Below are 52,637 nucleotides of genomic sequence, written 5' to 3' on the forward strand. Positions count from 1 at the left end.
TCGGCTAACTTCATTCTACTAGAAAAGGACTTCCTTTTTTCGTGTTCGCTCGTTTACACAAAATATTTTACGCTCTCCCTCTTCCCTTTATGTATAATATTCTTGTTGTTTTAAATAATTAACAATTAATATATTTTCCATTCACATATACTGAAACGTTTATGTAAATGGAAAATATTATTTTGGTCTATTTGCAGAAATCTGAGATTTGTAATTGGAAGACTACAACCCAGGTTTTTATTTCTAAATGCAACACAGCTCGATTCTCGGCGAAAAAACTGTACTAAAAAAGCTTGAAATAGTTAAATTTCAAGCAAAAAATACATTTAATTTTTGTTTTCTCTAGTATGACCATTTTTTAAAAAGGATCTATTATTCTAAAGGTTGAATATATTCCCCTATTTCTTCTATTATATAGTGAATACAATCATTCCCTTTGAATTTATCATCATAGGCTAAATAAACGGTAAAATCTTCTGCTTGCTTGGAGGTAAGTGTAAGCTTGTAGCCATTAAGGGATAAAAAGGAATCGAAAACTGTTAAAGCCGTTCGTTTATTCCCATTTCGAAAAATATGACCGCCCCTAGCAATGGAATGATAATAGCAGCAAGCTTTCTCCGGAATGGAAGGGTACATTTCTTCACCGTATAGTTCTTTTTTTGGTCGATGCAGCATCGTTTGAAAGCTCTCGTATTGTTTAACCCCAGCTTGATCGCTGTCGTTATACATTTCCATAACAGTATAATGAATAAAGAGAAGTTCCTCTTCGGAAAAGTAAAATACCTCCATTAACTAATACCTCCAAAAATCATCGGTCTTTTAAGTTTCGAAGAGCATCGTCATATTTATCTACGGCACGATTCATTGCTTGTAATACGTCTGGACGCACGCCTTCCGGTAAAGAACGATTCGCTTTTTTCATAATAATTTCCCCAGTTTCTTCATTATAATAGACATTAAGTTCATCGCCCTTAGCCAACTCTAATCGATCAGCAATTGCTTTAGGTATACCAGCTGAAAGACTATTTCCTGATTGGTTCAATCGACGTGTAAATCTTTTCTCAGCCTGCGCCATTATAGACGCCTCCTTTCATTTCTGAAAATAATAGCTGTTCATCAATCTTTCAAAATATATATTGTAAGTACAGTATATATAATAGTCACTATTATGACAACCTTGATATTTGCATAGGTTATTATTAATTTCACATACTATAATTATTTTATAAACAAAAATATGGTTAAGGTAATACATGTACTTCCAAATTTTAAAAAATAAGGCCGCTCCAGAACCTGAGATATAAACCTAAGGAAATGTTATATTTCCTTAGGTATAGAATAATATATTATAATGTATTATTAAAAAATCATTTAACTTATTCCTCTCTTTGAGAATAAACATAAATTTTAAATTTAATTATTACAGTGTGTGAAATTAATAAATTTTAGTTATTATCACACTGCTAGTTAATAAAGCCCAGCTATATACTGGGCTTTAATTCCAAGAGTTTGTAAATTTATAATGCATTAGTCAATTAATAAAAACCTAAATCATTCTCTTCTTCTTGTTTCTTCTCATTTTCTATATTCTTATACAATCTTTCTATATTGTTCTGAGCCCATTCTTTTACTACCCATGAATTATGTTTTTTAAATGTTTGATAGACTTCAATTTGTCTTTGAAGATAAGGAATTAAGGAGCCACTCCAACTAAACGTGTTTAAGCTGCTACTTATATTTCGCAGCACTCTTTCATTATCACCGTACTCAAAAACTAAATGATAAGCAATCGAAGTTATTTTATTTTTGTCATCTTCTAAAACTGGTACTATAGTTGAAAGCATTTCCGGAGCTTTTATATGAACTTTACACCACTCTATTAGTATTTCTTGAGGGACAGCTTCCAAGGGCCAAGTAGTTTCATATATTAGCGATTTTGATTCTAATAAATTTATTGTATTATAAACTATTATTTTATCCTCACAAAGCAGAACTTCCGCAAATACTGGCCAACTATGTTCCCATCCATACTTCATCAAAATATTAGTATATTCTCTTAAATTTTTAAGTTGATCAAAATTCAATTTTGTTGATAGCAGGTTCATTATTTTTCGTGAGAAAGAAGAAATAAACTCTCCCCTTCCACTATCATCATTCAATATAATTCCTTTAATTATCTCGCTAATTTCATAACTATGAATTTTATCATTGATTAATAAATCTGGAATTAATAACATTTCTTTAAATTTTCCTGATAACATTTTAAATTTTTCAGCATCATTATAGACATACATATATAGAATATGCCAACTAACAGTAAATTCTTTACTTTCATGTTTGATGATTTCTGCGATCAATTTTAATATAGTTTCTGACTCTAAGTGATCTAATACACTACCATATGCCAGAGTATTTAAAGTATTAATATTTATTTTTCTATTTTTTAATGATTCAATAATTCTATCTATATCATTTTCAGAGATATTTATATATCGTGTCAATTCTACTGTATATTTCCCTAGGCTTGGAGATTCTGAAAATTCATCTAAAAAGTTCTCTACTAGCTCGAAGTTTTCGTTTTGTAAAGCTGATAGTACACCTCCCACAAAAGATATATTAATATTTTCAATTTTTTGATTGATTATTTCGTCAAATTGATTTTTTATTTCAATTAATAAAAAGTTAGGTTCCTCTACCAACCTAGCAATTTCATACCCAAAAATATATGCTTTTCTTTGTTCTCCAACTAAAACTAAATACAAGTTATCAAGAAAATTTTTATATTGATCTTTTACAGTATATGCAGCAAATTTTTTTGCTTCTTCACTCGAGATATCAATGTACTGACCACCATCATTTTTTTCATGACGCCATTTCGGAAGACTTACTATCAGTTTCAATTGATTTATAAAGTCTTTCGGTTGTAACCACCTCACCCAATTTTCAATTCGTTCTAGTGCATCTCTTGGAATTTTTGAGCTATCAAATTCAATGGTATCTTTGATATTTTCTAATGCCGTTGGCCAAAAAGGGCCCTTTTTACCAATAATTATTTTTAAAGATTTCTCAATCTCTTCTATTCGCCCATGGGAAACTAGGCCCCGAATATTATTTGCAATTAAATTTAATGCTCTTTCAGACATTTCTTCATCATTAATTGCTAATTGCGTAAGCCTATCGAGCACATTTTGCCAATAATTAAACACTTCTCCCCATGTTTCAGGTCTCCATTCTTGACTTATTGGTCTACTCCCTTGTTTTTCAACACCTAACATTCGGCTAAAATGATGTGTTTGTAAAGCATGACCTAACGCTTCTAATCCTAATAATCGAACTTCGTACTTGTTAGATTCCAAAGCATAATCAATCACATCAATTCTCTCATTCGGAGGAGCCTGAGTTCCAGATAAAACATAATGAAATAGTTGCAGAAATTGAGCGGTAGCATTGTTAGCCCAACTTTCATTTTCTGCTGCAGCAAAATATAATAAAATCCTTGAGGCTTCGGCAAAAGTATCTTCCCAAAAGCATAATTTTTCTAATGCCCAAACTAAATTTCTTCTACCAGCTTTAATTTGTAGTAATTCTTTAATACTCATCGAGCCAAAAACTCTTTTTAAAGTACGGGAGGTAGCTGTGGGGTTCACCTCTACTAAAGAGCGGAAGAGACGGGAACCCTTTTCAGAATTTAGAACTTCCGCTTGGCCAAAAGGGGCCTGCTCTCCACATATACTAGAAGTCAATTCTTGGGCTTTAGGTAGAAAATGGAGTTTTGCCATTTGATCGCAGAGAGCTTCAGACATTCCAGCTGGCATATCTGTTGTCAAAATTTGATATGCTGTTTCAGGTGGGCATTTTTTCCACCAATCTGCAGCTAAACGTATAGCTAAAGGTTGTGGAGTCACCCTAATATATCTGCCCCGCACATCCAATATTCCTCTCTCAATAAAATATTGACAAGTTTCATAAAATTCTTCATTGCTGACTCTGCATATATGTTCTGTAACGAATTGACGATGTGACGAAGCCTCATCTTCAAATCCAATGTGATCAAAAAGAGCGCATGCCGATAATACTTTAAGTTTTATACTGTCTTTTCCATCTCTATCCCATAAAAGTTTATGTATTAGAGCATCGTCTCTTAAACTTCCGATATCGTCTTCCATATTAAGTCTTGCTTTTGCTAAGAGTACAGCAATCTTGGGGAAGCCTTGAGCAAAATGTATAATTCTTTCGATATCCTCTGAAACTATACCAGGGTAACTTTGAGAAATGATCCCTTCAATAACTTCATCTGATACTGGCTTCAACTCGATATAAGGATGATCAGAACTGTATCTTTCAGGATTAAAATCCAAAGTCAATAAATTTAACTGACTATCTGAATGTTCAATTTCTTCCTTTAAAGCTTTATGGGTTTCAGGGTTACAATTATCCACAATAACTGTCCCCTTCAAGCGTTGTGCCCTCCAAGTTGAAATACTATTAGATAAACTAGTTGGATTATTAGCTGCATCTAAATATATAGCTTGTTTGCTTCTAGCCAATTGATCTAAATCATTTGGATCGTTTGGGGGGCGAAAAGTTTCAAAAGCCAACCTTGTTTTGCCTAAGCCTGATAAACCTATAATACGCGCCACTTTTTTTACCCCAGTAAAGTGGTTTCTTAATTGCTTTATATTAGACTCATTTAATTCATTGAATATGTAACTATAACTATTATCCTGATAACCACTCCAGTCTTTCCATGTCATAGCACCATTTGGAAGATGTTTTCCAACCCAGTGCCACACAGCGACAATAGCTGAAAGAGATTTATTAGTCCATGCGGCTATTTCATTTGCATCATAAATATATATAGCAATAGATTCACTTTTAGCTTCGACTTCAGCTTCCTCAATCGCTTCCTGAAAGCGATCAATTCTAGTTTGTTTTTGCTGTTCATTCAAAGAATGATTGTGGAAAAGAATATATGCACCCTCTTGTTCGATCACCTGACGAACCATCGGTTTAAGCTCTTGTTCATTTATTAATATTTCTTCTTTACATTTTGAAGGTGGCATATCAGTGGCTTTGCATTGAAAAAGCGTAAATCGATTTGGGAGCCAACTGGTCCTCTCTACTCCCTCTTCCCATTTGATTCTTCCATCCTCTCCACCATCTGAAGCATTGATATTAAGAGCCACTCCCACTGCACTAGCTGGGATACCCCATTCTTCAGCTTCAAAATATAACAAAATTGATAACAATTCTGTAAGTTGTTGATCTGATAATTTTTCTATATCATTGTGAGTTACTTCTAAAAAATCCATATTAACCTCCTTCTTCGATTCATTTTTATGAATAAGTTTATTTAAGTTATATAGTGATGAAAAAGCATTCACTAATAGTTATAATTTTTGTGGTTGTATAACTATAGAGAAAACAGAAACTTTACGTAAAAAATATCTTATAAAATTAAATAAATTTTTAATAAAAACTTATTTATGAAAAAGTATAGCTATCTATTCATGTTCTTTATAAATTGCTATTGGATCTACTGCAATTTTAGGAAAATTTACTGATGCAAATGCTTCTTGAATTTGATTAAATTCACTTACAATTCTATTCATAAAGTCTGCTAAAGTTTTTTCAGCTTCTAAATCAGGGTTTTTAATATTTTTACCAAAATCATTCATTTTTTCAGTAACGCTCGTACTTTCTTTTGTAGGAATTTTAGTTATTTGACAAACCATTTCCCATTTTCCTTCTAAATTAGAACCATATTTATAAATTATGTTTCTAATAGTTTCTCTTAAATACTCTTTATTAATAGTGCCTGAAAAAGTTAAGTTTTTACTATTGGTCATTTCTATTGTGGTTAAGTTAGAATACAAAGTCGAAACTAAATTTGAGAATTGTTCAAATTCATCAGGCTGACTTTGATTTCCATTAAATAAATCCATCATGCTTTCAAAAGAGCCGTAATCGAAATCTGATGTTTCATCTTTACTTTTGTTATTAATTATTCTATCTAGCTGGCCAAAATTTGAAAGATTCTGAGCTAAAGTTTCATAATCAAATATTTCTATTCCCCCTGAAATTTTAACAAAATTTTTATTAGAAGTTTCAGAAGAAAAATGTTTTGAATTCGTAACATCATTCATCAAGTTGTTTTCTTCAAGTCCTAGTCTCATTTGTTCAAAAGCATAATCGTGTAATGATTTGGTGTTTTGTAAATTTGAAGTTGTTGTACGATTGTAGTTCGCTTCTCCAGAAATAGGGAACCCTAATAACTCCATTATTAAAGATGTTTTTGCTTTTCCCCCTACTTGATTTGCTTTTTGCTCACTTTCAATTACATTTTCTAATAAACCACTGTTAACTTGGGCAAGTATAGATTCAATTTTATCAGCGTTGTAATATATAAAATCCCTATAAATAATAATCTCCCCCTTATATAATCACGATATAAATTTTATAGTTTATATAATTAATTCGTAAAGCTATTTTTTTTCACTTTTAGTCCAGCATGTTCTTTATAATTTCTTCTTCGGAGTAGGTAACGCTCGGTCGTTCGTATAGACGCATGCCCTAGCATATCCCGAACCGAAGCAAGGTCAGCCCCATGCTCTAACATATAATAGGTCGTATAATGACGACACGTGTGTGGCGTAATAGGATCTCGACGGTGCTGGACAAACGGAAATGGAGCTGAGGCCATGAGCTTGCTAAAACGATCCCCTAAATAGTTTACATGATAATGTCCCCCATTTTTCTTTGGAAAGAACGCAGAGTCTCCTGTAAAGGCCTCTGTGATCATTTCCCGGCCTTTCCGGAAGTCCTGGAGAATACGCAATACATCGGCGAAAAGAAAAATCGGCCGCTCTTTTTCGCCCTTTCCCGTAATGTGCAGAAAGAAAGCTCCTTCCGGCGAGCGCCATTCCAAATCACGCCACTTGGCTTTGGCCAATTCTTCAATCCGCATACCTGTACTCGTCAGAACGACCAATAACGTGTAAGCAAATGAATCTTTTTGTTTGAAGTAAGAGAGTAATTGCTGAACTTCGTGCTCATGGAGATCCCGGTCTACTAGCTCCTCTCTCGGTTGAGCAACTGGCGCCATTTTTGTCGTCAAATCGGTTTCCATCATGTCTTCCTGCACAAGGAAGCGAAGGAACTGTTTAATGACCGTACTATGACGGGCCAACGTGCTCGCCTTATATCCCTTCTCTCGCTCGAGATATAGCTGATACGCATAAATACGTTGAGCAGAAATTTCTCTTAATCCTCCGAACTCTTGTATATAAGTAAGGAATGGAACAAGCGTTTCTAAATATTTACGCTTTGTCCGCTCGCTTCGCTGTTTACGCAGCGTATTGTTTTTATGTAAATAGATGTACATTAGAAATTCATCAGGTATCTGTTCCCACTCCACCCCTTCGAAACCTTGCGCAGAAATATCTGTGTACAAGTCGCTATTTAGAAACGAATGAGACTTTTCCAATGAAAGAGCTTGAGTTTGATTTCCTGGTAATACAAGGTGGTTCATTCTACGCCCTCCCAGTTGTTGTTCTTGTTTCAAAACCTAAGGAAATTGAAGCTTTCTTTAGCCTTTATTTTATCATGCTTAGATGGTGTATAGTTGGTTAAAAATACAAATATTAATAAGTTAAACAATTACGTTTATGTAAACGTAATTGTTTATATATTCAATAAGGACACTTTGAAACCTTTCATAACATCCGCCACACTTCTGATACGTACTAGAAAGCTTCAATAGGGTTTTGGAAGAAGTACTAATAGTTTTTGGCCCGTGTATCAACTGTCTTATAAAAGCCCTTTTTAAACACTAAAAATTTCCATATTTGTTCAAACAAAAATAGATTGGGAAGCTCATAGACAAATTGTACATTTAATTGTACAATAAAGAAGAAGGAGCTGATAACGATGACCGTCATGAATTATTCCAACGCGCGAAAGAACTTTAAGGGATTAATTGATAAAGTCAACGACGACAACGAAGCCGTTACCATCACGACTAAAGAACGAAACGCTGTCCTTATCTCGGAAGACGAATACAATCAATATCTTGAAACCATCTATCTGTTAAACAACCCGAGCAATGCCAAGCATCTATCGGAATCCATCAACCAATTAAATCAAGAAGAAACCACGACCGTCGATATCGATGAGTAAGTTGAACGTCTTATTCACTCACAATGCGTTTCAGGATTATCAGTATTGGCAAACCAAGGACAAAAAAATGCTCAAACGCATTAATCAATTAATTAAAAGCATTGAACGAGACGGGGCGTTAGACGGCGTTGGGAAGCCAGAGAAACTAAAAGGAAATTTAGCCGGCTTTTACAGTCGTCGCATCGATATCGAGCATCGACTGGTGTATACCGTGGATGAAACACAAATCAGTATAGTTGCTTGCAGATACCATTATTAGATTAAACACATAAAAAAACTTTCTTATAATTAGTAAAAGAGAGAGGCTTGCTGGTCCCTTCCAGGAAGCTTTTTTGCGTGACAAGAAAAACCCTCTCAAAAAGCTTACTTTTTGAGAGGATGGCAGAATTAATCTATTATTTGTCCCGCTATCGCAAGAGTTATTAATTGTTTTTTTAATTATGGTACCTGAAATTTTCCAATCAAAGAACAATAATCCACCTTTTCCCCCGCGGTTGAACATTGGATAACGATAGGATAAAAGACTCTAAATCTAGCTGGTTTATTCCTTGGAAGTATAGGGTAAAAAACCACAGTTCTCCCCTGAGGAATTTTTGTGTTGGGGCATCGGCTAGTCGTGTTTTTATGTTTTTAAGAATGATTCGGAACCTCCTCCGAAGCATGATTTTCTTTATTTTAAAATATATCAAGAAATAGTGAATGGGTTGAAGTTGGTATTAGTGTCCACCTTCAACCCATTAGCCGTTTTATAAAATGTTCATCAAAATGAATCCGCCAATACCCGTCAGGATCCCGTACAAGATCGCCGGTCCCAAGGTTTTTCGGATAACGTTCCCTTCCTCTCCCTGCATTCCTACAACAGCACTTGCAGCAACTACGTTATGCACACAAATCATATTTCCCGCGCCGGCTCCCACCAGTTGAGCAGCAAGCACCACGTGGACATTCGCGCCCGTGGCCTCTGCGATATTGTACTGAATTGGGGAGAAGGTAAGCGTGGAAACGGTGGCGCTTCCGGTAATAAAAGACCCCAATTCCCCGAGGAACGGGGCGGCAAAGATCCACATTGGGCCGAAGGCGGCTGCCATCCCCTGCGCAATGTACTCCGGCATGCTCATCAAATCGCTCGCATTCATCCCGGAATTACTAAACACATGAACCATGGCAAGCGTGGCCGCAAGAGTCACAGCGGTAATTTTAATCGTAGCCAACGACTGCGTGGCTGCCCGCCCAAAGTGGCCCAGCCGTTTTCGTTGAACGACGACGGCCAAGATAGCCGCGACCGTGAGGACTGTGCCGGGAGAATAAAGCAGTTCCCATTCCGACGTGACCCCTTCCACCCCCAAAATATTCGTCCAGGTTAAATCAATGGCGGTCTGGGTGAATTTCTGAAACCAAGGAACAATACGGGTGAGAAGCAATAAGAGAACAACAATGATATACGGAAGCCACGCCCGGATTAATCCCATCTCGGATCGTTCGTGACTTATCTTGAAATCCTCCTGCATAGCATCGGTCCATGTGGACGTTGGGAGCAACCATCCTTTTTTAGCAGTCACCGCGGCCACCACCAGTCCCGTTAACGAACCAAGAATCGCTACAAACTCCGGGCCAAACAAATATGCATATACTAATGCGGATCCGTTATACGTGATCCCAATAAGCAGGGTCCAGGGAAGCATCACCATAGCGTCCTTGATACCCTTTCCTTTACCAAAGAACAACGTCAGAACGAGCATTAGGATAAAAGGAATGAACATGCCCGCGAATAAATCAATGAGGGTGACCGTAAAACCGACATCCTGATAAAAGGCAGCATCCGCTTCGGGCAAAGTGCTTAAGCCGACCAACACGGGCGTTCCTACCGCTCCGAAGGCGACGGCAGTACTGTCAGCAATGAGCGCTGTCGCCACCGCCGCCAAGGGCTTAAAACCTAGCGCGAGCATTAACGGCGCCGTCACCATCGCCGGGGTACCAAACCCTGCCGCCCCTTCAATTAACGATCCGAACAAAAAGGCGACAAAGATCAATTGGACCCTCATATCCTGAGAAATACTCTGGAACCCCTGATTAATGCGATTCACTGCCCCCGTGTTCCTGAGGGTATTCAAAAGAACCAGAGCTCCAAACAAAATGAATAAAATGGTCAAGGTTTTATGTACACCCTGGAGGATCGACGAAGCAATCACCTGGCTTTCCATTCCCCACACGGTTATCGCTAATAGAATGACAACAACGGCACTGATAGACATCCCTTTAATTGCCGGCATTCGCAGCAGGACCAACAACAGAAATGGTACAATCACAGCGCTTAAGGCCACGATCATTAACATTTGATTTCCTCCTCTTTGATATCATGATGCTTTCGCTCTTACCGCTCATCAAGGATAGGGGGTAATATGGTCATCAGATGACCATATTCCATATAGTAATCGCTTACATTCATATTTGCAATATGTTTTGTGACCAAAAGATGCTTTTTCTAGTTCTTTGTTCAAAAACAGCTTGATAATTGAAAGCGGTTTCCACTAATGATAAAATGAATTCATGCTTCTCATCTGATGACCATATCTTTAGAAAATAAAATACTTATCGTTTTTATGCTTTGCCTAAAGCAGCGCGGCGAGGCTAACGCTGATGCACAAACGATCAAGAACACAGGACTATTCTAGCATCTACGAGAGGAGAAGCCATTAATGCCTATCGAACGTATTGAAACGAAAAAAATCGCTGAAGTAGTTCGAGAAAAAATTGAAGAAATGATCAAACGTGGAGAAATACAACCCGGGGACAAACTGGCTTCCGTCATTGCGCTTTCGGAACAGTTCGATATCAGCCGCTCCGCCGTTCGGGAAGCTTTAAGTGCATTGCAAGCCGTCGGCATTGTCACGATTCGCCAGGGAGAAGGCACCTTTGTGAACCAATACGATGCTTCCACCATCACAGAAATGATGAACAGCCCTACCCTTCTTTCGACGCAAACCATGAAAGAACTGTTTGAAGTCCGTCATGTGCTGGAGAAAGGAGCTGCCGAACTGGCTGCACTTCGACGGACAGACGGTCACCTGGAACAGATGCGGGACGCGCTGGAACAAATGACACAGGCGTCTAACGGTTCGGGGGATCTCGGCGAACAGGGTGATGTTCGTTTCCATCTAGCTATTGCCGAAGCCTCCGGAAATCACCTCCTTCAACAAATGATGAGTCGGCTTTCCGATACCTTGCAAAAAACCATGTATGAAACCAGAAAAGTATGGTTGTTTTTCGAACAACGATCCTCTCAAAACCTGATTGACGAACATCAACAAATCTTTTATGCCATCGAAAACCACCAAAACGAATCCGCTGCTGTGGCCATGAGCAGACACCTCATCAATGTGGAGCATGTGCTGTCTCAAGGGATGAAACATCGAAACATGTAGACAATCTACCATGCGTTTCTGCCTTCCTTGCTTCGGTTCAGCGGAAAGCCAATCATAATCATTAAAAGAGGGATTAGGTCTGCCAATCCTTCGCAAGATAAACATTTGCAAAATCAGCGTCACAGAAGCATGAAAGCTTTATTCTCTGTATAAATTCAACTTATTGCATCATCTAAAGGAGGAAGACGATGCGTAGTCATGACACAACGACCGACATTATTCTGATTGGCGCCGGTATCGTAAGTGCGACGCTCGCCACGCTTTTGAATAAATTGGCGCCGGAGTGGCGCATTACTATTTTTGAGAAGCTCGATTCCGCCGGGCAGGAGAGCTCGAATGAATGGAACAACGCCGGTACCGGTCACGCGGCGCTCTGTGAGCTGAACTATACGCCCGAGCAGCCGGACGGCTCTTTGAAGACCGGCCGGGGGGTTGAAATTAATGAACAGTTTCAGATTTCACGACAGCTCTGGGCGCACCTGGTGGATCAGGGAGATCTTCAGAACCCGGAGGAGTTTATCCGTCCCCTTCCTCACATCAGCTTTGTGTACGGGCAGGATCACGTAAATTTTCTGAAGAAACGGTTCGAGGCCCTCGACGGCCATCCCCAGTTTCAGGGCATGGAATTTTCCGAGGATCCCGAGCAAATCAGGCAGGCCCCGTAGACATGGAACCGTTCGATAATACAAAACCTGCCGAACCAGAAGGAGTCAACTTCGAGATCATGTGCTGAATCCACGCATAGTTGGCATTTCCTTCTGGCGGGATACCGAAGTTCCAACGGGCATCATCTAATAACCGGTTGCCGCCCCAGTCACTGATATTGAATGGAGGGTTGGCCAGAATATAGTCTGCCTTCAAGCTTTTGTGCAAGTCCTTGTGAAAGGTATCTGCATGCTCACCTCCGAGATTGCTATCAATGCCGCGTATGGCCAAGTTCATTTTGCATAAACGCCAGGTCGTTGGATTCGATTCCTGTCCGTAGACAGCGATGTCTCCTAGCTTTCCCTGGTGGTTCTCGACGAATTTTTCGCTTTGAATAAACATCCCGCCTGACCCACAGCAAGGGTCGTAAATACGGCCTTTATAAGGTTCGATCATTTCAACCAATAATTGAACGATCGATCTTGGAGTATAGAACTCACCGCCGTTTTTCCCTTCGGCACTCGCAAATTTACCCAGAAAATACTCGTAAACACGACCTAAGACATCACTTGCTTTACTTTGCTCATCCCCTACTTGAATAGATGAAAACAAATCGATCGTCTCTCCTAGCCGACGTTTGTCTAAATCTGATCTTGCATAGCTTTTTGGTAGGATCCCTTTTAGAGATTTGTTTTCTTTTTCGATCGCGATCATCGCGCTGTCGACCATTTGACCAATTTCAGGTTGCTTAGCGTTTGCTTGCAGATAGGACCAACGCGCTTCTTTAGGCACCCAGAAAATATTTTTGGCTAAATATTCGTCGCGGTCCTCCTCATCAGCGTATTCTTCTTCCTCTAACTGATTATGTAATTCTTCAAAGCTATCTGACACGTATTTCAAAAACAGGAGCCCCAGGACCACGTGTTTGTACTCCGCAGCATCCATGCTCCCCCGTAGTTTATCTGCCATCTGCCATAACTTTTCTTCGTAACCGATATTTGCTGTAGTTTCTTGCTTTACCATTATTCTGTCCCCTTTAAAATAAAAATCTATTTCTTGTAATAAACAACGCCAGTTCTCTTTTGCTTATTATTATCTATTGTGTTCCTTCTTATGCTTGGCATAAATCGTCGAACGGGGAACGCCCGTCACTTTCACAATATCATTCACGCTCATCTTATTCGTGCCCCGGTTTTCGAATAGTTGGAGGGCTTGCTGAACAGCTTTATCCGATTGCCCGGGGCGGCCCATATGCTTCCCCTGCGCTTTTGCGCGTTCTCGTCCTTCTGTGGTACGCTCCCGGATCAAGTCGGCCTCAAACTGCGCAAAGCTTCCCAGTACATTAAACAACAGCGTCTGCATGCTATTCGTATCCTCTCCAGCATGAAACTCCATGTTATCTTTCAGAAATAAGACGGAAATGCCTTCGGCTGCCAGTTCATGTACGATGTTGTTCAGATCAATAATCGAACGGGCCAGACGATCAATCTTCGTCACCACCAGAGTATCGCCCGGACGGGCATAGCTAATGGCTTCTTTCAGCTGCTCCCGTTCGGTGGCCGTTGTACCTGTCACCTTTTCGGTAAAGATTCGATGGCAGCCAGCCTTTTCCAACAGCTGTTGCTGGGAGCTGAAATCCTGATGAAAGGTCGATACGCGGGCGTAACCAATCCGTTGCGTCATTTTGTTTCCTCCAAAGTGTCTAAAAGTCTATTAGGTATTGTACATTCTATTATAGACGACCTTTTAGATGGAAAACACCCCATTTTTAGAGGCAAAAATGGGGTGTTTCGATCATTGTCCAGAAGTTAAGGTTTTAGACTATAAAAAAACCTCAACGATATATTGAGGTTTTTTCACGAGCCGTTTGCTTCATCTTTATTTTTATTAGATTTGCGTTAGCGTATTTGTCACGGATATGACTGTAACCATGATGGCGTAAATTAAGCCCCCTAAATATGGATTCAAGGTTACTCGGAAAATTTTTCTTGAAACGATAGCAGCCCCTGGCAAAATAACTAAAAATGTGGTTAGCCATATGCCAACAATAGCCGAAACATTGGAAAAGAATACTTCTCCTGTAATAAAAAACGTGCTGTATTGGATGACAAATATCACCAGCACCCCTAGAACGTTAAATAACGCTACAAACAGGGTATTAATCCACTCTTTTTTACCGATCCATACATAATTAAAACAGTTAATAGCTATGGAATTAGCAACGAAAAACAAAATGAAAAACGGAAGATATTTTAAAGCGATCACTAGCTTGTCTGGCGTAAATGATTTTACTCCCAAGACCCATAAACGGTAGTCCGTCTTGAATAAATAATCACTTAAGAACACCAAACTATAAGTGGCGACACAAACAATGAGAGCTAATAGTATCGTTTTCCCTAAACTCTTTGGTTGTATCGTGACCCCTATATCTTTTAAAGAACTTCGCTCTTCTTTCGGTGTAACTATTCTTGACAGCAGGATGACCCCTATAGCAAATAACCCGTTAATAGCCGCCCACATACCGACATAAAACGTATAGGATTGAGGGAAAAAGCTTGGTCGAATAGCTGTCGTCCAATTAAACAACCATAGATATGATAGTCCTGAAAATACAGCGCTTACGAAAAGGCCGCCCCAAAACCATGCTTTTTGCTTATTCGATATTAGGGTTGACGGTTGTGATGGCGAAGATGCCCGTAAGGATGAAAACGGTTTGGTGAATAATAATAGTTTACAAAAACTTACGAGAAACATCACGAAACCGACTAAACCAATAAAATTAAATAAGGCTTTCCATTGCCATATTTGATTTCCGGAATGGATAGGATCAGGCGCTCCCAAAGAAGATTCAAAGAAATTTAAACTATTATACACCACATGACCCGAAAAATGGTTCCAAGGATGCGTTTGGGCAGGGTTATAAATAACTCTTGATGCCTCGGTGCCTTGTATTTCTTGTTCGTACATTGTATAGCTTTCACGTTCATCGGTATAGTCTGTTGGGGAGGCCCCAAAATGTAAAAATGATTGCGCATTGTCCGTATTTATGTAGTTTCTTGGCTTCGTGAAGCTCCCATCCTCTTGCTGGGTACGAAAGAAGAACTCGTCATACTGTGCCGCTACAATACCAACATCGCGTCCTCCATATTTGTTATAATAATTTTCATTTTGAGGGTTGGTGTAATCGGCATCATGTCCTACGAGCAACACCGAAGAAATGAGGGGATTTTCTTTTTGATTATCCACATCAATAGACCAATTTGCTGCACGTGCTCCGTTGGAGTGGCCCGTGATACCAATATTCTCCGTGTTCACATAAGGCAGATCAGCCATTAATTCTACGGCGTCATACATTCCTGTGCCTCTTTGTTCCCATTCTGTCGGTTTTACTGCTTCCGAATTTCCATGGCCATACATATCAATGGACATCACCACGTACCCACGACGGGAGTACTCTACGAAATTCAAGTCCTGCATCTCTCGATTATTATACCACCCGTGACTGGTGACGATCCCCGGGGCTTGGTTGTTTTCTGTAGCACTTTTCGGAACATAAAGTAAAGCACTCATCATTTTGCCCGAAGGCGTTTCCCATCGCATGTCTTTTACTTCTACCTGGGCACCCGATGTTTGAACGAACGAAGCTCCAATGCCGCTTATGACACACAGTAATACAGCAATCAACGTCAGTAACTTGGCCCGACTTTTTGTCTTTTTCATTTTTATCCCCCTTTGGATGTAAACCTCTTAACTTCTCCGCCCTCCTTTCTCTTAAACTCAAAAAAGGCACAGTTGTCCCTTATTACAGGGAAACTGTGCCTATCTCAACATTCTGAGCACTTCATATTAACTTAGGAATAACATTACCATTAAATAAAAGCGTTTTCAATACTTTCAATTCATAAAATTCTCATTTCTATCTTTAAGGCTGTAAAATTGTTAACCCTCGTAATTATAGTAACTAACCCAAAAATGAGTTAGCATCCTTGAATTAAAAACGGTTAACAAATTTTAGCCAGCACTAATATTTTTAACTCGTAAAATTATTCGTATTCATTTTCAATCTAGCATGCTCCTCATAGTTTCTTCTCCGAAGGAGATAGCGCTCTGTCGTTCGTATCGATGTATGGCCCAGCATATCCCGAACGGAAGCAAGGTCAGCTCCATGCTCTAACATATAATAGGTCGTATAATGACGACACGTGTGTGGTGTAATTGGGTCTCGACGATGCTAGACAAATGGAAATGGCGCTGAGGCCATGAGCTTGCTGAAACGATCCCCTAAGTAGTTTCCCCATTTTTTTGGAAAGAACGCAAAGCCTCCTGTAAAGGTCTCTGTAATCATTTCCCGCTCTTTTCGGAAATTCTGGAGGATGTGCAATACATCGGCGAAAAGAAAAATCGGACGTTCCTTTTCTCCCTCCCCCGTAATATGTAGAAAAAAAGCCCCTTCTGGCGAACGTCACTCCAAATCACGCCACTTGGCATTTGCCAGCTCTTCAATCCGCATCCCCGTGCTCGTTAAAACGACTAACAACGTATATGCAAATGAATCTTTCTGGCTGAAATAGGTTAGTAATTGCTCAACTTCATGCTCATGGAGACCCCGGTCTACGAGCTCCTCTCTCGGTTGAGCAACGGGCGCCCTTTTTGTCGTCAAAGCGGTGTCCATCATGTTTTCCTGCACGAGGAACCGCAGGAACTGTTTAACGACCGTGCTATGACGTGCCAGCGTGCTCGCTTTGTATCCTTTCTCTCGCTTGAGATGTAGCTGATACGCGTAGACCCGTTGCGCAGAAATTTCTTTTAATCCCCCGAACGCTTGCACATATGTAAGGAAGGGGACAAGCGTTTCTACATATTTACGCTTTGTCCGCTCGCTTCGCTGTTTACGAAGCGTATTGTTTTTATGTAAATAGATGTACATTAAAAATTCGTCAGGTATCTCTCCCTACTCTATCCCTTCGAAGCCTTGTGAAGAGATATCTGTATACAAATCACTGTGCAGAAACGAGCGAGACCTCTTCAATGAAAGAGCTTGAGTTTGATGTCCTGGTAAAACAAGATGGTTCATTTCATGCTCTCCCCATTATTATTGTATTTATTCCAAAACCTAAGGAAATTTCTTTAGCCTTTATTTTATCATTCCCAAATGGTTTATAGTTGGTTAAAAATACAAATAAATATGTTTTTTAATAAATTAAACAATTATGTTTATGTAAACGTAATTGTTTATACATTGTGAATAAAGATACTTTGAGAACTTCTCATAACTTCCAACACACTTCTAATACGTACTAGAAATCTTTCCCAAGTTTTGAAAGAAGTACTAATGATTTTTGACGCCTGTACCAACCATCTTATAAAGCCCTGCTTTTCAATGATAAAATTCAAATGTTCGTTAAGAAGAAAGCTGCGTGAGAAGATCATTAACAAATTGTACAATACAAGAAAAGAGCTGATAACAATGACCGTCATGAATTACTCCAATGCGCGAAAAAACTTTAAGGGATTGATTGATAAAGTCAACGACGACAACGAAGCCGTCATCATTACCACCGAAGAACGAAATGCGGTGCTCATCTCCGATGACGAATACCGTCAATACCTTGAAACCATCTATCTGTTAAACAACCCTAGCAACGCCAAACATCTATCGGAAGCCATCAATTAATAAAATCAGGAAGAAACCACGTCCGTTGATATTGATAAGTAAACTGAATGATTTATTCACCCATCATGCGTTTCAGGACTACCAGTACTGGCAGACCAAAGATAAAAAAACGCTCTAACGTATGAATCAATTGATTAAAAGTATTGAATGAGATGAGGTTTTAGAAAGTATGGGGAAACCAGAGAAATTAAAAGGAAATTTAGCTGGCTTTTACAGTCGTCGTATTGATATCGAGCATCGATTAGTGTATACCGTGGACGAAACACAAATCAGTATCGTTGCTTGCAAATATCATTATTAAATGAAGCTTGTTGAAAAATTTCCTTGTAAGACAGTAAATAGAAAGGCTTGCTGTGCCTGGTATGCTCCCCTTTAAGTAGGCAGATGAAATAAATCATCTGTTTTGCTTAGAGGAGAGCATTTTTTATGTCTTATCGCGGATATACCAACGAGCAGAAAATAGCGCGGTTCACGCTTTTCACCAATGAATGGAGAGTGTAGGTGATTTTTGTGATCGTTGAGGCATTCGCGGATCAACGTTAAAAGACTGGATGGAGAGGTACGAACGCCATGGAGGTGTAGCACTAACGAAAGCGACCCAGTGGAAGCGATATTCCTCAGAACGGAAACAAGAAGCTGTGGAAGCATACCTGAACAATGGGAGACCTCAGCGGGATATTATTCACATCTACGGCATTTCGAATAGACCCGTGCTTCAGAGGTGGATCATGCAATATCATCAAGGGGCCCTATCCAAGAAACGAAGAGGTTCTCCGATGACACACGAACGCTCCACCATTTAGCAGGAACGAATAACGATTATGCAGGACTGCCTAGCCCAACAGAACGATTACAGCCGTATCGCCGAGCAGCATCAGGTTTCCTACCATCAGATCTACCGACGGGCCCGGAAATATGCACAGGGTGGCTGGAAAGCCCCTGGAGGACCGGCGCGGCCGCTCCCGGCAACCAAAAGCGTTAACCAACGAAGAGCGTATTGACATCCTGGAAGTTCGCTTTTCCGTTTTGCCCGTCAATATGAATTAAATTCTGTTGGAAATGCGCATGCAATATCCCGATCTTCAATAATTTGGTTTAAGACCTTAGTATACTTTTCGACGGAAAACATATCGGCATTCGCTGAATAGAATGACACGTTGCTCTGGCCCCGGACTCCTTGTTTCTGAAAGGCTTCTTCCGCCAGATACATAATTTTTTGCGGTGCCCCACCGCATTTAATAGCCGATTGCAGATAGGAGAAGACGGCGTTTCCACTTTGAAAATCACGAATGCATTCCCCCGTGTACTGAACATGCTCATACGAATAGTTGCTGCACACTCCATTTTTCCCCAGGTTTTCTTCCAATCCCCCAATATTATGCCGATCGAACTGCAGGCCCGGACACACTACCAGGTATTTGTAATGTATGGTAAACCCATCTTGCATCTGGCTCGTATTTCCTTCCGGCTGAAAAATCTCTGTCCGCTGCAAATATCAGGTGACGCCTTTGAGAATAAACGAGGCTTCGCTCCGTTCTGATTTGCTCTTATCAAAATTTCTGCCCCGACCAGCGTTCGCAACGGCTGATAATAGTGCTTGTCCGCTGGATCAACAATGGCCACATCAATGCCTTTCGTCTATCACCTTAACTGGACAGCAACCGTAACCCCTACGGTTCCTCCCCCAACAAGACGACTTGATGAAACTGTTCCATAGGTACATCCTCCTTTAAAAATACATGCAAGGATAGAATAACTATATCCTTTTCATTCACTATACCCCTCGCTGGATGTAGGACAACCATAAATTGATAACGTTTTCTATTTACAAAATCAATAGTTAAATAAAATCTATTATTCCTTATATGACAATTTTTTTAAAACATCATCATAACAGTATTTATAAATCCTCAGTATACTTATCAACATGCTTATATACCCGCACCCGTAATGTTAACATTCAATGACAATTCTGATGAAATCAGAAATTGACGTTTTCAATGTGATATATATTGGCTATAGGCTTTCTAAAAACCATTATTAATAATTTTAGAAAAAAGGAGATGATCAATTTATGGAACAACAAGAACAACAAACACAAGGCCAAGGCCTTCCGCGTATTGGGGAGCAGGCACCTGTTTTCGATGCGGTAACGACGCACGGAAATATCTCGCTGAACGATTATTCCGGGCAGTGGCTCCTCCTCTTTTCCCATCCGGCAGACTTTACACCAGTGTGTACGTCGGAATTTGTCGCTTTTCAGGAGGTGTACGGGCGATTGAAAGAAATGAACACCGAATTGCTGGGGCTCAGCATTGACAGTGTAAGTTCGCACATCGCCTGGGTCCGCAACATCGAAGAAAATTTCCAGACAACAATTGAATTTCCGATCATTGCGGATCTGGATCAAAAGGTCGCTACCCAGTATGGCATGGTCATGCCGGAATCTACCGGCACAGAAACGTCCCGGGCGGTCTTTGTCATTGATGACAACCAAAAAATCCGGGCCGTGATTTACTATCCTCTCTCCACCGGACGAAACATGGAAGAAATTGTCCGTCTCGTCGAAGCGCTGCGCACCACGGATGAGCATGGCGTTTCCACACCGGCCAACTGGAACTCCGGAGACAAAGCCATCGTGAGTCCGCCGAAGACCAAAGAAGAAGCGCAAGAGCGGATGAACAGCGATGAATACGACTGTGTGGATTGGTACTACTGCCAAAAAGAAATCAAATAAGGAATAGGCTCCCGGCGAGGTCAGCCGGGGGTCTTTGCCTCGTTTCAAGGAGGTCCTCAGCGTGGGAGACAATCAGGAAAAAAAGCTGGCCATTGTGGCCTTTATTGCTGCTTCATTATTTTTACTTTCATTAATTGGACGGCTATTTTCATAGCTGATCCTGAGGGAGGATACCATGATTGATTATGATCCAGCCACCTACAGTCGTATTTTGACAGGATTAACATTAGGATTTCATATTATCTTTGCTTCCATTGGGGTTGGAGTACCGTTAATGATTGCCCTCGCCGAGTGGACCGGCCTCCGGAAACGGGACCCCCACTATACCCTGCTCGCCCGAAGATGGGCCCGAGGGTTTGTGATCACCGTCGCCGTCGGGGTGGTAACCGGGACGTCGATTGGCTTACAGTTGAGTCTGCTTTGGCCCAATTTTATGGAGCTCGCCGGTCAGACGATTTCTCTGCCGTTATTTATGGAAACTTTCGCCTTTTTCTTTGAGGCTATCTTTTTAGGCATTTATTTATATACATGGGACCGGTTCAAATCGGGCTGGCGTCATTTTTTACTCGTTATCCCCGTGGTGATCGGCGCCTCGTTATCGGCCTTTTTTATCACTACCGTCAATTCCTTTATGAATCAGCCGCAGGGCTTTGAACTCGTAAACGGGGTGCTCACCGATATTAATCCTCTGGTGGCAATGTTCAACCCGGCCACCCCGACGAAAACGGCTCACGTTATTATTACCTGTTACCTGGCATCCGCGTTTGTGCTGGGGGCCATAGCGGCCACCAAAATGATTCGGGGCAATCGTCATGCTTATCATAAAAAAGCGCTCCACCTGACCATGGTGTCCGCTTTCGTGTTCGCAGCAGCTACAGCCGCGATTGGCGATCTGTCCGGCAAGTATCTGGCGGAATATCAGCCGGAAAAATTAGCCGCTGCCGAATGGCATTTTGAAACGGAGGAACAGGCACCGCTGATTGTCGGTGGGTTTTTAGCAGACAACCAGGAAGTCACCGGGGCAATGGAAATCCCCTATGCCCTTAGTATTCTCGCCCACAGCAACCCCAACGAAGAAGTAATTGGCTTAAATGAATTCCCGGAATCCGACACCCCTCCGTTATATATTCATTACTTATTTGACGGCATGGTGGGCATTGGCATCTATTTGCTGGCGATTTCTTTTATGTATTTACTCATTCGCCGGATAAAGCCGGCCTGGCAATATAATAAATGGCTGATGCGCGGCATTGTCGCCGGTGGGCCGTTAGGCATTTTAGCTATCGAATTCGGGTGGGTATTCGCCGAGGTTGGACGCCAGCCCTGGATTTTGCACCAGATCATGCGTACGCCGGAAGGAGCGACTACGGCCGAACACGTAGATATCATGCTTTACTTGTTCATTGCCCTGTATATCGCCCTCGGAGTGACTGCCACGGTAGTACTCCGCCGGATGTTTAAAGAAAATCCAGCCGCTCATGAACTCGAACAGCGGTACGGGGACAGGAGGGATGACAAATGAACCTGGAAATCCTCGGCATGGGCGTGCTTTGGCTGTTTTTGTACGGCTACATGATCGTCAGTTCGATTGATTTTGGCGCTGGTTTTTTCCACTTCTTTAATAAGATTTCGCGGAAGGACCACCAGGTCAATTCGCTCATCCAGCGCTATTTGTCTCCCGTATGGGAAGTCACCAACGTCTTTTTCGTCTTTTTCTTTGTCGGCATCGTTGGCTTTTTTCCATCGACCGCCTACTATTTTGGCACTGCCTTACTGGTGCCGGTCAGTATATCGATCGTGCTGATTGCGATTCGCGGGTCATATTACGCTTTTAATACGTACGGAGCCAAAGACAGCCCTGTCTATTCATTTTTATACGGAGCAACGGGTCTTTTAATCCCCGCTTCGCTGACCATCGCCCTCACCATTTCCGAGGGCGGGTACGTCAATGTTTCCAACGGGCAGGTTCGCCTGTTATACGGCGAATTATTTTCCAGTTTGTATGCCTGGAGTGTCGTGATTCTGGCGATCATCAGCGTGCTGTTTATCTCTTCTGCCTTTTTGCAGTACTACGCCCAAAAAGCGGGTGATAACACGTCGTATCGATTATTTCGCCGGTATACCCTGTTCTGGTCCCTGCCAACGATCGTTGCCAGCGGCCTCGTCTTTATCGGTATTCGTCAGCACAACCCGGAACATTTTTCCAGCATGCTGAATATCTGGTGGATGTTTGGGCTTTCGTTCCTGTTTTTCTCCTTGGTCGTCTATCTCAGCTATCGGCGCAAGCGATTAGGAACAGCTTTTGTGTTCGTCATGCTGCAATATTTCAGCGCGTGGTTCGGCTATGGCGCCTCCCATCTGCCATGGCTTCTGTATGATGAGTTGACCATTTATGATGGTTTCGTTAATCAGACGATGGCCTGGTCGCTGATCGCTGCGTTTATTGCCGGCTTTTTATTACTCATTCCCTCGCTGTATTTGCTCATGCGGTTATTTTTATTTGATGCCGCCTACATTCGAGGAGAAAGGAAGTAACCTATGGAATTTTTTCTAGTTATGATTGCTCCCCATTTGATTTTGGCTGGCGCCGTTATCGGGGTGTTTGCCTGGTTTGGCCGTCGGCCTGCATCGGAAGAGAAGGAATAGAAAGAAGGCGAAAGCATGACCGTCTCGTTTTTGATTACGGTTTTTGTGCTAGGAGCGGTGGGCTCCTACATTTCCGGACTGGTTGGCGTCGGCGGCTCCATTATCAATTACCCGCTGCTGTTGTATGTGCCGGCGCTGCTCGGCGTTGGCTCGTTTACCGCCCATGACGTATCCGGGGCGATTGCGGTGCAGGTGTTGTTTGCGACCGTTGGGGGCGTATGGGGCTATCGAAAGGGCTCGTATCTGCATGCCTCCCTGATCGGATACATGGGCACCAGTATTATCATCGGCAGTTTACTCGGGTCCCTGTTTTCCGGGGCGTTTTCCGAAAGCATGAGCATTCGCCAGGCATTGTACTCATGACTCAATTGCCAAAGGGTGGGGAAAACCAGCGCATAAGCTCCTGTCGTGAACGCCACCACTACAACCTTGATAAAAGCAGGAAACATATCCCACGGGCGGTTCGCCCGCACCATTCCCGAAAAAATACGCCATCTTCCACTACTTCGATTCTTGACCATGTATCGTACACGGACCTTCGAGGCTGGATCGTTTAGAGTTTCACGTGTAATAGGAAATAAAATCTCCAACAGACGTTTGCTCATCAACCTTGTTGACGATTGATTTTTGCTGTTCAGGGAGGGGCCCTTTTTCAATTGATTTCGCTTTTCAACGTACGCCCGGGCTTGGTCTGAGCTTCCATAATACATCTCATTCACCAACTGTAAAACCGCCTCTCGAACACGCTTATACATTGGCATAAAACCAAGACCAGGGAGGCTAATAAATGCACTATTTTTATCTTCAGCCATTTCTGCCAAGATCGTCTTCTTTTCCTGGAATAACGGTAAATCCGTCAAAGCAATAACAAAATCCCATTTATTATGAACATTTGTAGCTTCCAAAGCCTCCAACACTTCCAAAGAGTCATTTGTTTCGCCTGTAAGGAGGTCTTCGGTACATTCAATTTGCCAGCTATATTCTTCATCGACATCACGGGCCAGCAACGGAGGAAGGTCTCTTTGTAACGCTTCCCCTAGTTTCGCTGCATATCCCGGCGCAGTTATTAACCCTAGCTTTTTTGTCGGCTGAAGCATGTTTCTCGCGCTCCTTTCTTCCTTGTGTCAGCGATATCGCACAGATAACTAGTGCTACGAATATTTGTTGACCCCTGCCTATATCATTATACTGCCATCCTTGGCCAATACAACGAAGAGCAACTTTAAGAAACACTTTTTTTCTTTTGATGAAATGGCTATTTATGAGACCTATCGTCGTGCAAAGCAATAACTTTTACTGCTTTCGATAGGATAGAGCCGACAGTGTCCATAAGTAATGACGTCATGTCTATACAAGCTATAGAATCCAGACCAATTAGCTTGCCGTCGCTTAGTATGTTTTGTTTTAGCAATCCTACTACTCATGGTGAAATAATCAAACGCAAACATGCCAAGTCGCAGCCAGCCTCTTTGATGGAAAGGATATGTTATTAGCAGCAACATGTGCGTAATTGGAAGCATGAGCATCGCCCCAAGGCTTGAACCATTTGTGCAATCTACAACAAGGGCGATAAACGAAGCCTTATTCGCGGCTAAAGCTCCCCCCTTAAAAAGCAAGCATTTAATGATAAGGTATTGCTCTTTATTTCCATTTACGTTCCTCGAATCAAATAGCACGTCTTTATCATTCATGCATGCTTTCAAGAGTCTCCGTTAATGAGTAGCCAACGTTCGAAGAATCGCTGTCCTTCTAATGAACATAATCGCGATTATTAGCACACTTATAAAAAATAAGCACCCCAATCATCAAGATTTGAGATACTTAGAAAAGTTTACTTTACATATGAATGTTTATACATTTTTTATCTGTTTGATTTTTGGTTCTGCTTCAATTAAGAGTTCGATGAGATGTACCGCCCGCTGGCCGCTAGATGCCCGTTCCGCGCCGTATTTCATCTGCAGTAAGCACCCGGGATTGGTGGTAACAATCACTTGAGCGTTCGTGGCCTGGGCGTCTCCCATTTTCCGATCGAGAATTTTCATCGATTCATCATACTGCACAATGTTATAAATGCCGGCCGATCCGCAGCAGAAATCCGGGTCATTCATTTCGTTCACTGACACCCCCGGCAATTGGTTCATTAACTGCCTCGGTTCATTCGTAATCCGCTGCACGTTGGTCATATGGCAGGAAGGTTGATAGGTAATGGTGTAATTCAACGGCTTGGTGAACTGTAGCCCGTCCAATTCGGCGAGCACCTTCGTAATGTCTTCCACCTTAGCCACAAAAGCCAACGCCCGCTTGTGCCAGTCACTTCCTTCATCAAACAGATGGTCATACCGAATCATTTGGGCCCCGCAGCCGCCAGCATTATTCACAATCCGGTCGACGTTCAGGTCTTCAAGCATTTGAATGTTCTGTTTGGCCAGGGCGACGGCTTCGTCATGCCGTCCGGCATGGGCATGCAGGGCCCCGCAGCAGGTCTGCTCTTCCGGGATAACCACCGAAGCCCCTGCCAAGGTTAACAATTCCACGGACTGTTCGTTAATGGTAAAAAACACGCTGTCCATGACACATCCTGTAAAAAAGGCCACCCGCAGTTTTTCTTTCTGCTGGGCTGGCTGCACCTTTTCACGCGACGCCCGTTGTTTCGGCGAGGGCATCGGCGGTAAAACACTGGCGAACTCTCCCAGATGCAAGGGCGTTTTCGATAATATACCGAGCTTTTGCGCAAAGGTCTGCAGCCCGCTTTTTTGGTACATCCATGTTAAATTGCCCACTGAATGCATTATCTTTGAGGAAGGGACAGCATGCTCAAACAAGCCTTTTTCGAGCGCCGCCTGATGCTTGGGTTTTTCTTTATTTTTTTCAATGGCGTGTTTGGCGCCTTCGAGCATTTGATCGTACTGGACATTCGTCGGGCACACGGTCATGCAGGCCATGCACCCCAGGCATTTTTCTACCGGGTCTTCCAATTCGTGAAGAGATATGTGCCCTTCCGCTGCCAGCTTCATGAGTTGGATGCGTCCTCGTGGAGAGTGCGTTTCCGTCTCCATGGTCTTATACGTGGGACATGCCGGCAGGCAGTAACCACATTGCACACAGTCAAACGCTTTTTCATAATTCATCACGTCTTTTAACGTTTCAGGCTCATTCACGGCTTAACACCAGCCTTTGTCCCGGCTCCGCAAAAATCTTTCCCGGATTCATGATGTTATTCGGGTCCCAGCTTTGCTTAATGCGTTTCATTAAATCCACTCCTGCGATTCCAATTTCGTTTTCCATAAAGGGCGATTTCATGGTTCCTATGCCGTGCTCGCCGGATAAGGTTCCCCCGAGATCAATGGCCGCCTGAAAAATGTCCTCTACGGCTTTTTCCACACGCTTCATTTCTGCCTGGTCCCGCTCATCGCACAGGATGTTGGGATGGAGATTCCCATCTCCGGCATGACCGAACACCACCAGGTTAATCTCGTACTTTTCACGTATCTCGCCAAGCTTTTTCATCATCAAAGGAATCTGACTGCGGGGGACCGTCGCATCTTCCGAAACCTTGGTCGGCTTAATCGTTGCGATTGCCGGGGACACCATTTTTCGTGCTTTCCATATTCTTGTTGCGGCTTCCGCGGTTTCTGGCACCTGAACAGCTGTCGCCTCCAGCTGTTTCATGATGGTCAGTATTTCTTGTAATTCTTTGTTGATGGTTTCTTCATGCCCATCCAGTTCCATAATCAGCACAGCTTCTGCATCTTGAGGCAGGCCCGATGGCTCGTATGCTTCTACGGCCTGCACACAGGCGTGGTCAATGAATTCCATTTTTGATGGCAGAATGCCTGAGGTTAACGTAGTGGAAATGGCCCTTCCGGCTGTTTCCATGGAAGCAAAAGCCACCATGATGGTTTGAACGGCTTTCGGCTTCGGAATGAGCTTCAAGGTCGCGGATGTAATCACCCCCAACACCCCCTCGGAGCCCACAATTAATTTTGTGATATCCAAGCCGGTAACGTTTTTGATCGTGCGCCCGCCTGTCCGCGTAATTTCTCCTTCCGGGGTGACTACTTCCAACCCAATAACATAATCCTTGGTAACTCCATATTTCAACCCGCGCGGCCCCCCGGAATTTTCCGCCAAGTTACCTCCTATAGTCGAAACATGCGCACTGCTGGGGTCGGGCGGATACATGAGACCGTAAGCTTCCACCTCCTGATGGATGGCTGACGTAAGGGTGCCGGGGGACACTTCCGCAATCAAATCGTCTGCGTACACTTCGATGCTTGCGGGCCATTGACTTGTATCCAGCACCATGCCCCCATAGACCGGCAGGGGCCCGCCGCTTAAGCAAGTCCCCTGCCCCCGTGGGGTGACAGGCACCCGGTAGTGATTAGCGATTTTCATGACTTCACTTACTTGGCGGGCCGAAGCCACCTGTACCACAGCCTCGGGCACATATTCCCCAAACGAGCCATCATAGCTGTAACTGTGGCGATCCACCACGGCCGTACGTACATACTTCTCCCCTAACGTGCTTTTTAAAGCGGTTATCCATTTAGCTTCCATACATACGCTCCTTTCCACGGCTAATGAGAGCTTGAGGATTGGTTTGAACCATTGAAATTATTTGCGCTTCCGTCATTCCCGCTTCCAGTAATTGTTCGATGAAACCACCCAATGCATCTACCACAGGGATATGATGCGCCTGGCCGTAATCGGTGACTAGCGCAACATGTTTTGTTTATATTTTTTGAGATGTAGAGAGAAATTTTTAATTTGCGCATTGCACTATAATAACCATTTTTTGTTTGCAAGTAGCAAATCACCCTTATCCAACTATTACAGGAAAAGGGTGATTTTAATTGAGAATACTTTTGGGAACTATCATTAGTTGAAAACTTTCGATAACAAAAAAGATATTAATTTGGATAATATATTTTTAACACACATGGATTAGGGGGTATCTTTCCTGTTATTAATAGAAGATTATTATTTTTGTTTCTGACACTTGTTACACTTTGATGAGCAAGAAGTTTTTATAACTTTAGAGTCTATCTCACTTTTGTTTTCTGTTTCTATATTTGGAACAAATATACACATCTTGCTTCCTCCTATTTGTTATATGAATTGGTCATCCCATATAAAGCTTAGTTCGGGAATCTTCCTCTTTGACGAAGCAATTCTCTATCTAGATCTTTATTGACTTCAAAAGCGGCTCTTCCGTGTAGCCAAAACAAATTATTTACCATTACTAGATGACCTACTGGCAAGTTCAACTCCGTAACACTTTGATCTTCTTCCATTGATTTGGACATATCACGCAAATATTTAGCCTCTTCGATAGAGGAAGGATTAGCAAATTGGTCTATAAAGCAAATACACGGATCGCCATTCTCATGAAAAAACGTTTTTCTATTAACTTCTTGGCTAACATTTTTACTGGCAGGCGCCTTGTAAGCAATTTCTTTTTCGGCAAAAGGATGTTTATAATATTTATCTAATTCTTGCCAGTCGTCCAAATGAAGCAAGCGGGATTCACCACCAATGGCATTTTCTTCATGCATTTTCATCATTAAGAGCCAATCTGTAGATTCATCAACGAAAGTACCGTCTGTGTGTAATGTAAAACGGCGATAAGCTTGTCTTAAATACGAATCACTAGTATCCGTGTGATTAACGGTAAAACGAGCATAGTATTTACCAGACATAGCATCAAAATTACATTCTCCGATTAAGTGTGTAAGGGCTGTAGAAAAGAGAACATATTTATCAGTATCAGTAATCTCTTGATCTAAACCAATTGTAAATCCCCCAGTGGCACGATCCATTAATATATTGCGAACGGTTGTAGTAAAAGACTCACTTAACACATCTTGCAATGCTCCAGCTACAATAAATCGCATATAAGGCACGTATTCTAGTTCTTGCACTTCTACGTTTTTCACTTGATCAAAGAATTTTGCTAAAGCCTCTTTTTTAATATCGATATGATAGAGACGGGCGTTCTGTGGATGCTTAGCAATTTTCACTTCCTGAGTTTCTTGGGAAAAATCTAAAATATGGTTTCCTGAAATAGCCATAGCTTGATGTTCCTCCTTAATTATTGAGAATAAATGGAAAAATAAAAGCCAGCCTTTTAACACAAAGGTACCTTTGTGTTTAAAGACTGGCTCTAATAGACGGATGGCAAACTATACAAGTAGTAAGTCCACGTCATATTAAACAGTTTTATCGTTAAAATGATCATGATAACTTTTTGCACTTACGGGACAGAAAGAGAAAATCTTTCTTGCGGTAAGCGTTAACATTATATTGAATTACATTTATTTATTTGTCAATCTTTTATTCATTCTTTATTTAAAAATTTTTACGACCTCTACTTTTTCGCAATTTTAAAGGTAGATGATTATAAATTTTTATATTGTTTATATAAATCTTTCAAAGCTGAAATAATAGCATTCTTAGCCTTTCCAAAGTAGTTGTGCTCAATAAGATTGATAGGTTTTTCGATGCCATTTCGCAAACTATACCCCTTCAAAAGTCGATTAATAAATTCTCTGCCGTGAGCAGTCGCCAATGTACAAGAAGACTCTAAAATTACTCCGTATTCACGATCAATTTCTACAGTGACTGTTAGTGTTTGAAACATACTTTGCGCAGCCATTCCTTCTGGTAATCTAGCATGCCCTGCAATAAATACCACATTATCCATATGTAATTCCCCTTTTTTAAATAATCATGATTTGGTATTAACTCTTTAATTTCTCCGTCTTAAAAAAGATTTTTTACAAATTTCTCTGGTTTTACGTCGTTAATACTTAAAATGTAAATTTTTAAATTTTTCATTTATCTTGAAAAGACTATAAATTCTTAATTGCTTTGACTTAAAAATTTAAGTTACATTATATTCCGATAAATTCTGTTTGATTACTATTTCTCCTTTAATAAAAAGTGTTACTCATAAACGTAATTGATAACACCTCCCTTAGACTATATTCATTGTAGAGTGATCTCATTTAGCCTTCAATTAAAATCAGATATAAAGTTCTGAAAATTTTGTATTGTAATTGAAAGCGTTAACAACTAAAATTTGTTATACAGTATAACATGTTTTTCGGAAAGGGGTTTATTATGAAACGTATTCTTTTTTTATTATTATTTTTGGTACCGGTTTCATTTCTCTTATTAAATGCTTTTTCAGACCAAAAGTATGAATATTATTCGATCGCTACAGGAACCACAGCGGGAACTTATTATCCTGTGGGTGTAGGGTTAGCAAACTTGTACACAGAGGAATTAGGGGAAAATGTTCGAGTGACAGGACAATCATCAGGAGGCTCCGTAGAAAATATTGACTTACTTAGAGAAGGAGAAGCTGAATTTGCCACTATCCAAGGCGTTATTGGGGACTTTGCTTACCAAGGTAAAGATATATACGCTGATAATACTTACGAAGATTTGCGTGCTGTAACAACATTATGGCCTAACGCAGAACAATTCCCTTTAAAAAATAGCCAAATTACCACAGGAAATCTAGCTGATATAGAAGGAACAAATTTTTCTTTGGGCTCTCGTGGAAGTGGTACAGAACAAACCACACGTATTATTATGAACAGTCTCGGCATGTCTAAAAAAGATATCAATCAAGATTATCTTGGATTTGGAGACACGATTTCCGCAATGAGAGATGGAACTCTACAAGGAGGAGCTGTTTCTGCCGGTTTACCTACCACTGCTATTACAGATATGTATGCAAGTGGTGTGAACGCGACCTTGCTCGACGTATCCGATGAACAATTACAAAAAATCCAATCAAGTTCAGAAGTTTTTTATAGGTATACAATTCCTGCTGAAACTTATCCAAATCAAAGAGAAGAAATACGCACCATAGCTCAAGGCAATTTCATGGGCACAGATGCAAACGTAAATAAAGAAACAGTTTATCAAATCACAAAAAACACGTATGAAAATTTAGAACGAGTACATGGAATACACTCTGTTACAAAAAATATAACGTTAGAAAATTCTTTAGAAGGATTAACAGTTCCCTTACATTCAGGGGCCTACAAATATTACAAAGAGCAAGGTGTAAAAGTGCCAGAAAATTTAATGCCGCCAAAAGAAAAGAAAGGATGAGTATGTAAATGGCCAACAGCAATACAAATCTAGATTCAAACCAACGTACCGAGAACATACAAACGCCAGAGAGATATTCTAGCACTTGGAGAAAAATCCTTGTCGTTAGCGTAGCTGTTATATTAGCAGTATTCGCTATCGTATCGAATAGCTTCTTGAATATGCAAGAAATTTACAGAAATAGCGTATTTCTCATGCTGTCTTCATTTCTAACATTTCTCTTGTACCCTTCTTCAAAGAAAAACGAGAATAGTCCTTTTTCTATCGTAGATATCGTTTTAGCCCTCGGTAGTGCGATTGCTATTGGATATATTTTATATGGTTATTCCAATATCCATATCGATCGCTTGTCCCAGGCAGTTACGATTAACTATATTTTTGCCACAATAGCGATCGTCTTCCTCTTAGAAGCCACTCGTCGTGCACTAGGTTGGTTTATTCCAATTTTAATCATATTGGCTATGGTGTATAGTATTGTCGGTCCTTACTTTTCTGGTGTTTTTGGCCATGCTGGTTTTAGTATCGAAAGGCTATTATATCGCGTATATATGACTACGGAAGGCATATTTGGCATGACGTTATCGATAGCTGCCACATATATTGTTATTTTTATTATTTTAGGAGCATTTCTTAGTGTGAGTGGAGCTTCAAAATTATTTAATGACCTCGCACTAGCTTTTGCTGGAAGATATAGCGGCGGTCCAGCTCAAGTCTCTGTATTAACAAGTGCCTTAACAGGTTCATTGAGCGGCAGCGCCGTGGCTAATGTTGCCACGACCGGCACATTTACGATTCCTTTAATGAAATCAGTGGGCTTTAGATCACGGTTCGCTGGAGCTGTAGAGGCTACAGCATCTACAGGTGGAATGATGATGCCCCCAATCATGGGCGCAGCGGCGTTTATAATGGCAGGATTTCTTGGAGTCCCCTATTCAGTCATTGTGCTAGCCGCAATTATTCCGACCTTTTTGTACTTCGGAGCCTTAATTCTTGCTATTAACATTGAATCTAGGAAACAAGGATTAAAAGGTATTAGTAAAGAATCAATACCCCAAGTTTTTAAAGTACTCAAAGAGCGAGGATTATTATTACTTCCCCTGATAATAGTAGTTTACTTTTTACTATCGGGACGGACGCCTTTATTTGCTGGGTTTGTTGGTATCATAAGTATCATTATTGTAAGTTGGCTTACATTAGATCCTTCGACACGCATCACACCTAAAAAATTGATTCAAGGTCTTTATGAAGGAGCAAAAGGCACTGTGCAAGTGACCATGGCATGTGCATCTATTGGTATTATGATTGCCGTTATATCGATGACAGGCTTAGGAGAAGCTATTAGTACAAATATTTTGGCTATCTCAAGCGGAAATTTATTAATAGCTTTATTTTTAGTAATGCTCACCTGTATCGTTTTGAGCCTAGGTCTCCCTTCCACAGCTTTATATATTATTGTGTCTGTCACAGTAGCTCCTGTACTTATTGACATGGGGATTAATGATGTTGCTGCTCACTTCTTTGTTTTCTGGTTTGGGGTGCTTTCTAGCATTACTCCTCCTGTAGCACTTGCTTCTTACACCGCTTCAGGCATAGCTAAATCAGATGCCATGCAAACCTCTTGGAGTGCTTTACGTTTAGCACTACCTGGGTTCATCATACCGTTTTTAATTGCTTTTAACCCAGCCATAGTTATGCAAGGAAGCAATAACAACTTTCTTGATATCATACTAACACTGCTGTTAGCTTCCTCGATCGTATTTGCCCTAACCATAGTATTAGCAAAATACTTCTTAAAACCTTTATTATGGTGGGAACAACTACTTTTTGTCTTTCCTATAATATTATTATTATTTACAAATGTATTTACTATCATGCTTGGAGTTTTACTCTTGGGAGGTGCTGTAGCCATACAAATTTATCGTTATCATTACCAAGGTCGATCTTACGACACGGCTTTTAAGAAAGGAGACTATTAGATGCCTGAATCTCTCTATCGCAAAAAAGTATCAACTCAAGTTTTAGAATTAATGCAAGAGAAAATCAGAACAGGAGAATATGCTCCTGGCGATAAACTCCCTCCCGAAATAACCTTAGCCAAGCAATTTGGAGTTAGTCGCACAGCTATACGCGAAGCTTTAAATATTCTCTCTATTAGTGGCGTAGTGACTTCCTTACAAGGGGGCGGCCGACAAATCAACGAAGTTAATTTGGTAAACATGTTAGAAGTCATCCCTTATTCTTTGATTGACGTTAGTGAAATTATTGATTTGCTCGAAATGCGTATGGTGTTTGAAGTAGAAGCTGCTGCCCTAGCCGCTCAACGACATGAAGAAGAGGACGAAATTGAACTTTTGAAAGCGCTCAATCAATTTAAAGGTACTTTGACAAACAAAGAAAGCATAGGGTTTGAAGCAGATTACCAGTTTCACCTCGTTTTAATCAGAGCAGCTAAAAATGCTTTTTTCGAGCAAACATTTATTAATATTAGTACCGTTCTGCAAAACTCTTTACAGTTTTCTTTATCAAAAAACCTCGGAAAGCCTAGAAAAAGAAAAGAGGTATATCATGAACACGAAATGATCTACGAAGCTTTTTGTGCAAGGGATAGTGACACGATCAAAGCAACAATGCAGGCTCATTTAATGAATGTTAAAACTAAATTGGAAGAAATTAAATCGATGGGAGATTAATTAAGACAAAGCCTATCACCAATAGAAATAACGAAAAGAATTTTCCCCATCACTTTGTTGTATTTTCAATCGTCTATAACTGTAGTTTGCAAGCAATAATTAATAAACGTTTTAACTATTAATTCAATCAATAAAGAGGGAGAGAAATCAATGGAAGATTATATTATTATCGGCGGTGGGATCGTAGGTTTGTCCGTTGCCTACGAGCTAACAAAGCAGCATCCTCATGCAAACGTCACTGTACTTGAAAAAGAAGAAAAAGTAGCTTTTCATCAAACGGGTCATAATAGCGGTGTTATTCATTCTGGTATTTATTACACACCTGGAAGTCTAAAAGCTCGTCTAGCGAAACAGGGAAATAAATCCATGCGTCAATTTGCAGAAAAGCATCAAATACCGATAGACATCTGTGGAAAAGTCATCGTCGCCACAGAAGAAAAGGAATTGCCCCACCTTGAAAATCTTTATCAACGGGGGCTTCAAAATGAATTGGACATTGAAAAATTAAGCAAATCAGAACTTTTAGAAAAAGAACCTCATGTTCGAGGAATAGCAGGAATTTACGTACCTTCAACTGGCATTATTGATTACTCAAAAGTTTCCAATAAGCTTGCTGAACTCATCGAACAACAAAATGGCCAAATTAAATATGGTACTGCCGTAACAGCTATTTCGGAAAACACTGATAGCGTAGAAATTAACACCAACAAAGAAGTCTATAACGGCCGTTACTTAATTAATTGTGCTGGTTTGCAAAGTGATCGGATAGCTGAACTCGCTGGTTACCACTTGGACCTAAAAATCGTACCTTTTCGGGGGGAATATTATAAATTTGTCGAAGAGAAAAGAGATCTCGTACGTAATTTGATTTACCCTGTCCCTAATCCCGAATTCCCCTTTTTAGGTGCTCACTTCACTCGTATGATGGATGGTAATGTTGATGCTGGGCCTAACGCCGTTCTTGGTTTCAAGCGAGAAGGATATAAAAAGCGGGATATCAACATTAAGGACTTATCTGAAGTCCTTCTTTACAAAGGATTCTGGAAGCTTGCTAAACCTTACTTAAAAGAAGGCATAGGAGAAATGATCCGTTCCGTAAATAAAAAGAAGTTTGTGCAAAATCTTCAGAAATTAATTCCAGAAGTCCAGGAAGAAGACCTTATAATAGGACCGCGCGGAGTACGGGCCCAGGCTTTAACGAAAGATGGGAAAATGGTTGATGATTTTTACATTGTTTCTGGTAAGAAAAGTTTACATGTGTGCAATGCACCATCACCAGCGGCAACTGCTTCTCTAGAAATCGGTAAGAATATTGTAGAACGTATACATGTTGAAGAAGAACGCAAAGAAAAAGCAAGCGTAAATGTTTAAGTTCCACTGAAATCAGTTACTATATATTCGATGGAATCCTTGATCTAAGCATATAATAGGCTTTCTTGCTAGGTGCATGAATTGGTTTAAGGAGGGACAAGCAGATATGGATTTGGGATTAAAAGGAAAAGGCGTATTAGTTTTAGCTTCAAGTACTGGTTTGGGAAAAGCTGGAGCGATGTAATTTTGCCAAAGAAGGGGCCAAAGTGATGCTTTTTAGCTCTTCGTCGGATAAACTTATAGATACAGTAGAAGAGATTAAGCGTACAACAAATAATAATAGCGTTTTCTATTCCGTAGGAGACATGACAAAGCGAGAAGATATTGAAAGCGTAGTAGAAAAAAGCGTTTCTGAACTGGGTCGAATTGATGTTTTAGTAAACAATACCGGAGGGCCACCTGCTGGCCCCTTTACTGCCTTTTCTGATGCAGATTGGCAGCAAGCTTATGAATTAGTTTTATTAAGTTTTATTCGATCCATTCGAGCTGTGATTCCCCATATGAAAGCCCAGGGAGGTGGACGTATAATTAACTCTACGTCGTCATCCGTGAAAAGCGTTATCGATAATTTAATATTATCTAATACATTACGCGCAGGCGTACTCGGTTTAACAAAAACACTTTCTCAAGAATTAGGTCCGGATAATATTCTTATTAATGTCCTTGGACCAGGCCGAATTGAAACCAACAGAACAAAACAGCTTGATGAAAACAAAGGAAAAAAGTTGGGAATGTTATCAGAAGAGATAAAAAATCAAAGCATAATGAGCATCCCCTTAGGGCGTTACGGAACCTCAGAGGAATACGCAAAATTAATGGTATACCTCTGTTCTGAAGCGAATACATACATTACAGGCCAAACTATTCTTGCTGATGGAGGATTTGTTAAAGCATTATAAATAGAATGCTTGCATCATTTCCTTAGTTAGTAGACTATTTATTGCCATCACGTTTTGTCTTTTCGATGATTCTAGCGCCTCTCTTAATTAAGAAATAAAAATAGCTTTAATCGTAAATTTTGGTTTTCCAATTGCATCTGCCAACTCCTGTTGGGAAAAAGCCTGACGTTGGCGTTCAGTTTTGATGGTTGCCGCAAGGACTGATTCCAGCTTAAATCGATCAATATATGCTTTTCCCATAACTTCTTGGTAACGATCGAATGCTTTGCTCATCTCAATGTCTTCCTTTGTCTTTATCGTTGTTATCTGGAATCATTCGCACCATAAGCGTCGTAACACTGTTCAGCTGGGCCAATGTCCGGTCGTCGGATCGTCCCCGTTATACGTCTTATTGAATTGTGCAACAGCAGCACCTTCTGCCCTTCATGAATCACAAGCAGCAAATGGTGCTTGCCAGTTTTAAGGCCATCGATTTCCCAGCGTTATAGTGTCTCTCCCTGTGTGATTCTCTTCAGAGGGCAAGGGTCATGTTCGAGGGTCGATCAATACCAGATATACTGATCTGCCGTTTTGTCCCAAAATCTCTAGAGATCTAGTTTTTTCCATTCCTGTGTTGCCGCATCGAACAGCCAATTTTCGGACGCTGGAATATTTCCAAATGCTTCTACATCATATACCATCGTTAGTCCATCCATTCTCATAAGAATATCCCTACCCTTCTGATAGTATAGATGCTATCAGAAGGGTAGGGATCATAGTCGATGCCAGCAAAAGCGGGACCTGCTTCCAATAATCTACTTTGTGTTAACACATTGTGAAAAATGGGCTAAGTCAATGACTTGATTCGTCGTCATCTGTTTCAGCTTCTACTTTATGCAGCCACCGGGACCGGCGGTAGCACACTGTGTTTGTCTATCTACCTATCTATTATTTTTACTGACAAAACGATTAACCGCATTGAAGATCAGGGTGATCCTTCATCAGAACGGTTTTCCTGTAAGAATAACTCCCCAAAGTTTATCTACCTTTTAGTCATCAAGGGCCCAATGCCGATCGGCCATGAACGAGACCGTCAGCCATTTTTTGGGTGTTGCGCCGGTCAATACTGCGGCCAGTTTTTCTCGCATTTCATCTTGTTTTTTTAGGGAATTGAGGGGGCTACTTTCCAGCGCCACAATATCAATTTCCACCCAAAGAGTACGCCCGACCTTGGTTATCCGCAGAAAGCTTTCTTCGACATTATAGTCGGCAGCCAGCTCCTCTAACGTTTCTTCCATGCGACGGCGTATTCCTTCATGCGAGCTCATCGCCAAAACCTCCCGAAGGGCTAGGCGCATTTCTTTCAGCGGGAACCGCAAAAAGTATACGGATACGAGCAGTACCATGACTGGATCGACATAAGGAATAAACGACGGGAACCACTGAAAAATTTCAAGCATAAAGGCGACGAGAAATCCCACAAACACTCCCATACTGACGAGCGTATCCATGAGCCACTGATTGGATTCCGCCTTTAATAAGGCCGACTGCGAACGGGAAGCCTGCACGTGTAAATAACGAGCGACAGCTCCACACGCGAGCAATCCGATAAACGAGTAAACAAACGCCGGTCCTACTTGCATGTCCCGTCCTCCTTGGAACAGGGACACCAGGGCGGCCGCTGCCGAACCCGCGATCAACAGCAGAATAACCATGTACTTGAATAACACCACGAGAGGTTCCACGATGTCCAACCCAAAGGGGTATCGTTTCCAGTCGGTCGTCGCCATCCATGTAGCCGCCGCTAGCGAGACACAGGAGAGCGCCACCCCGACCAGCGAATATAACCCGTCGAATACAATCATTTGCGATTGGACCCATAAGCCTAAGATCATACCGGTGCCTGAAAACAGAACAGTGGCCATGATCGAGATCCAAAGTATTTTCTTTTCTTGTTTCATATTCATTCGATCACCCCCTTATCTTGCGAGAGCTCGTACAAGCATGAGCTTCAGTTCGGCCTTGGCCTGCCGTTGATCGTTCGTCCCCGATCGGGACAAATAATGGCTTTCTGCGGCGTGCTCGACCAGGCCGATCGTGTTGTTAACCATTAGCTTCAACTCCAGTTCATTCGTCAGTTGATGGTGCTGTTGTAATTGCACGAATTGCGCTTGCAGCCAATCATAGTAGGGGCGATAAATCGCTTCCCAACGCTCAAAGGAGTAATAGAGCGACATCCCGCTATAGCACATGCTAATCGAATCCTGAAATTCTTCCGTGATCTGAAACGTTATGGCGATCACGATATCAATGATTTCGGTGAGGGTGCCTGCATCTCCATGCGCTTTCATGCGAGCCAACTGTTCGTTTAGGATATGAGAAGCAATGGCCGGCACGAGCTCTTTTTTCGATTCGAAATAATTATAAAACGTCCCCTGAGCTACACCGGCTTCCTTCACTAGGTGGGAGACTGACGTTTGATCGAATCCTTCCCGATGAATGACGGTGATGGCCGCTTTCAATAATTGATCGTAGGTGGTCTGTTTCATGGTTGCCTCCTGTAAATTTGTGCTTCTATCACTAATAGTGACTGACAGTCAGTCACTAGTGATAATACTAAAACTATTCGATAAAATCAACCTGCTAGAAACAAAGCGAACCTAGTTGAAGCAGGATGGTTATATTTCTCTGATAGCGAAGCAAATTCTAGATAATTCCTTCTCTACTTGGTTTTCGTCGTCGAAGAACTTTAAACGGCTTGCCTCATTTGGATATCAAGGGCAAGCCGTTTGAGAATTTGATGTATTTTCGCTATCTACTTGACGATGAAAGTTCAATTCATGATTATATTTCTATTTATACTTAATCAATCGTTCAGCTTTTGATCGACTTCAACGAATAACGTCATTATAAATTTGACCTTCACCTTCTTCTCCAATGCTAACAATCTTTAAACGCTCTTCATCCAAAATGTATATTGATTTGTATTCAGGATTGCCATTGTTTGCATAAACAATCACTCGACTATTTCCTTCCTCATTTTCTACGTTTACAGATTCGAAATCTGAGCCTATTTCTTTTTCAACTACGTCTAGCTCAGCCCAGTCATTTTCAGCAAAAAAGCTTGTATCCTTCTCCTCGTTCTCCCCACAAGCAGCTAGTAATCCCGCAGTTAGAACCATCGCGATTGTCATCTTCATCGTTTTTTTCATTTAGGGCTCCTCCCTCCCATTCGTTGTTCTTACAGTCGGGCTAACAATGGCAATATGACTATCATAACGACACACACCGGAATCGACAAGACATACAGGCGCGTCCTGGCAGCAAGCCCACCGTTTAATCAACGGTGACACTGTCCTTTCACCATTAATTAGGTATGAAAAAACAGCCCTCCGGCTTGCTACCATAGAATACGTCGAACGATAAGGAGATTGCTTGGAGGAGAATGATTTCCCCCAAACCATAGAGCATGCGTCTTGGCAAACGAGGGCTCGCCTCCTCAACGCTTCTTATCCAGTGATCCACGACCACACGACCGCAACGGTGCCTTGCAGGATCAGTACGTAGAATCCCAGACCGATGTAAATGACCGCCATGACCCAGCGGCCCACGTATTCGATTGCGGTCGATACACCGGGTAGACGACTCAATTGCTGGGCACTAAATACTAAAATCAATATCCATACAGCGAAGGTGACCAGCGTGGTCATCAGGGCCGATGCCGAGATGGAAACAAAATAAGGCACAAACAAACCAATATTATCGGCCCCGCAGCTAGCAATGACAACGAGGGCAACCGTCGTGGAGAGGTTTGTTCGCTGGTGCTGATGCAGTTGCTGGTCCCCATCATCCTCATCGCCCATGAGGGCGATTTTGATCCCCAGGTACAACGGAATCAGGCCCAGCAAGCCTAACATCCAGTCCTCCGGGACCACGCGTAATACAAAAGCGAAAAACAGACTAACACCGATAAGTACCAACGAGCCCCTGTAGTGCCCGAGATAAATCTGGCCATACTGCTTCTTTGTGGTCGCCTAACCGAAAAAGAGCAGGAGTAACACCACTAGATCAATTGCCGTGGCTGCATAAAGCACCGAAGCTGTTCCGATAGTCGTTAGCATGGTACCTCTTCCTTTCTTCTCCCACGGGTTATTGGGGGCCTGATAAAAAACGCGCCAAACATAGCTGCTCGGCGCGTAGTTTGGGCGGATTGGCCCCAGTTGATTTCTCGATTAAGACATCCGGAACAGCCGAAGACTGTAAAAACAAGGGCTTTCCTGTATTTAGGAGAGCCCTTGTTTTTATTAATTAACTTATATACTAAAAACATTGGTGTTAATGGTGCTTAAGTATAAATTCGTTTCCTTCGTGAACTCTTTCTTCACTAATTTTAACTTTATTAAGCCAAATATCTTCGATTTCTTCGGAGGCTTATTTTTCCTCTCAGGAACGAATTTCCACACGAACAAAAATGCCAAAGTACTAATGACCCTGTAAATAAAGAAAGAAGATGCTCCAAATGCTTCATTATAGAGGTGAAAACGCGGAAAATACCGCTAGATTAGCACCCCAATGCAATGTTGTAGCAATCAATATCACTTTTCCTCTAATTTTAATACTTTTTTTCCATATCTTCTACGGAATACGTACGGCCATCTACATCTTTATAGATAACGTGACCTCTATGGAATTCGGTGGGGGAATGGAGACCGGCCGCCACTGCTAAATTATGCATGCCCTCCCGCATCGAAATAATAAAATTAGTGACACGGTACGATTTTTCTTCAACGTCCAAGGCTTCCTGTCGCTTCGGCTCTGTAGTAGCCACACCGACCGGGCACTCATTTGTATGGCAAACCTGGGCCATGATACAACCCACGCTGATCATGAACCCTCTCGCCACATGAATCAAATCAGCGCCTAAAGCAAGCGCTGTGACCGCCTTATTTGGCGTTAAAAGTTTCCCTGAAGCAACGATAGTAATTTTATCTCTAAGTCCTGTTTCATTCAGTGCTTCTTCAAGCATCGGTAGCGCTGAGAATAACGGAAGAGACACACTGTCAGCCATTTCTTTGTATGAGGCTCCAGTACCTCCTTCGCTTCCGTCAAGCGTAATAAAGTCCGGAAGAATAGCCGAAGCTTTCAATTCCTCCGCCAGCCTGGCAGCATGCTGTTTTGAGCCGAGGGTGATTTTTATACCAACCGGCTTATTACTCAACCGCCGCAGTTCTTCTAAAAACGACATCAGTTTTTCCGTTGTTTCGATACCTTTGAAACGGTTTGGGCTGTCTATCGTTTTCCAGGGCTCTACGTTACGAATGGAAGCAATTTTCTCCGTAACCTTCGCTCCATCAACGTGACCGCCTCGCTGCTTTGCCCCCTGGGCCAACTTAATCTCTATCGCTTTCACCTGCTCGTGGGCCGCCTGCTTCCTGAACAGCTCCGGGTTGAAGTTTCCGGCCTGATCTCGTGCACCAAACAAGCCGGGGCCAATCTGCCATATAATATCTGCCCCTCCCGACAGATGATATTCCGACAGCCCACCTTCGCCCGTATTCATCCAGGAACCGGAAGCCCGGGCATTTCCAATAGACAATGCTTCGATCGCCCGGTCCCCGAGCGAGCCGTAGCTCATCCCCGACTGGCCGATGAGTCCTTTAACATGGAAGGGTTGCTTCACCCCGCTATGCTTTCCGAGCGTGATGGTATCCTTTTCATCAAGAAGATATGGATCGAATGATTCCTCCACATGATGCTCCTGCCGGGTAAACAGCCGTTCATTATCGATCTCATATACTTTGCTGAGCACGGCATCCGCCTTACGGTCTCGGCGTATCTCCTCTTCTAACGTTGGGTACATGTCGTTTACAATGTAATATCCGTTCGTATTAAAATTTTCTTTTGAACCATAGCCTAGCATACGTGTTTTGTACTTACCAGCCTTGACAGTGGAAACAAATTGCTCCCTTGAAAAGGGTTTCCCTTCAAGATCATTGTTAAATAAATACTGGCGAAATTCCGGTCCCGTTTTCTCGATTAAATAGCGCATTCTGCCCAGGGCCGGAAAGTTTTTCAAAATAGCGTGCTGTTTCTGCTGGCGGTCCCTGACATACATCCAAAGCACGAGCCCTGCCGGCACGAATACAATAAACACTATTAAGAGTCCCAAAAGGACAATAATAGTCGTTTCTATATCCAACCCGTCTCCTTTTTCTACCGATGTCTCCATTTCAAACCCGTTTTGCACCATTGGAGAACTAGCGGTCTTTTTCATTTTCTATCATTCTTTTCAGCGTTTCTACAGTCTTCCACATCTTTTCGTACATTTATACAGTATCTTCTTCATGTATACTTCCCCGGCGGCTGGAACATTAAGCATGCTTTACACGATTAAAACAAGAATAGGGACAGTTTTAAAAATAATTGGATATCCGTCAAGCAAATATGGAAATAAGTAAAGCTTTTAAATGATCTGATTCCATGTTCTATCGATGCTTAAGCCGTTTGAATGTTTTTGATATCGTTGAGGTGGTAACACCGTCACAGTGGCTAGTCGTTATCACTCAGTCCTTATCAGCGGTACAAAGCGAGTCCTCATTGCTTGGAAGAGCAATAACGACTTTAGTATTCTTTCTAGTAAGAAGAAATTTTTGCACTAAGGAGAAGAAAAATATGCCTTACTCTAACCAAAGGGAAAAATCTTTGAGTACTCGGTCTTCAGAGCTTAACGCTGCCATTATTTTTATGTATATTTCAGGATTGCTTTTTTTTAGATGGGATCTATTCGGTGACGGTTTACCGTTAACAAATTTTAGTGCAGAACTAATATTTAAATTAATGGCTCTATTTTTCATATTTTTTAGTTTTAGAAAATTAATTAATTTTGTAAAAAACAATAACGCTCAGTAAGTATACTAAAAGAGTTGCTTTTTAATTTTCTCGATTTTAATGACAAAAAATACGGAAGATATTCTGTCCGTGGATAGAAAGTATGTCTTATTCCTGTTTGTTATTGTTAGTTTGCATTTAATAAGGTTGAATAAATTTGATCTTTGAAGCTTTTTTAAGTAATAAGAAAACACTAGTTACCTTCTTTTATATATCTATTGTCAAAGCCGATGAGCAATTAGTGCCCTCAATCTTTTAACGAAGGTATTTTAGGAGGAATGGTAATGGTCTCACAAAGAAGAGGCGGAGATTAAATGAACGAATTTTTCTTGGCTTTCGACAGTACTTATTTATATGATGGTCTGTCGTCGAGCCAAATGAATGTCTACCATCAAAAGCCGAACCTTAACGCTGGATGCCTTATGGACGCCATGGTGATTCAACAGGTCCAAGCCTAGTATCTTTAAGGCATTTCGGTCTCCCGTCTCAGCCCGAATTCATCTTTGGAATGGAAGACGGGGCGGAAATACGGTTTCTTTCGGCCTCTATGAGCCACGGACGCCACTGTCTCCCTAGCATGGAACTGTATCGCTCGGCTCCACTAGCTCAAGGCTACCCAAAATCCTTTTCTACTTTGAAGAATTTTCTCACTCGTGTACGCTAGTCCGACCAGGGATTCTTATCCCCCCCCCACGGGATCGTAAATACCTGGTCGCAACGTTACAGCAACAAAGTTAGCATCGAATCGACTAGATGTCCATGTTAGCTTAAATCCAGCAGGCAACTCCGAGGTCCATTCCAGTAATGCAAAACGTCGGCGTTGATTTGGTTTCGTACGGGATTGACGTGACCGACGCCCATCATTTCCCCGGAGAAATGGACTCATGGAATGTCATGCGAACCTCATTAAATTGATGAAACAACAAATTGGCGGTTCAACGTCGATCTGTCGCATTAAAAATCCTCTATACCTGGCCAAAGTTATGGTGAAAATATAATCGTTAAGCTTATCTATGCTCGTATGGTACTTTATCAAAAGACTAAGAGACACCAAGATCGGTTAGCATTGACACTATCTAAAAGAGTAACTTTTTGCTACAGTAAATATTCTATATTTTATTCAAACGAAAGACAGCTTGGACAGACCGTAGACAAAATGGATAGTAGAAGAAAAAAACTGACATGAAAAAATCGATAAAAATATTTGAAAACCGATTTTTACAATTGAAGCGAAAAACTACCTTATCATTTACGAAAAGAATCAGAAATTTCTGTAGTGGCTTGAATAACAGTGTCTATATATTTATTAATCGATTCTTCATCAAATCGGAAAGCCGGTCCTGAAACTGAGAGTGCACCAACAATATGCTTTTGGTTATCATAAACTGGTACTGACAATGCGGAAACATTAGAGCTGATTTCACCTACACTGACAGCATAACCCTTCTTTTGAGTATCATGTATCTTTTCTATTAAAATTTGTTGTTCTTCGAAAGGTAAGTCCTTCATCATTTGCTTTTGACGTTCCTCAGGTTGAAAAGCCAAAATCGCTCTTCCAGTTGCTCCAGCATAAATTGGTAATTGCTTCCCCACCCCTACAGAACGTCGTATTTCTTGCTGACTTTCATATTCCAACACACATAAACGTGTTTGTCCGTTGGGCACATAAAAACCGACAGTTTCGTTAGTAATATTACGTAGTTTCATTAACCAAGGTTCTATAATAGAAGAAAATGGAAATTCTGTAACCACTTTATTCGCGTAATCCAAAAACACTACTCCAAGAGAATAAAGTTTAGATTGAGGATCCTGAAAAACAAATCCTTCTGTTTTTAACGTGGTCAATAAACGATGCACGATTGTAGAAGACATCTCTAGCTCTTCACTAATGTAACGTATACTCTGCGGCCCAGGGTTTTCTTTTAAATGATTCAATAATTTAAGTGCACGTAGTACCGTGGCTGATGTATCCATTTTTGCTTTCATTTCAACCTCCTATTTTAATTTATATATATATATTTAAATTTTTATTTTCTTCATATTTTAAGTTGTAATATTAAGTGCAACATGTACAAAAATAAAAAACACCCCAGGTATTTTTGAGTAAGAGGCATGTACTATCAAATACTCACACGAAGGGGTACTAGGAACTACTATCATCTTACCATGATCGAACACCAACAACTAGAGGCTCTAACGAGCCTCCGCTGGTCCATCCGACTGATTGTAGTTTTCCTAGGCAAATGTCCATCGACTATTTCCCGTGAACACCGGCGCCAACCGTCTTTCATTACGTATCAGGCATATCAAGCATAGAAATCCTATCACCAGATTGATTTACCACAGCCTATGAATTGTTTATATGGGAAGACCACGGAAAGGATGTTTCAAAAAGAAGTATGACTCTTAAAGGGCCAACCCAATATATATTAAAATAGTGTGGAAGATAAACTATGATCTTTCCACACTATCCCTATTATTAAATTAACCACTGATTTTTACATTAAACACTTTTAATGTAACGTGTTTTATATTGAAGATAAAAATCTGTCGCTTCACTACCAAGTTCTTTGAAAGTTCCTGTACTGGATTGCTTGTACCCACCGAAAGGTGCTTGAAAGAAAGTACCTGTAGTGGTCATATTTACTTTTACAATTCCTGCTTCTATTTCATTAAGTGCTTTATTCATATACTCAAGGTTTTTCGTGCAAATTGCTGAAGACAACCCATAATCTACATCATTTGCCACTGTAATTGCTTCATTGATATCTTGTACTTTAATAATACTGTTTACTGGTCCAAAAATCTCTTCTTTAGCGACTTGCATCCACGGTTTTACTTCACTGATGACGGTCGGTTCTACGAAGTACCCTTGTTGGTATTCGTTTCCTTTTGGAGTGTTTCCGCCTATAAGCACCTTAGCCCCTTCATCTTTTGCACTTTGGATGAGATTAAGCGTAGATTGAAGTTCAGACTGATTTACTTGAGGCCCCATGTCTACGCCTTCTGTTAAGCCATTGCCCACTTTTATCTCTTCAGTCTTTTTCACAAGTTTCTCCGTAAACTCTTCAGCTATTTTCTCATGGACTATGATTCTACCTGTTGCTGTACATGCTTGACCTGTCTGCCCGTAAGCGCCCGCTACAGCCAGCTGAACCGCTTCGTCAATATCTGCATCTTCCATAACTATAAGAGGGTTTTTTCCTCCCATCTCAAGCAAGCAACGTTTCATATCTTTAGCTGCTTCCGCGTATATTTTTTTACCAACTGCATTAGAGCCCGTAAATGTTACGGCTTTGATAGCACTATGGTTAATCATATCTGGAACAAGTTTTCCTGGCGCAATTACGAAATTAACTACACCAGCAGGAACACCGGCGCGATTGACTATATCTATAAATTTCATTGCCGTTAAAGGCGTTTCAGAAGAAGGTTTTAAAATCACTGTGTTCCCAGCAGCAATAGCTGGTGCTGTTTTCCAAGCAGGAATGGATAATGGAAAGTTCCAAGGTGTAACTACTAAAACTGGACCAAGTGCTTCAGGTTTAGTTTCGATTTGGACATTTGGGATATCCGCTTCAACTATCATTCCTTTCATCCGACGACATTCTCCAGCGTAATATTTCACAATTCCTGCAGCATATCCAACTTCTTTTAGAGCATCATTGTAGGTCTTCCCCTCTTCTTTAACGATTGCTCTCGCAAGGTCTTCTTTTTCCTCTTCCATTAATTTTGAAATGTTATATAAATATTCTCCGCGTTGAGGAGCAGGCGTCGTGCCCCAAAATTTTGACGCTTTCTCTGCAGAATCTATCGCCTCATTTACATCCTCTATATCTGATTGATAAAAGGAAGAAATAACTTCCTGGGTATTAGCAGGGTTTACTCCTTCTTTTAAATCTTTACCAGAAGGCGCAACCCAGTTTCCATTTATAAAATTTTTCAGTGTTGTTGCAGTTGCAGTAGTTGCCATAATTTCTCTCTCCTTTGATTAGTTTTATATTAATTTTCATAAAACAACTTTTGTTGTTAAGTGTTCTCACCAGCGCCTCGTCTCCTTGATTGCTCAGAAGACTTGACTAATATCTTACGGCCAATTTGATCTAAATGTTTCCAAATAGCGTTATCGACTTCTGCTCCATTATGTGAAGCCTTTTCAAATTCCGCTTTTAATAATGCAGATTCTACAAGTTGAACACTTTCACAATTTTTCTTACGACGTAATTCTTTAACGCATGAATTGATTAGTTCTATTTCCATCGCAGAGTAAAGCGAAAACTCTTCACACGATAATGTATTATTATCAAACGGGAACAGATCCTTCGAAAATTTTTGCTGCATAATATTCTCTACTTCTTCTCCTTCAGCTATAAATGGAAAAGGATTTTCCGGGGTTGCTAACATCCATATTGCAGTGTTTCTTGTGCTCCTATAATTGATTAAACATCCTTTATTTCTGAAAGCAACGTAATTGGCAGTCTTAGCCAGGGCTTGGGAAGGTACAGTATTTTGTACAGATACTTGAACTATTTGATTTGCATAATTTAGACTCAACGCACAGTCTGCTATAGCTTTACCATACACAACAGCACTCCCGTTACTGATATTGCAATATAAAACATTATTACTTTTCTTCGATATTTCTATGCTATTTAATCCATGTTTTAATATATCATCGGTTTCTTTTTGTAAAATGGAAAGACCTTTGAGTCCAACGATTTCGCTCCATGCTACCGCTTCTGCTCCATCATCGGCATATCCATAGGGAATACCACAAGCCAAAAACACCTTTTTACAATGAGCGAATAATTCTAGATAGGAAACTCGCATTTCTGCGCCTCCTCTTCAGCTGTAAAAGCATTTGTGAAGAAACGTAACCAATTCCCTCCCATCACTTTCGATATTTCCTCATCTTTCATTCCATTTTCTTGTAAACCTCTTATAATGTTGGGAAAATCAGCTGGAGTTTTAAACCATTCTGGCCATTCAGGCCACTCGGGATCTTCTTGCGAACCAGCTCCATAATCAATTTCGAAAGTCCATCGTCCCATCCTCATCCAGTTTAAAAACTCCTTGGACATGTTCATGGTTAAATCTGTGCCAATTCCGACATGATCAATTCCCATAAAATCTACTGTTTCCATTATCATTTCACAGAACTCATTCAATGTTGTACTTTTTCCATTAATCAAATGAGGATAGGCGCACACTCCAATGACGCCTTTATTCTCTTTCAAAGCTTGAAGTACTTTTTCAGATTTATTTCTTTTCGTAGGATAAAGCCAATCAGGATTCGCATGAGTAATTGCCACTGGACGATTTGATATCTCAATTGCATCGAGAGAAGTTTGTTCGCCAACATGCGATAAATCAACCACCATCCCAACTCGGTTCATTTCTTCAACTACCAATTTGCCATAGCGAGAAAGTCCACTATCTATTTTTTCGTAACAACTACTTCCAACTAAATTTTGATTGTTATAAGTTAGTTGCATCACTTTAACCCCAAGCTGATTAAATACAGAAACAAGAGAAAGATCATCTTCTAAAGCTGAGGTATTTTGTGTTCCCAGAATCACACCTATCTTTCCTTCTTTTTTGGCTTTCAAAATATCAGAACCTTGAAAGACTTGCATTACCAAGTCACTATTTGCTTTAAAAAATTGATGCCATGCCCCAACCTTACTGATTGTCTCTCGGGCATTCTCCCACAAACCACAGCAAGCATGAACACAAGTTACACCACCCTCTTGAAGCAGATACAAAAAGTCTCGATCCCAATTACTTAGTTCTAATGCATCAATAGTAATTATTTCTTGTTGAGTCATAACATGCCCCTTCTTTAGTAGGTATTTGTGGAAAAACCCAATTATCTGCGAATGGTTCCCCTATTTCTTCTACAAGAGGTGCGCCTTGAAACAAAGTAATACGCACCCAACGATCAGATTTTGGATTAAAACGTTCCGCTCCAAAAAAAGACAACTTACATCTTAATAAATTAACTGGCGATAATTTTTTGCTTAATAAATTCATTCGAATCTCACCATATTCATAACCATTTAAAGATTGGATACGTTTTATAATTCCTTTATATTTTGGATATTTTAAAATAAAAGAAGTAATCATTTGTTCTGAAGAATCATTTTCTAATGCTTGATGTACTTCCTGTACTTGTTCGGCAATGTTCAAGGGCATCTCAAACTCTTCTCCAGGGTCTTCTCCACGAATTCCTAGGCGTGGCTCTTCTTTTTCTTCAGACCGATACCAAAAATAATATTTTTCTTCTGGATCAGTAAAATCGTAATCAAAAACCCAAGCATATTGATCATTTATTAGTTGTTTTAATTGGTCTACCGTCATTTTTGGATCAATTTGATAGGATTCTTCCGAACCCATATATTGCTCTAGTTCAATAACATGTTCGGCATAAAGTTCTAATAAAAGTGTATACAGTAATTCTTGTGTTTCTATTGGAACCATTTCAGTTAATTCTTGCCATACATCAAATACTGGTTGGCCTTCTATTTCTCTCGTGCTCATGTATTCTACAACGAGACTTTTTAAACGCTTAATATTTTTATCTAGATCTTCTGGATTAACAAAAATTTCTCTATCAATTAATCTTGATTCCTCAAAATAATTAGAAACACGTTCCAACCACTGAGTTAAAATTACCAAGTCGCTTTGTGAGGGCTGAATGTCTTTGACTCTTGCTATTGCTTTTTCTCGAAAAAAGATCCATTGATGAATCAATTTTGGATGTGAAATCAAAAATGGCGCCATCCCCAAGCCAGTAGCATTTCCAGTCCCCATAAAACGCTTAATTTCAGGCCCTAGTTTAATGGAGTGAGAGTTTTTTTCATGCGCTATATGTTCTACTAAATGGAAACTAAAATGACGTAACATGTAAACAGCAAACATTTGAGCTTGAAAAGGCCCACTAAAGGGATGATCGTTTTTAATCTTTTCATAAGGCGCTAAACCAAATTTTCCATTTCCATAAACAGCTGTTGTTCGAAGCAAATATCCAACTTCATTTAATGTTTGTGGATCTGGTTGCTCTTGTTTTGTCAAACATTCAATTACATAATTAAAAACTCTATTGCTTTTATTTGCGCGAGACCAAACAAGGTCAGAAGAATCGCTCCGTCCAACTTCTTGTTTCGGCAATTCTACTTTTAGTCTCTCTAATTTCTCGCTCGAAATAGTGCCCTCACATAATGCAAAAGTTACGTCCCATTTTTCTGAAATAACCCGATCGCTTCTTTCTTCCTCATTAATTCTTGTAGAAATAACGATAAAAGAAAACAAATGTTTTGGGGTTTGAACGCTATATATAGCGTAACCATAGCCTTCTTCGTTCAAATCAAAGGTAGTACACTCGATTTGCCAATTCTCTCTCATCATATTTCTTAACATCGTACGTAAAAAGCTCAAACTTGTAAGTCGAAATGCACCAATTCTTTCTTGTGTCATGACTTCAGAAGCGGGACGCAACTTATGCTTTTCACAGCTTATAGTCATTAACTATTCACCTCACTATTTAATCATGCTCTTTCATGGGTTAAATAATCTTTTTTTCATTATTTTTCCCATTTTTGAGGTCTTCTTCAGATACAGAGAATGACAATCCTTGTTCTCTTGCTAGCTTTTTACAAACATGTGGGGCAGTCCAAAATGTGGTCAAAAGTAATAAAGAGACTGGGACAGCAGTTACTACTATAAAAGATTGTAAAGAATTAACACCGCCTTCACCAATTGTTAGTAATATAGTTGCTACCGCCCCCATAAGTATTGCCCAAAAAACTCTTATAATCTTAGGCGGGTCTCCACTACCAGTAATAGCCATAGAAATAGTGAAAGACATTGAATCGGTCGTTGTTAGCACAAAAATAATAGTAGCTAGTAAAAAGAGGAAACCTAATAGTAGCCCAAATGGCAATTGTTCTGTTATTGCTATCATTGCAGCGGGCGGACCATTACTGTTGAGTGCTTGCGAAATAGAATTAGGTTGGGAAAGCTCTTGAAAAATTCCAGTGCCTCCTACAACCGTAAACCAAAAAGTTGTAACAATAGGAGCTATTATAGCTACGGCTAATACAATTTCGCGTATAGTTCTTCCTCGAGAAATACGGCTAGTAAAAATAGCCATCATAGGTCCATAACCTAAAAACCAGGCAAAAAAGAAAACTGTCCACCCACTCAACCATTCTTCGTTGCTACGGTAAGTATGCATTGTTAGAAAATTTTGAAGATAAAATCCGAATGATTCTAGATACGAATTAACAATAAACAACCAGGGGCCTAATATCAGCATGGCTATAACGAGACCTATGGCTAGAATAGTATTGTAACTGCTTAAGATTTGAATGCCTTTATGAATCCCCGTCACTGCAGAGATAGCCGCCACAATAACTAAAAAGATAATAATCAGAGAATGGGTTAATAAAGTATTAGGAAATCCTAATAAAGCGTTCAATCCGTAACCGGCTTGCAAGCCAAGAAATCCGATGGGACCTATGGTTCCTGCAGCTACCGCTATTATAGAAAAAGAATCTACAAACGTGCCTAATATGCTTTTTTTTATAACTTTGTCGCCAAAGATTGGATACAATAGAGATCTTGGTTTAAGGGGAGCGCCACGATGATAATGAGCATACATTAAAACGAAAGTGCTCAAAGTGCCTAAAATAGCCCAAGCCAGAAATCCCCAATCAACAAAACTCGTTGCCAATGCCGGCGTTACCGTTTCTTGGGCCTTCGACGGCACCCCTTCAAAATGCGGAGGAACATTTAAATAGTGACTCAAAGGCTCAGCCGCCGCCCAAAAAACCCCGCCACCAGCAAGCAAAGTACACATAATAATCGAAATCCACTTAAAGTTGCCTATTTCTGGCTTTTCCATATTCCCTAATTTTATTTTTCCATATTTAGAAAAACCTAAATATAAAGCAATAATAAACGTTCCAAGCATAAGGAATTGATAAAAAGAACCAAAATATTTTACAGAAAAATTGAATGAAGCGCTTACAATTTTAGTTACAAAGTTTTGGTCAATAATCCCTGCCAATACAAATAAAATCAAAGCCCCTCCACTTATGATGAAAACAGGTAAATCAACAGTTTTTTTCTCATTTTCCAAAAAACTACCTCCTTCATGAGCCAAAATAGAAAAACTCTATAATTCACAATATAGGTATTTAATTCCGATATTTATAAATTAACTTGTTTGAATATATTTGTCAATGCTCTCTTAATAAATTATTGATTTTTTTAATTGACATTCTAAGGTAAGAAAAAACAAAGGGACCGTCAATAATTTTGTGTAAACGGCTGTCCTCTTCCAGCCTTGAAGTTAACCCTGCCGTTGAAACATATCTT

Annotated in this window: 42 protein-coding genes and 6 pseudogenes; 19 read left to right on the top strand and 29 right to left on the bottom strand. The window is 40.7% G+C overall.

What is annotated here, in order from left to right; translation table 11 throughout:
* Positions 1-372 precede the first annotated feature (372 nt).
* The 5 genes from Q0757_RS15320 to Q0757_RS15340 all read right to left on the bottom strand — a co-directional run bounded on the left by Q0757_RS15320 (position 373) and on the right by Q0757_RS15340 (position 7,531).
* The gene (locus Q0757_RS15320; protein ID WP_298788895.1) at positions 373-789 is read right to left on the bottom strand and encodes a type II toxin-antitoxin system death-on-curing family toxin; all 417 of its coding nucleotides are present in this window, start codon (positions 787-789) and stop codon (positions 373-375) included.
* Between the two features lie 19 nt (positions 790-808).
* Entirely contained in the window at positions 809-1,075 is a 267-nt protein-coding gene (locus Q0757_RS15325; RefSeq protein ID WP_298788897.1) for an AbrB/MazE/SpoVT family DNA-binding domain-containing protein, read from the bottom strand.
* Between the two features lie 460 nt (positions 1,076-1,535).
* The gene (locus Q0757_RS15330; RefSeq protein ID WP_298788899.1) at positions 1,536-5,312 is read right to left on the bottom strand and encodes a hypothetical protein; all 3,777 of its coding nucleotides are present in this window, start codon (positions 5,310-5,312) and stop codon (positions 1,536-1,538) included.
* 192 nt (positions 5,313-5,504) lie between these two features.
* Positions 5,505-6,281: a hypothetical protein gene (locus Q0757_RS15335; RefSeq protein WP_298788902.1), complete on the bottom strand. Its 777-nt coding sequence runs from the start codon at positions 6,279-6,281 to the stop codon at positions 5,505-5,507.
* 191 nt (positions 6,282-6,472) lie between these two features.
* Positions 6,473-7,531 (bottom strand): tyrosine-type recombinase/integrase, encoded by a 1,059-nt coding sequence (locus Q0757_RS15340; protein WP_298788904.1) that lies wholly within the window; start codon positions 7,529-7,531, stop codon positions 6,473-6,475.
* Between the two features lie 398 nt (positions 7,532-7,929).
* On the opposite strand from Q0757_RS15340, the gene Q0757_RS15345 reads away from it, so the two are divergent.
* Together Q0757_RS15345 and Q0757_RS15350 are read left to right on the top strand one after the other, a co-directional pair.
* Positions 7,930-8,178, top strand: a complete 249-nt coding sequence (locus Q0757_RS15345) for a type II toxin-antitoxin system Phd/YefM family antitoxin (RefSeq protein WP_027847125.1) — start codon at positions 7,930-7,932, stop codon at positions 8,176-8,178.
* Positions 8,171-8,437 (top strand): Txe/YoeB family addiction module toxin, encoded by a 267-nt coding sequence (locus Q0757_RS15350; RefSeq protein WP_094908906.1) that lies wholly within the window; start codon positions 8,171-8,173, stop codon positions 8,435-8,437. The genes Q0757_RS15345 and Q0757_RS15350 overlap by 8 nt, the downstream gene beginning before the upstream one ends.
* Positions 8,438-8,924: 487 nt before the next feature.
* Here Q0757_RS15350 and Q0757_RS15355 read toward each other — a convergent pair whose 3' ends face one another.
* Positions 8,925-10,511, bottom strand: coding sequence for an L-lactate permease (locus tag Q0757_RS15355; RefSeq protein ID WP_298788910.1), 1,587 nt, complete (start codon positions 10,509-10,511; stop codon positions 8,925-8,927).
* Between the two features lie 363 nt (positions 10,512-10,874).
* Here Q0757_RS15355 and Q0757_RS15360 point away from each other — a divergent pair, with 363 nt between their 5' ends.
* Positions 10,875-11,600, top strand: a complete 726-nt coding sequence (locus tag Q0757_RS15360; RefSeq protein WP_298788912.1) for a FadR/GntR family transcriptional regulator — start codon at positions 10,875-10,877, stop codon at positions 11,598-11,600.
* Positions 11,601-11,788: 188 nt separating this feature from the next.
* Positions 11,789-12,256, top strand: a pseudogene (locus tag Q0757_RS15365) (malate:quinone oxidoreductase); the annotation flags it as partial.
* Between the two features lie 4 nt (positions 12,257-12,260).
* Here the strand turns inward: Q0757_RS15365 and Q0757_RS15370 are convergent.
* The 5 genes and pseudogenes from Q0757_RS15370 to Q0757_RS15385 all read right to left on the bottom strand — a co-directional run.
* Positions 12,261-13,268, bottom strand: a pseudogene (locus Q0757_RS15370) (class I SAM-dependent DNA methyltransferase); the annotation flags it as partial.
* A gap of 69 nt (positions 13,269-13,337) precedes the next feature.
* Positions 13,338-13,928: a recombinase family protein gene (locus tag Q0757_RS15375; protein ID WP_298788914.1), complete on the bottom strand. Its 591-nt coding sequence runs from the start codon at positions 13,926-13,928 to the stop codon at positions 13,338-13,340.
* Positions 13,929-14,132: 204 nt separating this feature from the next.
* A complete protein-coding gene (locus tag Q0757_RS15380) occupies positions 14,133-15,965 on the bottom strand; it encodes a S9 family peptidase (protein WP_298788916.1) in 1,833 nt (610 codons plus the stop codon).
* A 310-nt stretch (positions 15,966-16,275) separates the two neighbouring features.
* Positions 16,276-16,461 carry a tyrosine-type recombinase/integrase gene (locus Q0757_RS17010; RefSeq protein WP_366139543.1) on the bottom strand — a complete coding sequence of 62 codons (186 nt, stop codon included), beginning with the start codon at positions 16,459-16,461 and terminating at the stop codon, positions 16,276-16,278.
* Between the two features lie 246 nt (positions 16,462-16,707).
* On the bottom strand, positions 16,708-17,172 hold the full coding sequence (locus Q0757_RS15385) for a site-specific integrase (protein WP_094908913.1): 465 nt from the start codon (positions 17,170-17,172) through the stop codon (positions 16,708-16,710).
* A 101-nt stretch (positions 17,173-17,273) separates the two neighbouring features.
* Between Q0757_RS15385 and Q0757_RS15390 the strand changes: the two genes are divergently transcribed.
* The 5 genes and pseudogenes from Q0757_RS15390 (at position 17,274) to Q0757_RS15405 (ending at position 18,920) form a co-directional block, all read left to right on the top strand.
* The gene (locus Q0757_RS15390) at positions 17,274-17,408 is read left to right on the top strand and encodes a hypothetical protein (RefSeq protein WP_261764002.1); all 135 of its coding nucleotides are present in this window, start codon (positions 17,274-17,276) and stop codon (positions 17,406-17,408) included.
* Between the two features lie 304 nt (positions 17,409-17,712).
* Complete coding sequence (locus Q0757_RS15395) at positions 17,713-17,919, top strand: type II toxin-antitoxin system Phd/YefM family antitoxin (protein ID WP_094908931.1); 207 nt, start codon at positions 17,713-17,715, stop codon at positions 17,917-17,919.
* A 34-nt stretch (positions 17,920-17,953) separates the two neighbouring features.
* Positions 17,954-18,220, top strand: a pseudogene (locus Q0757_RS15400) (Txe/YoeB family addiction module toxin).
* A gap of 250 nt (positions 18,221-18,470) precedes the next feature.
* Entirely contained in the window at positions 18,471-18,722 is a 252-nt protein-coding gene (locus tag Q0757_RS17015) for a transposase (RefSeq protein WP_366139542.1), read from the top strand.
* A 15-nt stretch (positions 18,723-18,737) separates the two neighbouring features.
* Positions 18,738-18,920: a helix-turn-helix domain-containing protein gene (locus Q0757_RS15405; protein WP_261764005.1), complete on the top strand. Its 183-nt coding sequence runs from the start codon at positions 18,738-18,740 to the stop codon at positions 18,918-18,920.
* 32 nt (positions 18,921-18,952) lie between these two features.
* Here the strand turns inward: Q0757_RS15405 and Q0757_RS15410 are convergent, their stop codons facing one another.
* Positions 18,953-19,411 carry a hypothetical protein gene (locus Q0757_RS15410; RefSeq protein WP_298788921.1) on the bottom strand — a complete coding sequence of 153 codons (459 nt, stop codon included), beginning with the start codon at positions 19,409-19,411 and terminating at the stop codon, positions 18,953-18,955.
* A gap of 582 nt (positions 19,412-19,993) precedes the next feature.
* Between Q0757_RS15410 and Q0757_RS15415 the strand changes: the two genes are divergently transcribed.
* The 4 genes and pseudogenes from Q0757_RS15415 to Q0757_RS15430 form a co-directional block, all read left to right on the top strand.
* Positions 19,994-20,656, top strand: coding sequence for a peroxiredoxin (locus Q0757_RS15415; protein ID WP_298788923.1), 663 nt, complete (start codon positions 19,994-19,996; stop codon positions 20,654-20,656).
* Between the two features lie 175 nt (positions 20,657-20,831).
* A complete protein-coding gene (locus Q0757_RS15420) occupies positions 20,832-22,178 on the top strand; it encodes a cytochrome ubiquinol oxidase subunit I (protein ID WP_298788925.1) in 1,347 nt (448 codons plus the stop codon).
* Positions 22,175-23,191, top strand: coding sequence for a cytochrome d ubiquinol oxidase subunit II (locus Q0757_RS15425; protein ID WP_298788927.1), 1,017 nt, complete (start codon positions 22,175-22,177; stop codon positions 23,189-23,191). The genes Q0757_RS15420 and Q0757_RS15425 overlap by 4 nt, the downstream gene beginning before the upstream one ends.
* Before the next feature lie 126 nt (positions 23,192-23,317).
* Positions 23,318-23,605, top strand: a pseudogene (locus tag Q0757_RS15430) (TSUP family transporter); the annotation flags it as partial.
* Here Q0757_RS15430 and Q0757_RS15435 read toward each other — a convergent pair.
* From Q0757_RS15435 to Q0757_RS15455, 5 genes are all read right to left on the bottom strand, one after another.
* Entirely contained in the window at positions 23,527-24,399 is an 873-nt protein-coding gene (locus Q0757_RS15435; RefSeq protein WP_298788970.1) for a hypothetical protein, read from the bottom strand. The pseudogene Q0757_RS15430 and the gene Q0757_RS15435 overlap by 79 nt on opposite strands.
* Positions 24,400-25,152: 753 nt before the next feature.
* Entirely contained in the window at positions 25,153-26,460 is a 1,308-nt protein-coding gene (locus Q0757_RS15440) for a (Fe-S)-binding protein (RefSeq protein WP_298788929.1), read from the bottom strand.
* A complete protein-coding gene (locus tag Q0757_RS15445; RefSeq protein WP_298788931.1) occupies positions 26,453-27,859 on the bottom strand; it encodes an FAD-binding oxidoreductase in 1,407 nt (468 codons plus the stop codon). The genes Q0757_RS15440 and Q0757_RS15445 overlap by 8 nt, the downstream gene beginning before the upstream one ends.
* A 581-nt stretch (positions 27,860-28,440) precedes the next feature.
* On the bottom strand, positions 28,441-29,373 hold the full coding sequence (glaH, locus tag Q0757_RS15450; protein ID WP_298788934.1) for a glutarate dioxygenase GlaH: 933 nt from the start codon (positions 29,371-29,373) through the stop codon (positions 28,441-28,443).
* A gap of 326 nt (positions 29,374-29,699) precedes the next feature.
* Entirely contained in the window at positions 29,700-30,005 is a 306-nt protein-coding gene (locus tag Q0757_RS15455; RefSeq protein WP_298788936.1) for a DUF3870 domain-containing protein, read from the bottom strand.
* Between the two features lie 419 nt (positions 30,006-30,424).
* Between Q0757_RS15455 and Q0757_RS15460 the strand changes: the two genes are divergently transcribed.
* From Q0757_RS15460 to Q0757_RS15480, 5 genes and pseudogenes are all read left to right on the top strand, one after another.
* Positions 30,425-31,429, top strand: a complete 1,005-nt coding sequence (locus tag Q0757_RS15460; RefSeq protein ID WP_298788938.1) for a TAXI family TRAP transporter solute-binding subunit — start codon at positions 30,425-30,427, stop codon at positions 31,427-31,429.
* 8 nt (positions 31,430-31,437) lie between these two features.
* Positions 31,438-33,405 carry a TRAP transporter permease gene (locus tag Q0757_RS15465; RefSeq protein ID WP_298788940.1) on the top strand — a complete coding sequence of 656 codons (1,968 nt, stop codon included), beginning with the start codon at positions 31,438-31,440 and terminating at the stop codon, positions 33,403-33,405.
* On the top strand, positions 33,406-34,119 hold the full coding sequence (locus Q0757_RS15470) for a FadR/GntR family transcriptional regulator (protein ID WP_094908641.1): 714 nt from the start codon (positions 33,406-33,408) through the stop codon (positions 34,117-34,119).
* Positions 34,120-34,269: 150 nt separating this feature from the next.
* Positions 34,270-35,490: an L-2-hydroxyglutarate oxidase gene (gene lhgO, locus Q0757_RS15475; protein ID WP_094908642.1), complete on the top strand. Its 1,221-nt coding sequence runs from the start codon at positions 34,270-34,272 to the stop codon at positions 35,488-35,490.
* 106 nt (positions 35,491-35,596) lie between these two features.
* Positions 35,597-36,389 (top strand): annotated as a pseudogene (locus Q0757_RS15480) (SDR family oxidoreductase).
* A gap of 87 nt (positions 36,390-36,476) precedes the next feature.
* Here Q0757_RS15480 and Q0757_RS15485 read toward each other — a convergent pair.
* From Q0757_RS15485 to Q0757_RS15510, 6 genes and pseudogenes are all read right to left on the bottom strand, one after another.
* Positions 36,477-36,662: a hypothetical protein gene (locus Q0757_RS15485; protein WP_298788945.1), complete on the bottom strand. Its 186-nt coding sequence runs from the start codon at positions 36,660-36,662 to the stop codon at positions 36,477-36,479.
* Between the two features lie 755 nt (positions 36,663-37,417).
* Positions 37,418-38,335 carry a cation diffusion facilitator family transporter gene (locus Q0757_RS15490; RefSeq protein WP_298788947.1) on the bottom strand — a complete coding sequence of 306 codons (918 nt, stop codon included), beginning with the start codon at positions 38,333-38,335 and terminating at the stop codon, positions 37,418-37,420.
* Between the two features lie 12 nt (positions 38,336-38,347).
* On the bottom strand, positions 38,348-38,917 hold the full coding sequence (locus Q0757_RS15495) for a TetR family transcriptional regulator (protein ID WP_094908646.1): 570 nt from the start codon (positions 38,915-38,917) through the stop codon (positions 38,348-38,350).
* Between the two features lie 342 nt (positions 38,918-39,259).
* The gene (locus Q0757_RS15500; protein WP_298788951.1) at positions 39,260-39,580 is read right to left on the bottom strand and encodes a hypothetical protein; all 321 of its coding nucleotides are present in this window, start codon (positions 39,578-39,580) and stop codon (positions 39,260-39,262) included.
* 297 nt (positions 39,581-39,877) lie between these two features.
* Positions 39,878-40,489, bottom strand: a pseudogene (locus Q0757_RS15505) (CadD family cadmium resistance transporter).
* A 491-nt stretch (positions 40,490-40,980) separates the two neighbouring features.
* Positions 40,981-42,561 (bottom strand): FMN-binding glutamate synthase family protein, encoded by a 1,581-nt coding sequence (locus Q0757_RS15510; RefSeq protein ID WP_298788968.1) that lies wholly within the window; start codon positions 42,559-42,561, stop codon positions 40,981-40,983.
* Between the two features lie 479 nt (positions 42,562-43,040).
* Between Q0757_RS15510 and Q0757_RS15515 the strand changes: the two genes are divergently transcribed.
* Positions 43,041-43,277: a hypothetical protein gene (locus Q0757_RS15515; protein ID WP_298788953.1), complete on the top strand. Its 237-nt coding sequence runs from the start codon at positions 43,041-43,043 to the stop codon at positions 43,275-43,277.
* A 1,224-nt stretch (positions 43,278-44,501) separates the two neighbouring features.
* On the opposite strand, the gene Q0757_RS15520 is transcribed toward Q0757_RS15515, so the two are convergent.
* The 6 genes from Q0757_RS15520 to Q0757_RS15545 form a co-directional block, all read right to left on the bottom strand.
* Positions 44,502-45,242, bottom strand: coding sequence for an IclR family transcriptional regulator (locus tag Q0757_RS15520; RefSeq protein ID WP_298788955.1), 741 nt, complete (start codon positions 45,240-45,242; stop codon positions 44,502-44,504).
* Between the two features lie 517 nt (positions 45,243-45,759).
* Entirely contained in the window at positions 45,760-47,229 is a 1,470-nt protein-coding gene (locus Q0757_RS15525) for an aldehyde dehydrogenase (RefSeq protein ID WP_298788957.1), read from the bottom strand.
* 56 nt (positions 47,230-47,285) lie between these two features.
* Entirely contained in the window at positions 47,286-48,086 is an 801-nt protein-coding gene (locus Q0757_RS15530; protein WP_298788958.1) for a DUF3726 domain-containing protein, read from the bottom strand.
* Positions 48,068-49,084 (bottom strand): membrane dipeptidase, encoded by a 1,017-nt coding sequence (locus tag Q0757_RS15535; protein WP_298788960.1) that lies wholly within the window; start codon positions 49,082-49,084, stop codon positions 48,068-48,070. Before Q0757_RS15535 ends, Q0757_RS15530 begins: the two co-directional genes overlap by 19 nt.
* Positions 49,056-50,780, bottom strand: coding sequence for a hypothetical protein (locus Q0757_RS15540; RefSeq protein ID WP_298788962.1), 1,725 nt, complete (start codon positions 50,778-50,780; stop codon positions 49,056-49,058). The genes Q0757_RS15535 and Q0757_RS15540 overlap by 29 nt, the downstream gene beginning before the upstream one ends.
* Positions 50,781-50,820: 40 nt before the next feature.
* Positions 50,821-52,398 carry a BCCT family transporter gene (locus tag Q0757_RS15545; RefSeq protein WP_298788964.1) on the bottom strand — a complete coding sequence of 526 codons (1,578 nt, stop codon included), beginning with the start codon at positions 52,396-52,398 and terminating at the stop codon, positions 50,821-50,823.
* Positions 52,399-52,637 lie beyond the last annotated feature (239 nt).

Source organism: uncultured Marinococcus sp. (assembly GCF_947493875.1).
Lineage (GTDB): Bacteria > Bacillota > Bacilli > Bacillales > Marinococcaceae > Marinococcus.

Excerpts from the sequence above, each read along its gene's own strand:
- Q0757_RS15360 (WP_298788912.1), top strand. The coding sequence starts at position 10,875 with ATGCCTATCGAACGTATTGAAACGAAAAAAATCGCTGAAGTAGTTCGA.
- Q0757_RS15325 (WP_298788897.1), bottom strand. The coding sequence starts at position 1,075 with ATGGCGCAGGCTGAGAAAAGATTTACACGTCGATTGAACCAATCAGGA.
- Q0757_RS17015 (WP_366139542.1), top strand. The coding sequence starts at position 18,471 with ATGGAGAGGTACGAACGCCATGGAGGTGTAGCACTAACGAAAGCGACC.
- Q0757_RS15490 (WP_298788947.1), bottom strand. The coding sequence starts at position 38,335 with ATGAATATGAAACAAGAAAAGAAAATACTTTGGATCTCGATCATGGCC.
- Q0757_RS15445 (WP_298788931.1), bottom strand. The coding sequence starts at position 27,859 with ATGGAAGCTAAATGGATAACCGCTTTAAAAAGCACGTTAGGGGAGAAG.
- Q0757_RS15345 (WP_027847125.1), top strand. The coding sequence starts at position 7,930 with ATGACCGTCATGAATTATTCCAACGCGCGAAAGAACTTTAAGGGATTA.
- Q0757_RS15540 (WP_298788962.1), bottom strand. The coding sequence starts at position 50,780 with ATGACTATAAGCTGTGAAAAGCATAAGTTGCGTCCCGCTTCTGAAGTC.
- Q0757_RS15495 (WP_094908646.1), bottom strand. The coding sequence starts at position 38,917 with ATGAAACAGACCACCTACGATCAATTATTGAAAGCGGCCATCACCGTC.
- Q0757_RS15415 (WP_298788923.1), top strand. The coding sequence starts at position 19,994 with ATGGAACAACAAGAACAACAAACACAAGGCCAAGGCCTTCCGCGTATT.
- Q0757_RS15355 (WP_298788910.1), bottom strand. The coding sequence starts at position 10,511 with ATGTTAATGATCGTGGCCTTAAGCGCTGTGATTGTACCATTTCTGTTG.
- Q0757_RS15380 (WP_298788916.1), bottom strand. The coding sequence starts at position 15,965 with ATGAAAAAGACAAAAAGTCGGGCCAAGTTACTGACGTTGATTGCTGTA.
- Q0757_RS15340 (WP_298788904.1), bottom strand. The coding sequence starts at position 7,531 with ATGAACCACCTTGTATTACCAGGAAATCAAACTCAAGCTCTTTCATTG.
- Q0757_RS15465 (WP_298788940.1), top strand. The coding sequence starts at position 31,438 with ATGGCCAACAGCAATACAAATCTAGATTCAAACCAACGTACCGAGAAC.
- Q0757_RS15435 (WP_298788970.1), bottom strand. The coding sequence starts at position 24,399 with ATGCTTCAGCCGACAAAAAAGCTAGGGTTAATAACTGCGCCGGGATAT.
- Q0757_RS15390 (WP_261764002.1), top strand. The coding sequence starts at position 17,274 with ATGAAAGAGCTTGAGTTTGATGTCCTGGTAAAACAAGATGGTTCATTT.
- Q0757_RS15455 (WP_298788936.1), bottom strand. The coding sequence starts at position 30,005 with ATGGATAATGTGGTATTTATTGCAGGGCATGCTAGATTACCAGAAGGA.
- Q0757_RS15335 (WP_298788902.1), bottom strand. The coding sequence starts at position 6,281 with ATGGAGTTATTAGGGTTCCCTATTTCTGGAGAAGCGAACTACAATCGT.
- Q0757_RS15530 (WP_298788958.1), bottom strand. The coding sequence starts at position 48,086 with ATGCGAGTTTCCTATCTAGAATTATTCGCTCATTGTAAAAAGGTGTTT.
- Q0757_RS15500 (WP_298788951.1), bottom strand. The coding sequence starts at position 39,580 with ATGAAAAAAACGATGAAGATGACAATCGCGATGGTTCTAACTGCGGGA.
- Q0757_RS15320 (WP_298788895.1), bottom strand. The coding sequence starts at position 789 with ATGGAGGTATTTTACTTTTCCGAAGAGGAACTTCTCTTTATTCATTAT.
- Q0757_RS15385 (WP_094908913.1), bottom strand. The coding sequence starts at position 17,172 with ATGTACATCTATTTACATAAAAACAATACGCTTCGTAAACAGCGAAGC.
- Q0757_RS15350 (WP_094908906.1), top strand. The coding sequence starts at position 8,171 with ATGAGTAAGTTGAACGTCTTATTCACTCACAATGCGTTTCAGGATTAT.
- lhgO (WP_094908642.1), top strand. The coding sequence starts at position 34,270 with ATGGAAGATTATATTATTATCGGCGGTGGGATCGTAGGTTTGTCCGTT.
- Q0757_RS15425 (WP_298788927.1), top strand. The coding sequence starts at position 22,175 with ATGAACCTGGAAATCCTCGGCATGGGCGTGCTTTGGCTGTTTTTGTAC.
- Q0757_RS15420 (WP_298788925.1), top strand. The coding sequence starts at position 20,832 with ATGATTGATTATGATCCAGCCACCTACAGTCGTATTTTGACAGGATTA.
- Q0757_RS15460 (WP_298788938.1), top strand. The coding sequence starts at position 30,425 with ATGAAACGTATTCTTTTTTTATTATTATTTTTGGTACCGGTTTCATTT.
- Q0757_RS15520 (WP_298788955.1), bottom strand. The coding sequence starts at position 45,242 with ATGAAAGCAAAAATGGATACATCAGCCACGGTACTACGTGCACTTAAA.
- Q0757_RS15470 (WP_094908641.1), top strand. The coding sequence starts at position 33,406 with ATGCCTGAATCTCTCTATCGCAAAAAAGTATCAACTCAAGTTTTAGAA.
- Q0757_RS15525 (WP_298788957.1), bottom strand. The coding sequence starts at position 47,229 with ATGGCAACTACTGCAACTGCAACAACACTGAAAAATTTTATAAATGGA.
- glaH (WP_298788934.1), bottom strand. The coding sequence starts at position 29,373 with ATGGCTATTTCAGGAAACCATATTTTAGATTTTTCCCAAGAAACTCAG.
- Q0757_RS15395 (WP_094908931.1), top strand. The coding sequence starts at position 17,713 with ATGACCGTCATGAATTACTCCAATGCGCGAAAAAACTTTAAGGGATTG.
- Q0757_RS15515 (WP_298788953.1), top strand. The coding sequence starts at position 43,041 with ATGCCTTACTCTAACCAAAGGGAAAAATCTTTGAGTACTCGGTCTTCA.
- Q0757_RS15375 (WP_298788914.1), bottom strand. The coding sequence starts at position 13,928 with ATGACGCAACGGATTGGTTACGCCCGCGTATCGACCTTTCATCAGGAT.
- Q0757_RS15330 (WP_298788899.1), bottom strand. The coding sequence starts at position 5,312 with ATGGATTTTTTAGAAGTAACTCACAATGATATAGAAAAATTATCAGAT.
- Q0757_RS15485 (WP_298788945.1), bottom strand. The coding sequence starts at position 36,662 with ATGAGCAAAGCATTCGATCGTTACCAAGAAGTTATGGGAAAAGCATAT.
- Q0757_RS15535 (WP_298788960.1), bottom strand. The coding sequence starts at position 49,084 with ATGACTCAACAAGAAATAATTACTATTGATGCATTAGAACTAAGTAAT.